We start from the raw sequence: 57671 nt of genomic DNA, 5'->3' as shown, positions 1-57671 counted from the left end.
ACAACGAAGCGGCCATTACCGTCGTACTCAATAACTTCTTCATAAAAATATCCTCTCTATAAGATGGAAAAACATAAAGCCAAACAAGTTAAAAAACAGTGCAGCAGATGAGGGAGCCGTGTTTATTAATCTTTTAGTAGTGCTTATTCATCTGCTTAAACAGTAAAAGTCTACCTTAACTGCCATTGGACATAAGTATAATAATGTTAACCACCTAAAACCAAGATAGGAAAAGTAACAATAAAGCGTATGATTGTAAGTGCGATATCTTTTTATTAGAGTGAAAATAGTAAGTTTTTACTTTATCGATTGTCTTATGACCAATATAAAGCTGAAGGGAGTAGAGCCTAGGCTTAAAGTTCTATAATTAACGTGAAATATTTTTAATTCAATTAAAATTAATTCCTGTTTTTAAATCAATTGCTTATGTTTGTTTATCCGATAAAAAGGGCATTTAGCTAAAAATATTAGAAATAAATTCTAAAAAAGGTGTTGACACCCACAGAATATTTGCTAAAATAGCCAGCCTATCGAGACGGAGTAGTTGTTAACAACGCTACGGATTGATACTAAGCGGGAATAGCTCAGTGGTAGAGCATAACCTTGCCAAGGTTGGGGTCGAGAGTTCGAATCTCTTTTCCCGCTCCAAATATGGCTTGAAAAAGCGCAAAAAGCCTCACTTCACAGTGAGGCTTTTTTTTATGTGTAAAATCTGTCCTAAGTCAGCTAATAGCGAAAACATAGAAATCAAAAACTAAAGCTAACTATCAGCAAGACAGAGATTATCGATATTGAAGAATAGATGCGCACCCCGAATACCTGAGCAAACTAAACCTATAGCAACATAAGGGCATCCAATGCCACCAAAACCCCTCACATTAATCAGTGCCAAGCTCGCCTTTATCATATCCGCCATCGTCATCGGTATCATGGGTATCACCATGATCGGCTTTGGCTGGGTGCCACATCTGTCTCTTATCTTGGCTATCTGTGTGCTACTGGCTATCGGTATGTATAAAGGGCTCAGCTTTGATGACATGCAAGCGCAAATGGCCTCAGGTGTCATGCGCGGTATTGGTGCCATCTACCTATTCTTCTTTATTGGACTGATGGTTGCGGCTTTGATGATGTCGGGTGCGATTCCTACACTCATGTATGTAGGTTTTCAGCTTATCTCACCTGAGTACTATTATATCTCTGCCTTTATCTTGACCTCTATTATCGGTATTGCCCTAGGTAGTAGTTTGACGACTGCAGCTACTTTGGGCGTGGCGTTTATTGGTATGAGTAATGCGTTTGATGCCAATGTGGCGATAGCAGCGGGGGCTGTAGTGTCAGGCGCGTTCTTCGGTGATAAGATGTCGCCATTGTCTGATACGTGCACCATTGCGTCTTCAGTAGTCGGTATCGATCTGTTTGAGCACATTCGCAATATGATGTACACGACCGTACCTGCGTGGATATTGACGGTGATCTTGTTTTGGATGTTCTCAGGACAGACGACTAGTGCTGATTTGAGTCAAGTGACCATACTACAAGGTCAGCTGATAGACAGCGGTCTGGTACATGGGTATTCGGTACTGCCCTTTATGGTATTGGTTGGGTTAGCCCTGTTTCGGGTCAATGCGATTTATACGATTATTTGTACTATTGCTGCGGCACTGATCATTACTTATGTACATAGCTCACCAAGCTTTGGTCAATTGGGTGGGTATCTGTTTGCAGGCTATGCCCCTGCTGAGTCATTAGAGCTAGGGGAAGTAGGTGGTATGCTGTCACGTGGTGGTGTACAGAGTATGTTCTTTACCCAGGCGATTGTGATACTAGCCCTAAGCTTAGGTGGTCTATTAACGGCACTAGGTATTCTGCCAGCACTGCTATCTGGTATTAAGGATACATTGACGACATCAGGACGAGCTATCTTTGCGGCAGCGATGTCGGCACTAAGCATTAACGTGCTGATCGGTGAGCAGTACTTGAGTATCTTGTTGTCAGGTACAGCATTTCGATCAACGTTTGAGCGCTTGAATTTACATCCGAAGAATTTGTCTCGGACGATTGAGGATGCAGGAACGGTGATTAATCCATTAGTGCCTTGGAGTGTGTGCGGGGTATTTATTAGTCAGGCGCTAGGGGTGCCAGTATTAGACTACTTGCCTTATGCGTTTTTCTGTTATTTGTCATTACTGCTGACACTGCTATTCGGGTTCACGGGGCTGACGATTAGTAAAGTGAAAGAAGGGACGGCGCCCCAAAATCAATAGCAATTGATATCGTTAAGGATAATAAGAGTGTTGATTAATACTGATCCCAGTACGGATTATCACCGAATTGCTCGGCAATAAAATCAATCAAGTAACGACAACGCTGCGACAAAAAACGATTCTTTGGATAAACAGCATAAGCGGTTAGGGTTGGCAATTGATAGTGTTGGAAGACAGGTACCAGCTCGCCCAGCGCCAGTTGTTTATAAGCAATAAAAGTCGGCACAAAGGTAATGCCATGTCCTTTGACTGCCAAATCTACTAAGAACTCACCATTGGTGGCTTTGATTTTGGCATCTATCGTACGATGATGACTTCTGCCTTCAGTATCCACCAAGTTTATACTATTGGTTTGACCGAGACTGTATTGCAAAAGCGCATGGTTGTCTAAATCGTCTAGCGTCTCAGGCATGCCCATTCTTGCCAAATAATCGGGACTGGCGCAAATCACACAACGAATCAATGCCAATTTTTTTGCTTGATAGCTAGAATCTTGTAGCTCGCCGATTCGAATAGCCAACTCATAGCCTTCTTCAATCAAATCGATACGTCGGTCAGAAAAATCCAGATCGAATCTCAGATTGGGATGTTTATTGGCGTATTTATCAATCACATCGTTCAGATGCATGAGTCCAAAGGACAACGGCGCTGTCATTTTTAGCGTACCTTCAATACGCATGGGAGCGTCAGTAGCATGCTCATTGACAGCGTCAACCGCACGCAAGATATTATTCACTTGCTGATAATATTGCTCACCAGCTTGCGTCAACTTAGATTGGCGGGTAGTACGGCTGATTAGTTGACTGCCTAAACGCTCTTCCAATTCTTTAAGTCGGCGGCTGACGGCTGATTTTGCAATATTTAACTGCTCAGCAGCTTTAGTAATACTACCTGCCTCAACAATGCGTACAAACATCGCCATGTCTTCTAATTGACCCATTATCGATGCCTCATGATTGTTCTTACACCAAGAACTTATATTTGTGATTATTGCTGTTTATCCCATGCTAGTCAACGCCTATAATCGCGCTATTCTCTACTTAGAGACAGGATTAAACACACTTTTGGAGCATTATTATGGACAAGTTACAGCAATTTAGCGCACCGCTCGGTCGTCTATTATTATCAATCATTTTCATCTTTGCAGGCATTGGTAAAATCACAGATTATGCGACTACTCAAGGCTATATGGAGTCAGTAGGTGTGCCTGGTATGTTACTACCATTGGTAATCGCGTTTGAGGTACTAGGTGGTATCGCTGTCTTGCTAGGTTATAAAGCTCGCCCAATCGCTTTCTTGTTCGCCGGGTTTAGCATCGTGTCAGCTATTCTTTTTCATCAGTTCTGGGTTGATGAATCACAGATGATCTCATTTATGAAAAACATTTCGATCGCAGGTGGGTTTTTGATGATTTTTGCTCATGGTGCGGGTGCTTACTCAATAGACAATAAGCGATAAACAATCAGTAACTGATCTACCTCTTATACGCTTACGAAGAACAATCATGAATGGGTACTTTTAAATAAAAACAGTCATGAACATTTTCACAGAACATTTCAACAGCAGACAGTTTTTTATATAAACATAACTTAAAGTAATTTATATAAAGTTAGCTGTGCTAATATATGTAAAAAATCTATATTACGTTAAAACCGCTCTGATTGTTCTATAAAAAAGAATAGTTAATTGCATTTAGTGTTGTTTATCTATGTAGAATTAATAATTATAATAAGCCTATTGTTTAAATAGATTAATCGATAATAAGTATATAGAGGATTAATCTGTTGATAGCTAAGGATAAATAATGAAAACAATCTATCATGCAGCAGACTCACGTGGCGATGCCAATCATGGCTGGCTTAAAAGCAGGCATACCTTTAGCTTTGCCAATTATCATAATCCTGAGCGTGTGGGGTTTGGTGCCTTACGCGTTATTAATGATGATTTTGTCATTGGCGGTCAAGGGTTTGGCAAACACTCGCACCGTAACATGGAGATTATCAGTATTCCTCTATCCGGCAAGCTCGCTCATGGCGATAGTATCGGCAACGAGGGCGTCATAGAAACTGGTGAGATTCAAGTGATGTCAGCGGGTACAGGCATTACCCATAGTGAAATGAATGGTGACGATGCAGAGGCTGTGAGGTTTTTGCAGATTTGGGTGATACCAAACAAAATGGATGTCGCACCGCGTTATCAGCAGGTACATATGGGCGATATCATGCGACCTAACGAGCTTAGCCAAGTGCTGTCACCTAATGCCGATGATGCAGGTGTTTGGATTCATCAAGATGCTTGGTTTAGCATGGGTGGTTTTGACGAAGGTATATCGCAAACTTATCAGTTAAATGACTCTAACAACGGTGTCTACGTATTTGTCATCAGTGGTGAAGTCGTGATAGATGGCCAAGTCCTGTCTATTCGTGACGGCCTTTGCATTTGGGATATTCAGAGCTTTATGATGGACGCAACAGTAGCTAGCCGTGTGCTAGTGATGGAAGTACCGCTATTTATGTAGTCAAGAACAAAGCTCTTTATCAATTAAAGCATTTATATCAATAACCATTAACGCTAAAAATTATTTTTATTAATAACTATTTTACTAACAACATGGAGAAACACTATGTCAGATTTAACAACACTACAGCAGCTTGCAGAGAAACGTCGTTCTATCTATGCGCTAAGCAACCAACTGCCAGTAGCTAACGACGAAATCGTGAAAATAGTTGAGCATGCTATTTTGCACACGCCATCGTCGTTTAACTCGCAATCAACGCGTATCGTTGTATTGTTCGGCGATGACCATCGCAAGTTGTGGGATATGACCGAAGATACATTGCGCGAAATCGTTGGTGACGAAGAGAAGTTCAAATCGACTAAAGAGCGTGTCAATGGTTTCCGTAACGGAGCTGGTACGGTGCTGTTTTTTGAAGATCAAGCAGTCGTTAGAGGCATGCAAGAAGCAGCGCCACTATATGCTGACAACTTCCCAATCTGGGCAAGTCAAACCAGCGCCATGCATCAGTATGTTATCTGGACGGCACTAGCCAGTATCGATGTTGGCGCAAACTTACAGCACTACAATCCAGTAATCGATCAAAAAGTAGCCAGCGCTTGGGATATCGACAAAGACTGGACGCTAAATGCACAATTGGTATTTGGAACGATTGAGCAGCCAGCGGGAGAAAAAGCATTTAAGCCAGTCGAAGAGCGTATGAAAGTGTTTGGTGCGTAAGATAGAGTAGTCTATTCTATATAACCCCAAAAGCTTAATAGTCCCAAAATATCAATATTCCTAAAAGCTTACGTAAAAAAAGCGCCACTCAGTAATATCTGGGTGGCGTTTTTTTATTGGCGACATTCTTTTGTTGAGGGTGAGAATTGTAGATTTTATCGAATAGCCTACAGCTAAGCTAAATTCCTGCAGAAATTACGCAGAGATTAACGACTATTTACGTTGCATCAAACTGTTAGCGACCCATGCTGGACCGATTAATAAAAACTGTAAATCTTTAAAGAAAGAAGGTTTTTTACCTTCGATTTTATGCCCAATGAACTGGCCAATCCATGCAACGACAAATACCGCTGCCCACGCTTTAAAGCCCCATGGCATCGCTGCCATCACTGATAGACAAATAAGAATAAACATTCCCATTGCTAAAAACAGTGGCGTAGATAAACGCATATAAAACAGTAATACCAGTGCGCTTAGTACTAAGGTAAACCATACGGATAGCGACATGCCCATGCCTAACAGGCTGACAAAAATGGTTGGCACACATAACCAATGGATTTTTTTATTGACCAAGTTTTGGTGACTGACAGAGTACTCACTAAGCCACTGCTCTAGCGTACGTTTAGACATTTTGGGTTGACGAGACATACTAACCTCCCTGTTAGTAAATAAGATAAGTAACTGATACTAGCTAATGGACTCGCTACTGATCTCAGTATGAATATGATTGTTAATATCAGTTGTAGCACTAATTGCGCCTGTCTACCATGTTATCTGATAGACGGCACAGTCAAGTTCACTCGTACTATTGATACTATATCAGCAAGATTTTATTCAAACTCCCAAGGGTTCTTTTCTACAAGAAACACATTATCCTTGCTCGCTGCGATGCCATTCATAAAGGCCGATAAAGGCGTTTACTTGATACACCATAGTCTGAATAGCAAAGATATAGTTACCAGACATCAGATTCACAATGAGCCAGACGAAGTTGACGATAATCCATAACCACCAATTAAATGAATAACGCAGAATCATAGCTGCTTGAGCGGTAATAGAAAGCACAAAGGCAATCACATTAATCCAAAAGAAAGAGATAAATCCCAAAAACAGACTACTATCATCCTGTACGACCGCATAACCATAGCTTGCTAATAAGTCATTTACCGTAGGAAAAAGGGCAAGACCAATGATAATGAATGCAGCAGTGATTAACCAGACAGCTTTACTCGCTGACTTGGGTATCATGTCGCCATCAGGGTCAGTATGCTTCGACCAATAAAAGATACCGTAAACATGGGTAAAAAAGTTAAATAGTGGAGCAAGCATCAAACCTACTGCGCCAGACGTTGCCTGTACGATGACTTCGCCTGCCGTTGCCCCCATACCAAAGCCATTGCCCATGACGTTTTTGCGGAATGATAGCGAGACTACGCAGACCAAACCAATGAACGAGACTGCTAAATAAAACCAATCAAGCGTGGTATGGTCTGTCGTGAGCCAAAAACCCGCAGATAAGGCAATGACACCGCAAATAAACCAAATGATAATCCATTGCATCGCCCATTTTCCGGTGATGTTGTCCAATAGCTGAATACGCATCGCTTTTCCCCTAAAGTAAATACTGATATCAATATAGTGCTAACTACCATGTGCTAGTTAAATAACGTGTGCTAGTGAATAAATTATTATAAATATGCTCAGTACAGTTTATGATTTTTTGCCATAGATATATTGATCAATCAATAACAATGCCTGCTGATAGCGAGCATCATAGTCGGGCTGATCGATCATATGCGGCGTAATATTGTGACGCGCGAAAATATCTATCAGACGCTGCTCAAAGCGTCCACGTGCTTCAGGCGTACCCAAAGATCGCATACCATCGTCAACCCATGGCGTATTATTGTCTAGCATGATGGTGTGGTCTAAACGAAACTCATCAATACAAGCAGCCACAAAAGGGTGTGTGCGACCCTCGTATTCTTCACAAAATGCTTGCGTAGTGACAAAGTCAGTATCAACGATGGTGATAGGGGCAGTTGCATTGGCTTTAGCTTCTCGGATTGCCTCAGCATGATCAAGACAAATAGGGCCATAATCACTGTACTGTAGTCCAACCTCGCTACCACCCAAATCCGTACCGACATATAGGCGACCCATCTCTAGAGCAAAGCTGGCACCATAATAATTGGCAAGCTTATGGACTAGCGTTGTCTTACCTGAGCTTTCACCGCCGACGATAGCGACAGTCTTGGTATAGTCGGCGCGGGCTTGCGGATGAAGTGCTAACCAATGTGCAACGGGATCACGCGCAATCGCATAAGAGTCAAATTCGAGCTGTAACGGCGTAGTAACGACTGGCAAAAGCAGTTGCTCTTGTATGTCATTGCGAGTGAGCGGATGGTTGTCCGCCATAAACAATACAGTCTCTGCTGACAGTGATAATGCGTCTATTAAACGTTGCAATTTGGCATTACTAGCAGCGACATCGATACTGACATCATCACTGGCACTATACAGATGTTCGTGCAGCGGTAGCTCGATCTCATGAGTAGTATGAATATGAATAAATGGCAAGTCGGCACAGGCCATCTGTAGCCAGCGCGCTTTGTCTTGTAAGGTGATAGTAAAATCTGGATGAGGCGATGGATGCGCCATAATGACGATATGTAAGGTTTTGGCTTGTCCTGCTGCATCCAATATGCTGCGCATCTGCCCTAAGTGCAGGGGCTCGAAATGTCCAATCATCAATCCAGTGTCGTACATAGTTATCCTTATTATTTTTTATTTTAATCTTAGGGCGTGTCTTCAATTCACTCGATAGTTATCTAAATGGGCTAAAAACAGCTAAATTTTGCCAAACATCGTCAAATCGCTGGTTAATATCCCGATATTATCTGCACTATTTTCCTCGTTTGACGGCAATTTATCTCATTTTTATCACCATTTTTGAAATGAAGACACGCCCTAGTGTTCCATGTCTATTCCAAAAAATATGGCTGATGCTGTCTAAGTTAAATGATCCAAAGTAGACATTTATTAAGAACAGTAATACCAACCACGTTCTTTACTTCTAGTATTCTTCGTAAAGGTATTTTTATCTAATAGTTGAGCAGTGTCCTAGTTTTCATAGTAGAACGTCTGAAATCTGAGTTACGTATCAGCATAGTATACTTATCAGCATGGTATAAAGGTTTTGGATGATTTGCAGGTGGGTTATTGTAAAAACATGGTATATCGCACGTACATGGAATCGCACGTTTTCTAATTGAGGGTTCTTTTAATCGAGTAAACTTGGTCAGCTAAAATATTATTCAGACTATCAAAAGTTTCACTCGATTTTAGCGTTATAAAGCGAGCTTATCTCTTTGATTAAATTAAAAATAACAAGATACGTGAAGCGAGATTGCAAGGTTATAGCAACAAAGATGATTTTGAAACATTTTGAAATAACTATTTAAAATCAGGGGCTTGCATGGTGCTATGACAGATTAGGGTAAGCTTGAGTAGCATAAACTCACAAAGTACTGCTATACCTTCAACAGATAAATCCTGAATTATTGATATACTGATTCGTAAGTTAGCAAAGCAAGATAATGTTTTAGCTAAATACGTAAAAAAATCAGAAAAATAGAATAAAAAAATAAATAAGAATAGAAAATAGAGAGGTATTTGATTTGGCTAAGTTAGCAAAATTACATCGCTCACCAAACAATCGCATGATAGCAGGTGTGATGGGTGGCATTGCAGAATATGCTGGTTGGTCGCCAACATGGGTGAGAGTATTATTCGTCATTATCTCATCGTTAAGCGCAGCAGTACCAGGCATTTTGATTTATATCATCCTATGGATAATTATGCCAAAAGCCAATAGTCAGTCTTATCAATAATAGGAGCCTGATAGTTATTTTTAAAATTAGCTTTTTTAAAATTAGGTTTTCTGAACCAGTTAAAGAGTTAAGTTTAAGTTAGACGTAGTTGCTAAAAACAGTAGACCTCCAAAAAATAAAAAGCCTGATCAATCAGGATGCCCAAGATACAATTTTCCTCCTGCCCGAATGCTAGCGCATTTGGGTATTTTTTTATTCATTATATTAATGCGAATTCTATGATGATTTGCCTGAAATTACGCTATACAACCGAGGTTTTATGCTCACTATGCAAATTTAGTTGATGTAAATATGGATAAAATAGTCAATTTTTAGTAAGGTGAGCAGGCAGATAGAGTCGTTGCCGAATAGGTCGCGCGAGCGCTATCAGAGATTTATTTAATAATACTCATTTCACAGTGGCTTTACTATGAAAACCGAAACTATGACATCCCAAGCGATAAACCCGATGACCCAAGATAAAGACTCTCAACCGATGACTTTTCAAGATTTAATCTTAACTTTGCAAAATTATTGGGCCGATAAAGGCTGCGTTGTATTGCAGCCCTACGACATGGAGGTCGGTGCAGGTACTTTTCATACCGCGACGTTTTTACGCTCATTAGGTCCTGAGCGCTGGAATGCGGCCTATGTACAGCCATCACGTCGTCCTACTGACGGGCGCTATGGTGATAACCCGAACCGTTTGCAGCATTATTATCAGTTCCAGGTCGTATTAAAGCCAAACCCACCGAACATCCAAGAGCTGTATTTGGACTCACTACGAGCCATTGGTATTGATCCATTGGTGCATGATGTGCGTTTTGTAGAAGACAACTGGGAATCGCCAACACTTGGTGCGTGGGGATTGGGCTGGGAGATCTGGTTAAACGGTATGGAGGTCACGCAGTTCACGTACTTCCAGCAGGTCGGCGGTATTGAATGTTTCCCAGTCACTGGCGAAATCACGTACGGACTTGAGCGCTTGGCTATGTATGTACAGGGCGTCGATAGCGTTTATGATTTGGTCTGGGCAGATGGTGAGTTTGGCCGTGTCACATATGGCGATGTCTTTCATCAAAACGAAGTCGAGCAGTCTACCTACAACTTTGAGCACGCTGATGTGCCAATGATGGGTGAGATGTTTGATTTTTATGAGCAACAAGCAGACAAATTGGTCGATGCAGGATTGCCATTGCCAGCTTATGAGATGGTATTAAAAGCATCTCATGCGTTTAACTTGCTTGATGCACGCGGCGCTATTTCAGTGACTGAGCGTCAGCGTTTTATCCTACGTGTGCGTACGCTTGCTCGTAAGGTTGCCTTTGGTTATGTCGAAGCTCGTGCCAAATTGGGCTTCCCATTGGCTGATGAAGAGCATCGCCAAGCCGCGCTTGATAAGTATTTGCCAAAAGAAGACGTGTCAAAAGACAGCTTGGCAAAAGAAAATACTGACACTAACCAATCTACTAACGATAAATAGGAGCATCCCATGAGTACTATTCTATTTGAACTGGGGTGTGAAGAGCTACCTCCAAAGAGCCTAAAACCATTACGTGATGCACTACAAGCCAGTGTTACTGAGCAATTGACGGCAGCAGATATTACCTTTGATAGTATCAAAGCCTTTGCTGCTCCGCGCCGTCTGGCCATTCAGATTCAAGGTATTAGCGATAAGCAGCCTGATCGCACAGAACAAAAACGTGGACCAGCAATCAAAGCGGCGTTTGATGCAGAGGGCAACCCAACACGTGCGGCGATGGGTTTTGCTAAAAGTTTGGGTATTGAAGCTAGCGAGCTTACGACGATTAATACTGACAAAGGTGACTATGTCGGTTTTGAGCAGATTATCCGTGGTCAAGCGACAACTGAGTTACTGCCTGCTATTTTCCAAACTGCGCTAGATAATTTGCCGATAGCCAAACGTATGCGCTCAGGTGCTAGCCGTAACGAGTTTGTGCGTCCCGTACAGTGGGCGGTATTGATGCAGGATGATACTGTCATTGATGCCACTATCCAAGGTCGTCAGACGGGTACGCAAACGCGTGGTCATCGCTTCCACAGCCCTGATTATCACAATATTGCCCATGCTAATGATTATGAAGAATTACTAAGTGGTCTAAAAGTAGTAGCAGATTTTGATAAGCGTCAAATGCTGATCAAAAACCAAGTTAAAGCATTGGCAGATGAAGTTAATTCTGATGCCATCGTACCGCAAGATTTGTTAGACGAAGTCACCGCATTGGTCGATTTTCCAATTGCGCTACGAGCGAGCTTTGAAGCGCGCTTTTTACAAGTACCGCAAGAAGCGCTTATCTCGACCATGCAAGCGGATCAAAAGTATTTTTGCTTAACTGATAAAACTGGCAAGCTGCAGCCGTATTTCATTTTTATTACCAATATTGAATCAAAAGATCCTAACCAGATTATCGAAGGTAATGAAAAAGTTGTGCGTCCACGTTTGGCTGATGCAGAGTTTTTCTTCTTGCAAGATCAAAAGCAGCCATTGTTTGCACTCACAGAAAGCCTAAAAAATCGTGTATTCCAAGATAAATTGGGTACGATTTGGGAGAAATCTGAGCGTATTGCCAAGCTGGCAGCATTCATCGCCACGTTGATGCAGCAGCAAGGTCACGATATCAATGTTGATGAAACCGTACGTGCAGGCATTTTGTCTAAAGCAGATTTAGCCAGCTCGCTCGTCGGCGAATATCCTGAATTACAAGGTATCGCAGGCACTTATTATGCGCGCCTAAACGATGAGCCTGAAGCGGTCGCAGCCAGTTTAGAAGAGCAGTATCTGCCGAAATTCAGTGGCGATGTATTACCACAGACACCGATTGGCATTTGCTTAGCCTTAGCGGATCGTTTGGATACATTGGTTGGTATTTTTGCGATTGACCAAGCACCGACGGGTTCAAAGGATCCGTTTAGCTTACGTCGTTCTGCTATTGGCATCTTGCGTATTTTAATCGAAAAGCAGTTATCGATTAATTTGGTAGCACTTGTCGAAGAAGCTATTAAAAACTATGGCAGACAGAATGCAACAAAGCTTATCAATGAAGAAAAGACTATGGATTTGAGTATTAGCGATACTTTTACCCAAGTCATGGCATTCCTAAACTCGCGCTACCGTGCGATGTATACAGAGCAGGGCGTTAGCGTCGATACGATTCAAGCAGTGCAAGCGATTAACCCACATATGCCGCTTGATTTTGATCAGCGTATCCGTGCAGTGCAAGCATTTAGCGAGCTATCACAAGCGTCGATGTTGGCTGATTCAAACAAACGTGTTGCTAATATATTGGCCAAGTCAGAAGTGAGCGTGGCTGATACAGTCGATGAAGCGCTACTGTCTGAATCTGCTGAGCAAAACTTATATGCGAACGTGCAGCAAGCGCAGACAGTGGTACAACCATTGCTTGAGCAAGCGGACTATACGCAAGTATTGCAAACGCTGGCTAGCTTAGATGAGCCGCTGACACAGTTCTTTGATCAAGTAATGGTCAACAGTGAAGATGCTGCGCTTAAAAACAATCGCTTGGCATTACTAAAGCAGGTTCGCGCCTTGTTCTTGACGGTAGCTGATATCAGTGAGCTACAGCTGTAACCCTGCTAAAACCTGATAGTTACTTTAACCTGATTGTTGTTTTAAATTGACGGTTACTTTTGATAAAAAACCTGGCTTATCGTGGCCAGGTTTTTTTGTTATACAGTTGACTGGTTTACTCATACAGCTATACGTTAGATATAATCAGTCAGTTAGCGCAATCAGCAATTAAACGGTAAAGGCATTGTATTATCGCTATTATTGACGGTAAAATTTATGCTATCAAAACGTATTAAATAATCTTATTTAATAGATTTCGTTATTTCTTGCGTTTACCCGTAATCGAAGGAGCACTGCCGTGTTTGCTGTTATTATTGTCATCCTTATTATCTGGGCTTCAATGTGGGCTTTTTATAAGTTTATGTACCCGCGCGCACCTAAAAGCATGATGCCAAAAGAAGGAGATGTGACCACTCCGCGTCAGTGTAATTTTTGTGGCAACAGCTTGGCTGAATATCGCGGCGTACTCGAAACTAAATCAAGTACAGCTACCAATGGCGATGTTGAAGCGAACCAAGAGTTGTTCTTTTGCAATTATGAGCATCAGGCAGACTTTCATGCAGGCAAGACCTACACGCCTTATGCATAATTAGATAAATGATTGACCAAAAAAAGCGCCTAACTTTATTGGCTAGGCGCTTATGAGTTTAATACAGTACGATGTATCTACAGAATAGAATGAGCATCTTTCATGATTTTATTCAGCAATGCCTCAGACTGTTTGTCTTTCTGCAAACGATCTTCATCACTTCTTTGATTGGCATGGATTTTTTCATATAGGTTCAAGCAGCACAGTACCAGTATGCTTTCTTGACTGAGGCTTGGCGCATCTCTTTTTAGATCGAGCGCATAGTTGTTAATATACGAAACCGCTGACAGTAGCTCTTCTTGCTCATGTACTGGACAAAAGATTGGATAAGTAACCCCAGCAATCGCAATATCAACTTTTTTAATTTGTGGTTCTGGCGCTTTAGGTGTTTTGGTATTAGATTGTGCCATGGCGCTTGATATATTTGATGCTGCTGGTGTCGTTTTTTGCGCTGGTACTGGCGCGCTTGTTACTGGCACACTTGGCGCTTGAGTATTTTTTAGTTGTTTTTCTATCGATTTGCTTTGGTCATCGGTCATGATAAATCCTACAATGTCTGGTCAGTGAAATGAGTGATATCAGATTTTACAAACAGCATTTGGCAGTTGAATAAACAGTACGTCTTTGCTATCTGCTACAAGAAAACGTTAGCCTTCTGCTTGATCGATACGGGTTAGGCGCTGTAATACGACTTGCGTACGCTCGGCTGCCAATTGGTTCTTCTTTTGCAGTTCACTGTTTTGTTGTTTGATATCGCTATACTGCTGCTTTAGCTCATTATTGTGTTGTTGCAGCTCGCTGTTTTGTTGTTGTAGTTGGCTGATCTGTTTTTGCAGTTTGTCTTGTTCTTCACCGATCATATGGTGCGCTTCTGCAAGGCTCTGATAGCGCTTGTCGAGATCGTTCAGTTGTTTTTTGGCACCGTCACGTTCGTTATGACTGTTATCTAATTTGGTTTTTAGGGCGGCAAATTCTTTTGAATCAGTAACAGGGTGTTGTTTTAAGCTGCTAAGTTCAGCACTGACAAGCTGATACTGTTTTTTGATGTCGAGTACCATTTTTTCTAATATTCTAAGTTGATCATACATAGTCAGTTTTTATCCTTAACAAGTAAGCGTGAATGAATTTTGTTCGCTGCATTTAATAATGCCATAGGTGACCGCATAATATCTATATCAACAAAGTAATTACAAGCATCAGGCTTTGCCTTTTCACTTTTATTTATCGATGATTTGTCCATGACATTTTATCGCGACTATTTTTATTTTATGAGCAGTAATCAATTACTAGGACATCTATTATGAATGATAATATCTCTGGCTGGAATACTTGGCTGACTGCGTTTGATGATTGGACTGACGTGTCTATTAGCGAAGTGCATGGCATGATGACAGGGCTTATGACGGCTTGTAATGCGCCTGACGAAGCAACTTGGGCTAAGGTGTTTGAAGAGCTTAGCTTTGCTCCATTACCAGAGCCTGCATTGACCTTGCTGACAGAAGAAGCGGAAGACATCGTTTTTCAGCTAAAAGACAAAGATGATGCCTACGCGTATATGCCGCTCATCCCAGATGATGAACATGATTTATACGAGCGCGTGATGGCGTTGAAACAGTGGGCAAACGGTTTTATGACCGGTTTTGGTATTACTGATTGTGGTTTGACCAGTGAAGAAAACGAGATGCTATCTGATTTGGCTAAGATTGGCGCAATTCGTCTCGAAGATGATGAAGATTTTGAAGGTGGCGAAGAGTCTTATCTTTATATCTATGAATTTGCTCGTATGGTACCCGTAAGCTTTGCTACGCGTAAGCGTAAGGCTGTCAAAGATATCGCGCTCATCGCGGGTTTGTCTATCGATGCCAAAACAACCAAAGAGCTACAGGCAGAAGGTAAGCTACCAAAACCAATGCCGCCAGTGGTGGATGTGATGAATCATAATAATCCATCGTAAGCAGCTCTGACACATCATAGTTCTGAAAATTGTAGTAAGGATATTTTATGATCCAAAATAACAGTAGTAATAGCGACAACGTCAGTAATAGCGATAACGTTGATAGTAGCAGCGATGTCCAGCTGAAAAGTGCTGAGCATCCTACTCAGAGTCTCGATTGGCTAACACGTCTTATCGCCTTTGATACGGTCAGTCGCCACTCTAATTTGGCTTTGATTAATGATGTAAAGTCTTATTGTGAGCAGTTGGGTTTGACGGTAGATTTGACCTTTAATGAAGCTGAGACTAAAGCTAACTTGTTTGTGACCGTACCAGCTGGTGAAAACGCTGATATTATTAATAACGGTCTGGTCTTATCAGGCCATACCGACGTTGTACCTGTCGATGGACAAGCGTGGTCTTCAGAGCCGTTTACGGCGACGATACGTGGTGATAAGCTATATGGTCGCGGTGCGTGTGATATGAAGGGCTTTATCGCTTGTGCGCTAACGGTATTGCCGCAAGCCGTGCAGTTATCGAACAGTGGTCAGCTACGTCGTCCATTGCATTTGGCATTGTCGTTCGATGAAGAGGTTGGCTGTTTGGGTGCGCCATTGATTTTGGCAGACCTAAAAGCACGCGGTATCACGCCTGATTATTGTATCGTCGGTGAGCCGACCAATATGGCTATGGTGGTTGCACACAAAGGCATCGCAGTTTATCGTTGCCGTGTACATGGCAAGTCGGCGCATTCTTCATTAATTGCACAAGGTGTCAATGCTATTAGCTACGCTAGCAGATTGGTCGGCTATGTAGATACGCTTGCTGAAGAGCTGAGCGCTCGTGATGACACTTTAGAAGACGGGGATGCATTATTTACAGTGCCTTATTCGACATTGTCAGTAGGTACCATACATGGTGGTACAGCGACCAACATCGTACCCAACCTATGCGAGTTTACTTTTGACTATCGTAACCTGCCGCACATGACGCAAGACGATATACTAGCGCCTATTCAGGTAAAAATCGCTGAGCTAAATGCGCAAATGCAAGCGCGCGCGCCAGAAACTGGCATTGAGCTGATGCAAGAAGAAAGCGTCCCAGCAATGACAGATGACGATAGTGCTGAGCTACAATCACTAATCGCTGCGCTGACAGGAGATGATGAGCGTCATAAAGTGGCTTACGCGACTGAAGGCGGTCAGTTTACCAATGCAGGCATCCCAACGATTATCTGCGGTCCTGGTAGTATTGAACAGGCGCATAAAGCGGATGAGTATGTCGAACTCATCGAAATTGAACGCTGTGATGCATTCTTAAAGAAGCTGTTAGATAGCTGTACGACTCAGCCGTCCATGCAGTCATAGTTATTCAGTAGAAGGCGTGTCGTTCCTTTAAGAATTTTTGTGAGACTTTTTTGACATATAGGTATAAGTGACACCGTCTTAATGGCGGTGTTTATTTTTAAGTCGCATATTTAAGTCGTATAGCCTTTCGTATTAGAACCATTTACACATGACAAAGTAGGGGTGGGTTGATGTCTTGGCATCTGTTTGCAGTGTTTTTCGCAAGTACGTTTTTTATCTCAGCGACCCCTGGTCCTAATATGCTGCTGGCGTTTCAGTATGGCATGAACTATGGTATCAAACGAACCTTATGGACGCTGGCAGGTCTAAGCCTTGGCTTGTTTGTACTACTGCTATCGACACTGCTTGGCTTGGATGTAATCAGTCGCCAGTCTCCGTGGCTACTGACCATTATCAAGGCCGTGGGTGCGGCATACTTAATCTATTTGGGTATCAGCTCTTGGCGCGATGCTGGCGATGGTAGCTTGATGAGCGATGCTAAAGAGTTGAGTGCCGAGGTAGCAGCAGACTATGCTGCCACTGACGGCGTACCCAGTACACCACAGCCGCGTTCACTATCTAGTGCTGCTACTAGAATAGCGCCGAGCAACAAAACCTTGTTTCGTACGGGTGTTTGGGTGTCACTGTCTAATCCGAAAGCTATCTTGTTCTTTGCGGCATTTTTCCCTAAATTTATCAATTTCAGTGCGCCACTATGGCCACAATATGTTCTATTGACCATTGGTCTATTCATGAGCGAAACAATTTGGCAAATCGTATATACGCTAGGTGGTAAAAAGCTGGCAAGCTGGCTCGATGTTGGTAATCGCTTAGCTTGGCTCAATCGTGGTTGTGGGGTGATATTTATAATTATCGCTGCTGCTTTATTGGCTGAAGTGTTAAATAGTTTTATAGCTTAAAAACTACCGATAAGATTTCAAATTAAAGTGATTAATTAAACACACGTTTATTAAATTATTTTCTATAAAAGCCAAATTAATTATTGACTTTAATTTTTAAATCGTTATTATTGGCTCATTGATTTATATCGTTTATCTTTCATAAGCGATAAATCGTTTCAATTAATCTGCTATTGTCGCCATGATATTAGCCACAACCTATGGAGGAATCATCGTGTCCTATATAACTACCAAGACGTTTTTAAAGATTAAATGTGTAAACCACATGACAGCAATGACACCTTCGAAAAGGTTTGGCTAAGTTTTTATATAAGCTATTGAGTGATATTCCATCTATCGATATCAACGAATAGCTTTCTGTATCTACTTGCGCTATCTCTTTTCTAAGTCTATTGTGCCAAATTTGCTCTGCGATTGTACTAAGCCATATTGCGCTTGCTGTCATCTGTTTACCTAACATTTTTCTTTACCGTTATTGCTAATAAAGCGACTCAGGCTATGATTTAGCTAAAGCTTTTCTATGCATATAATATTTACGCTGTGGCCGACGGTTCTGATCTATATTATCTTTCTTTAAAATGTCCATAATAAATTAACCATGAATTTTTATTGATTTTTAATTAATAAGAATACGGTTTTTTATTGCCTAAATTTTATAATTTATTAATTTCATTTCTTATTAAATTTTTCGTTTAATTGAGATAGATAAGTAATGTCTAAAAATTATAAAAACTGGTAATGATAAAAAATGTATGGTTATTAAAATAATAAAATGGAAATAATAAATTATGAGCATTCAATTAGTATTAAACGAAAATCGAAAACACGGCGTACCAGTCAAGATTTATACCTCGGACGTTGAGCAAGGTGCGATGCAGCAACTACGCAATTTAGCCCAGCTAGAGTTTGTGCATTCACACATTGCAGTGATGCCCGATGTGCACGTTGGCAAAGGCGCTACAGTCGGCAGCGTGATTCCGACCAAGTCAGCCATCATTCCTGCCGCAGTTGGGGTAGACATTGGTTGCGGTATGAACGCAGTACGTTTGTCCCTGACGGCGAGCGATCTGCCTGATAGTTTACGGTCGTTACGATCGATCGTTGAACAACAAGTGCCAGTCGGCTTCAACATGCACAAACAAATTCAAGCCAAAAACTCAACACTTGATCCACTAGGAAAACGCCTAAAACCGATTACTGATAAACACCAGGGTTTGCTTAAAATGCTTAAAGGTTTTGAGCGTACTTGGGCGAAGCAGTTGGGAACATTGGGCGGTGGTAATCATTTCATTGAGCTGTGCTTGGATGAAAACAACGATGTCTGGGTGATGTTGCATTCTGGCAGCCGTGGCATCGGTAATTGTATCGGTCGCTATTTCATCAACCTTGCAAAAAAAGAACGTCAATCGCGCTTTGGTCATGTGCCAGATCGAGATTTGTCTTACTTTGCCGAAGGGTCTGATAGTTTTGCTGATTATGTCGAAGCAGTGGGCTGGGCGCAGGACTACGCGTTAGAGAACCGCCGTGAGATGATGCGTCTAGTCATTAAGTCATTACAGTCGCCACAAGCGGGGTTGCCACGGTTTCAGCTGACCAAAGAAGCCATCAATTGTCATCATAATTATGTCAATGAAGAGGTGCATTTCGGTGAGCAAGTCTATGTGACCCGTAAAGGTGCCATCAGTGCTTATGAAGGTGAGCTTGGTATTATTCCAAGCTCTATGGGCGCAAAATCCTTTATCGTACGTGGTCTGGGCGAAGCTGAATCTTTTTGCTCATGTTCACATGGGGCAGGACGACAGATGAGCCGTGGTAAAGCCATACTAGCATTCACTATCGATGAGCTAAAAGCGCAGACGGAAGGTGTTGAATGTCGCAAAGATAAAGGTGTCATCGATGAGATACCCGGCGCTTATAAAGACATCGATGAAGTGATGGCCAATCAAACGGATTTGGTTGAGGTGGTGCATACGCTAAAACAAGTCATGTGTATTAAAGGCTAATACCAAGCCTGCAAATCATCTTAGCATCGTCAAACTCGTTTAATGTACTGAATGTACAATTAGCACTCCTTTTCCTCACTAAGATGATTTTCGGCATTGGTATCTCAGGAAAATCAAAGAACAGGTAAAAATATGAGCTTAAAACAAACCTTAAAAAAGGCCAAACAGATTGAGCGACAGTTGGTACAACAACAGGCGGTAGGCACAGAGCCATCACATGGCGCAGTGAAACCACGTAATTGTTTGGCACTGGATCCACTGTTAAGAAAAGGTGGCATTCATGAGAAAGAAGATATCGATATCGTCCGAAAAAAACGTCGCCGCGAGACTAAGCAACAATTGCGACGGACAGATTGGTTATCAGAATAATGATGGCTAATATTCACGCACAAAAAAGCCGTTCGCTATTATAGTGAACGGCTTTTTTTATTTTTACTCAAACTTATAACTTAACCATTGTTATCTTAACCACTATGCCAATACTTCGATTAGCTCACCTTTTACCATATGTGGACTGACGAAATCGGTAATACGTACGCTCACAAGTTTACCCAATAGCTCATCCATTTTTTCGACATCATGAGGGAACATGACGGTACGAGTGTTATCTGCCGTACCGATTAAGCAGTCAGGATGACGATTGGCAACTTGTTCAACCAAGACGCGAGTCGTGGTACCAACCATTTCATGAGTTTTGGCAAGTGTTGAGTCAATGATGACTTTCTGGAATTCAGCCAAACGAGCCTTTTTAGTAGTGAAGCTCACATCATCTGGCAACTCAGCGGCTGGCGTGCCTGGACGTTTAGAGTAGATAAAGCTGTAAGAGTGATCGAAGTTCAACTCTTTCGCCAAGTTCAAGGTATCTTGGAAGTCTTGATCAGTTTCACCAGGGAAGCCAATGATAAAGTCGCTCGACAAGTGAATATCTGGACGAATGGTTTTTAGCTTATTAATCTGATTGATATAAACGTCGATTGTATGGTTACGTTTCATCGCTGCCAAGATAGCGTTTGAGCCACTTTGAACCGGTAGATGTAAGTGCGATACTAGCTCTGGTAATTGTGCATAGGCATCAATGATGTCATCAGTGAACTCTAGCGGATGGCTGGTCGTATAGCGAATACGCTCAACACCGTCGACATGCGAGACATAGTGCAATAGTTCAGCGAAACGGCAAATACTGCCATCGTCTTTTTCGCCGCGATAGCCGTTGACGTTTTGACCCAATAAGTTGATTTCACGGATACCTTGAGCGGCAAGGCTGTCAATCTCTGCCAATACGTCATCAAGTGGACGGGATAACTCTTCGCCGCGAGTATAAGGTACCACGCAGAATGAGCAATATTTTGAGCAGCCTTCCATGATAGAGACAAAGGCTTTATAGCCTTCTACTCTTGGCTCTGGCAAAAAGTCAAACTTTTCGATGCTAGGGAACGACACATCAATCGTACCAATACGATTTTTAGGCGCAATTTCACGTTGTTCGTTTGATTGATCATACAGCTCTGGCAGGCGATGCAAGGTTTGCGGGCCAAATACCATATCGACGTAAGGCGCACGTTTTTGAATGTTGTCGCCTTCTTGTGATGCTACGCAACCACCGACGCCAATGACAAGGTCAGGGCGTTTTTCTTTTAGTTTGCGCCAGCGGCCCAATTCTGAAAAGACTTTCTCTTGCGCTTTTTCGCGGATAGAGCAGGTATTCATTAACAATACGTCGGCCTCATCGATATCATGAGTCACTTCCATACCATGCGAATCGCCGAGCACGTCTAGCATTTTGCCAGAGTCATAGACATTCATCTGACAGCCTTGGGTCGTGACAAAGACCTTTTTTGTCGCTGCTTTTTCGACGGGTGCTTGGACTGAACTTGCTTCTTTGAGTGCAGTGACAGCACGTGCGGTGACAGTCGTCTCAGCAACAGCATCGTCATCGATGCGGGGATTGAATACAGTAACACTCATAAGGATAAGTCCATGATTGACCAAAAATATAGCGGAGTAGCCGATTAACAGGTGGCGTATTTTATCACAACCCTGTGCCAATGTGAAAAATTAGCACAGGCGATAGGGTATCAATATGATAAATAATTCATAGCAGTATCAATTATTTACTGTCGTTCATATTACCATTCATAAAACTGCGGCTCACTATCACTTCTATGTTACACCGTGCTGTCCTATTTATTAACAAAAGGTAAAGGAGATAGTTGAAAGCACAATGAGTATAGTATGATGATTGCTATACCCTTGGCGGTACCTAGCGAACCGTTATTCACATATTTGTAGAGATATCATAAAGAGAGTCAGTATGACAAAGTTGCGTGTTGCGCATAGCATCAAGGATAAAGAGTCTATCAGTCAAAAACACGCGTCAAAGCGAATCACAGTAGGTACGCTACGGCTGAGCGCGTTGAGCGTAGCAACAGCGGTCAGTGCACTTGGTGTGTCACAAGTCGCTTGTGCCGAGTTGACGTGGGGCGATGAGGAAAGCTACCAACAAGAAGGTAACTATCAACAAGATTATCAGCAAGACAGTAGTATTGACTCATTTATGGCAGCCGCTATCGCCGCAGACCGCGGTGATGTGAGTGCGCTCTATAACTATGAGCAAGTCATGAGCGGCGGCTTGTTTGCTATGTATCCAACTTATTGGCGCATGAATCTAGATCTTAATTCACAGAGTTCAGCGGCGGTCTCGCAGTTTGTGCGTCAGTATCCAGATACGGTTATGGCTGAGAAATTAGTGGCTGACTTTGCGGAGACCAAGGCAGGATCGAATGATTATGCATCAGTACGTCAAGTCGCGAATTTAATTACCAATGCGGATGCCAGTGAACGCTGTGCCGTTGCGCTTGGGTTTAATAATGGCGGTGATACTATGCGTGCTATGGCAGCCAAATCTGATGTTTGGCTAACCACCAAAAAGCAACCAGCATTGTGCGATCAGCTAGCGATGGAGATGAACAACAACGCGCTAATTAGTAATCAAGATCGTGCGGCTCGTCTCAAGCGTATGCTACGTAAAGGCAAGACAGGTGATATTATGGCATTGTCCTCACGCCTTGGTACGCCAATTGCTTATTCGGCGCTCAGTGAAATTCAGCTAAATCCGTCTTCTTTCTTTAGCCGTTTTGGTCGTGAGCCTGCTAGTCAAACCAATCAATACCTATATATGTACGCAATCGGCCGTATGGCTGACAAGTCTTATCGTGAGGCGGCGTTACAGTTAGATTTTGATATCAAACAAGACAATCAGCGCGCGGTCAGATTGTTGAATGATGAAACCCGACGCTATGCTTATCGTACGCTTGGCGTACAGCGTATGAACCACAACACTGACGATGGCTTTAACGCTGAAGCAGTGGATTGGTTCCGCAACAGTTTGGACAATGACTTTAATTTTGAAGAAGCTGAAGACTACGCTATGGCAGCGATTCGCTTCGGTCGTTGGGATGATGTGGTAGAAGCTATCTCAAAAATGGACGGCGAAACGCAAAAAGAAGCCCAGTGGCAGTATTGGCTAGCTCGTGCGTATGAGCAGTCAAGCGATAGCAGCAAGCGTAATACGTCCAAAAAAATGTATCAGAACTTAGCAAAAAGTAATGACTACTATGGCCTGATGGCAAAAGATAAAATAGGGCAGCGTTTTGATGCTAGCCGTTTAGGCGGTAGTAATTTGCCTAATGTCAGTGCTGCTGATCGCGCGCGCGTTATGCAAGATGCCAACTTTGCCCGTGCGTTTGCACTGTACAACTCTGAAGCTAGTCGTGCTTATGCCAATCGCGAGTGGAACTGGGCGGTGAAGCAAGCTCGTGACAATCGTGATGACAATTTAATTATTGCCGCTGCTCGTCAAGCCTATGATATGGGCTGGCTCGATCGAGCGATTTATGCGGTTGATAATACTGATAGGGTGGATAGTCTCGCACTTTCGCATCCGATGCCGCATCAAAGCGCAGTCGTACGTTATAGTGAGTCAGCAGGTATTGATCCAGCATGGGCGTACGGTATTATGCGTCAAGAAAGCCGTTTTGTATCCTCTGCGCGCTCAAATGTGGGCGCGAGCGGACTGATGCAAGTTATGCCTGATACCGCAAAATATATCGCTCGTAATCTAGGCGAGACGTATAGTGCGAGCCGTGCTAACAGCGGTGATACCAATATTCGTTATGGTACGTGGTATATGGGTGATATCTTGGGCAAACTCAATTATCAGCCAGTATTGGCAACCGCAGGCTATAACGCTGGTCCTAATAATGCCAAACGTTGGCAGCCAGTTTATGGCTCACTGGCCGCAGATCAATATGTAGAGTCGATTGCATTTCCTGAGACACGTAACTATGTCAAACACGTAATGGAAAACGCCACTATCTATAGCAGTCTGTTGGGTCGTGGTCAGCCGATTACTCAGCGTATGGGTACGGTGCCAGCTGGATTTTAATCGCTGAACTTGTATTTGATAAACCACTAATGATTTATTGTTAGTGGTTTATTTTTATCTGCTGATTTGCTTTGCTACTTGTTAATTGATCAACTCTAATTTGCCCAAGCAGCACTCATCTGGCTAAGATAAGTTTCATATTCTTTATCCTTCAGTACTTTATCAACATTTATCGATCTTCCTGACGATGTCGTCAACGTTTACGTTTTTGCTATAGATTAAAAAAAACGTTTTGTTACCATTGCCTTAATGGGAAACCCTATTTTTCAGTCTTGTTCTTAGGTCAATGCGTGTTTTATGTATCGCGTCTAATGATTTAAGTTATAGCCTATGTCTTATCATTGCTAACTAACTGCCTTCAGTCCTATGATCAAAAAATATTTTAGTCTGTCTACGTCGCCAAAAACCAAATATTCGTTATCTAATCGGATATGCTTTTTATCGAATGCAAATACAAAGACAGATACAAACCTGAGCAATAAGGTCGCTAACTCTATGATGCAATTGCGTGCAGGTTTGGCTAGCAAACATAGCGTAGGTAGTATCAAAGCAACGATGAGCTTCGGCGCTTTACTGCTTATACAAGGCGTTATATTGCTGCCAGCACAGGCGGCTAGTACGGTTAAGACGGGTCAGCGTGTATTGATGATTGAGATGACCCCAGCATTATGTAATATGCAGCCAACGCGGGCACGTATGCGTCAGTGTTTAGAAGGGTACTCGTTAACCGTATCTGGTTTAGACATGGGATATGGCGAACGCTGCGGTCGTGGTAGTGAGCCACGCCTTACCCCGCTACAACTAAAAGTCGTCAACCGCATCATGCCTGATACAACGGTACGTAGCCAAACGTGGCAACGTTATGGAGCTTGTAGTCCGCTTAGCGCCAGCAGTTACTTCCGACAGATTACCAATTATGCAGGTGGATTAAAATTACCGAACGAGCTAAATACGGGTAATAGTTATACCGTTTCCAAATCACGATTTATCAGTCAAATGACCCGCCTTAATAGTGGTATGTCTTCCAATAGTGTAGATCTTATCTGTCAAGAAGGCAGCCGTCGCCAATCGATACTTACTGATATACATGTGTGCTATGAAGGTAGTGACTTTGGTACTTGTCATGATGTTGTAGACAGCTGTGGCAGTAAATTTATCATTTCAGGTGGACGATAGTCTTTACTTAGTTACCTGCTTAAACTTCCTTTTCGATACCGTTTTTCATTTCACTTAATCGAATTTGATGGTGCACATTGCCTATTTTGACCATTATATCTACGTACAACACAGTGAAAGTGTGCTTTAATTCCCATGTGCTAAAACCCTCTAGCGCTTTATCTATAAGCGCTTAGCCTCTGTAGAACTCCTCTCGTATAAAATGTAACAATATAATCCCTGACGGGTCTATGACTGTATCTAGACGGTCACTGCGATGAAGTGCTACACTAGCTCTCGGTTTATACATGCTGCTATGCAGCAAACAAGTCGATATCTAAAATGATAATCGTTCATTAGAATTATCTAATAATTAATTAGGGAGTATTCAATGTCAATGAAACAGCCTTTACGTGTTGCCGTCACTGGTGCCGCTGGTAATATCAGCTACGCGATGCTATTTCGTATTGCATCTGGCGAGATGCTAGGTAAAGATCAGCCAGTTATTTTGCAATTACTTGAAATTACGCCAGCTCTTGACGCCCTAAAGGGTGTGGTCATGGAACTAGAAGACTGTGCATTCCCATTGTTGGCTGGTATCGTCCAAACTGACGATGCTAATGTCGCATTCAAAGATATCGATTATGCTTTACTGGTTGGTGCACGTCCTCGTGGCCCAGGTATGGAGCGTAAAGATTTGCTAGAAGCCAACGCTGCGATTTTCTCAGCACAAGGTAAAGCATTGAACGAAGTCGCTAGCCGTGATGTAAAAGTATTGGTAGTCGGTAACCCTGCCAACACGAACGCACTTATCGCTCAGCGCAATGCACCAGATCTTGATCCACGCAACTTCACTGCAATGACTCGTCTAGACCATAACCGTGCTATGGCACAGTTAGCTGGCAAGACTGACAGCACTGTAAATGACGTGAAAAAAATGATCATCTGGGGCAACCATTCGTCAACTCAGTATCCAGATCTAACCGCTTGTACAGTAAACGGTAAGCCTGCGCTAGATTTAGTTGATCGTGAATGGTACGAAGCAACTTATATCCCAGAAGTACAACAGCGCGGTGCTGCAATTATCAAAGCTCGCGGTGCATCATCTGCGGCTTCTGCTGCCAACGCTGCTATCGCACACATGCGTACGTGGGCACTAGGTACTGATGAGAACGATTGGGTATCTATGGGCGTTTACTCAAACGGTGAATACGGTATTGCTGAAGGTTTGATCTACTCATTCCCATGCACATGCGCTAACGGCGACTGGTCTATCGTAGACGGCGTTGATGTATCATCAGATTTCTCGAAAGAGAAAATGGCTGCCACTGAGCAAGAGCTTAGTGAAGAGCGTGATGCAGTAGCACATTTATTACCGTAAATCTAAGCTGCTATGCAGTAAGCTATGATTTAAGTAGTAAAGATAAGTAGTATAAAAAAGCCCTCTGAAATATGAGGGCTTTTTTGTGTCTATGAGAAGTAGGCAAGTGAAAATAACCTATGTTTCTTTCTTAAACTGGTAAAAGCGATTTACCGTTAATACAATTGATAACGTTAGATAAACGTTGATTAACAGCTATTAAAATAAAGCTTGCTACAATGAATATGTCAATTTGAATAATAAGCACATTAAACAATAAGTACGACTATATTCGTACCATTTAAGGAGAAAAATTATGTTGGGTGAACCAGAATACAGTATGAATGAGTTATTTGCTCAGTTAGGCCTCGACAGCTCTGATGAGGCAATTGATAATTTTATCGCAGAAAACCAATTAGCTAGCGAAGAAAAACTAACAGAGGCTAGTATTTGGACGGACAATCAGCGTATGTTCTTGCAAGAAGAGTGGCAAAAAGATGCAGCATGGGTAGAAACCATCGATGAGCTAAATGTTCGTTTGCATCCTGACGCATAAATATTTATAGACATAAAAAAACCCGCGATAGTCTTAATATCGCGGGGTTTTTTATGTCTGGAGTAACACTAAACATCAAATTTGCTTTTCGCGCCACTCAAGTAGATCTGCGACGTCTTGATGAATACCGGCTTTTAATGCTTCTATTCCATCATAGCGACGCTCACCATGCAAAAAGTGTAGGAAACGTACGTGTAAGTTCAATCCGTATAAGTCAGCTTGCAACTTTGGAAAGTGGACTTCTAGTCGCCAGTCATCACCTTTATCAACAGAAGGTCTTTTGCCAATATTAGCCGTGCCAAACAAACTATGTGGACGCAAGCCGGCAACACCTTTATGACCATCGGTGGCAAGCGCAGTCAAACCATCAGCTATCACATCACCATTGTCATCTAAGCTCACCACGTCAACTGCAAAAATACCATGCAGGGCAGGCTTTATACGCTGCAAATCGATATTTGCGGTAGGGAAGTCTATTGTTCGACCTATCTGGTCGCCGCGCACAACCCCTCCTGTGATTGCATAGTCACGACCAAGTAATCTGTTGGCCGCCCGAAGGTCACCTGCCAATAGTAAATCACGAACACGAGTAGAGCTGATACGGGCAGCGTCGTTATCGGTCGTATCAACATTGTCGCTATCAGTATTATCGTTATTAGTATTGCTATCAGTGACCGTATGCAGGTTGGTCACCTCCAAACCATAATCACGCAAAAACTGACTGTCGCCAGTACGATCATGACCGAAGCGAAAGTCATCGCCCAGCACCAACGCTTTTACGTTTAAACGCTTGGCTAATATATCGGCAAATGCTTGTGCTGATAGCGAGCGAAATTCTGTATCAAAACCTGCTACGATCAATGTTTCAACACCATATTCTGCTAGCAGTGCTTGCTTTTCTGCCAGATTGGTCAAACGTGCAGGCGCTTTAGCAGGTGCAAAAAACTCGCGTGGCTGCGGCTCAAATATCATGACCGCTGCACCCAAATCTTGGGTATGCGCAATTTCACGAACCTGGGCTAGCATGGTTTGGTGACCAAGGTGCACACCGTCGAAATTACCAATAGTGAGCACGCAAGATGCCAACTCTACTGGGACAGTGTCCGTAGATGAAGCGTGTGGCGACGAAATCAGTTGCTCAAGAAAATAGGTTTTCATAAGTTTTCAGCTATGATGAGACCAAATAAAAAACGAAAAAACACATCTATGCTTAAAATTGATGTGTCTAAAACCAGCCATTATAAAGTAAAATAGCCACACTAACATCCTATAGTCTACGTGTAATGCAACTATGACGCATAGGGTGGCTATTCTTTATTGCCAATGATGCTAACAACAATCCCGACAACGATGGAGATCTTATGTCTGCTGCTGCCTTGAATACTATACCAACTGACCTATCGACATATCAGCTCACCGATCAGTTCGTTGTGCAGCGTGCAAATAAAGAAGATTTAGCAGAAGTCTTAGCCATTTATAATCAAAGCATACCGGGCAAACAAGCAACAGCCAATCTTGCATTGGTTACGCTAGAGGAGCGTGCCGCTTGGTTTGAGGAGCATTTGGATAGTGCAACCAGACCAATATATGTGGTCAAGGCATTACCATCAGATGACATATATCAAACAAAGGCGCCGATAGTCGCATGGGGCAGTTTTAGTGATTTGTACGCGCGTACGGCCTATCACATCAGTACCGAGATTAGCATCTATCTAAATCAAGATTATCAGGGCAAAGGGTTAGGCAGTTTGCTGACCCGTTGGATGTTGACGCAAGCACCAAGCCTAGGTATTCGAAATATCATCGCACTTGTCTTTGCTCATAACCATCCAAGCTTAGGATTATTTCGTAAGCTTGGCTTTGAACAATGGGGTTATATGCCCGAAGTTTGCGATATGGAAGGGTTTATCGCTGATGTTGTGATGCTTGGCAAAGCAGTCACGTCAGCCCATGTCTCAGATAAAGCGTCTGAAACAATTTAACTTGAAATGCTCTAACCCAAAATCTTCCATTGACCTTCTATCTTCTGTAGCTGGTAGGTCAATGGTGCAGGTTCGCTCTGTCCTTTTAGCATCAGCTCGCCAGTGATGGTAGCACGAGTTTTGTCATCATTGTATTTGGTATCAGTAATCGTAACGCCATCCACCGTTTGTTGAAATGCAGACTGGGTGTTGGCAAGCTCTTCTTCAAAGTTTGCCATATCGACTTGGTAATATGACGCCGCATCCTTCACGTCACCATAATATAAGCTGTTTAGGGCTTGCTTGACAGTATCTTCTGGCGTACCGGCTTGAGTCGGATTGGTCACTAGGCTTTTTTGTTCGGCCGCTTCAGTGACTGGATTAATATTGTCACTATCAATCGCTGTCTTGTCTTCAGTGCCATCTGTCATTTCGCCTGTTTCGCTAGCACTTTCAGCAATCTCTGCTTGGTCAGTCGTATCATTGTCTAATGTGACGTCTTCTGAGGTATCCACGGTCGCTGCCACATCTTCATTATCGATAGCAGTTTCAGCCGACTCATTATTGCTACAACCGCTAATAAGTAATCCAGTGCTTAGTACACCAGTTGCTAGCAAAATTGGTAAGCGCTGAAAGATTGGCTGTTTCGTTGTCATATTAAACCTCAAATGTCATGTATTCATTAATGATCTATTATGACAATTATCAGCAGCGAGCATTGTCATTTCTCATAACAGGCTTGTTTTGGTTTCGTAAGCCTGCCATGAGTTTGCTTATAATTTGTCCTAACCGTGCTTTAGCTGACGCGGACGGAAACCAGTCGCTAGCAATACCACACCGTAAACCAGCGCTCCGACGGCACACATAATAATCAGCGCGACGATACGTTGCCACTGAGCCTCATCGGTAGGAAAATAAGGTAGCATAAAATAAAGCACACCAATCATAGAGCCAGTCGAAATAGCAAACTGCGTAAATAGCTTTTTCCAATGCGGACCGAAACGGAAAATATCACGCTTATGTAAGAAGTAATATAGCAAGCCTGCGTTTACAAAAGCAGCGCCAGTCGTAGCCAATGCCAGACCACCATGTAGCGGTATCTCTAAGAAGTAAAAGATTCCAATAAAAATAACACTAAAAATCATATTGGCGATGACAGAGATAATACCGATTTTGACAGGGGTTCTAGTGTCTTGACGCGCAAAAAATGCAGGGGCAAAGATCTTAATAAGCATAAATCCTAAGATACCACCTGCCATACTACGTAAGGCCAGCGAGCTCATCTGAGCGTCACGTAAGGTAAACTCACCACGTAAAAACAGCGCTTGCATCAATACATCTGCCAGTACAAATAGGGCAGCCGAGGCAGGCACACCGACCAAGATGATAAGACGTGCTGCCCAGTCGATGGTCTTTTTGAAACTGACGTCGTCTTTTTGAGCTTCACTTTTGGATAGGCTTGGTAATATGACGGTACCAATCGCCACACCAATCAGACCCAATGGCAGCTCGCTCATACGTTCAGCTGCATAGAGCCAAGAGACGGAACCGCCAATCATCAATGAGGCGAAGATAGTGTTCAGTAGTAAATTAATCTGAGTAACAGAAACACCAAAGATAGCAGGTAACATCAGTTTCAAAATTCGACGAACGCCTTCGTGCTGGAAGTCAATCTTTGGTGCGACAAGCAGCTTTTGTTGCCAGAGCTGCGGCAGTTGAATCAAAAACTGTAGCAAACCTGCGATAGCGACTGCATAGCCGAGTGCCATAATAGGTGTATCAAACATTGGCGCAAAAATCAGCGCACCACCAATCATACACAGGTTCAATAACACGGGCGCGAAGGCAGGTGCAGCAAAACGACCGTAGCTCTGCAGAATACCACTGGCAAACGCTGTCATAGAGATGAATAGCAAATACGGAAAGGTAAGGCGCAATAACTCAGCGGTAATGGCAAACTTGTTGGGTTGATCGGCAAATCCAGGGGCAAACAACGTTACCACCCAAGGAGCGATTAGGATGACTACAACCGTAAGCATCGATAACACTAGCAATAATGCGCCCGAGGTGCGACTGACTAAAATCTGTACTTGTTGCAAGCTGTACTTTTCTTTGTATTCGGACAGTACTGGCACGAAAGCTTGGCTAAACGCGCCTTCTGCAAACAATCGTCGTAAGAAGTTTGGGATTTTGAAGGCGACCAAAAAGGCATCCATCAAACCACCTGCACCAAAAACCCCTAGCAATACAACATCACGTACCAAACCTAAAATACGCGATAACATGGTCATACTGCTGACCACCATGGTTGAACGAAATAACCGACTTTTTGCCATGAGAACCTATCTTGCCAAGTTGTATATTGAGTTATGTGCCGATGTGATATGGATGAAAAACTGACGAATTATATCACTTTCACCATTGAGATAAATGGATTGAGTGTGGAAATCATTTATGCGATGGTACATCGTTTTTCGTTGCATCAGCGACTAACTGGCGCAACCTTGCCCATTCAAAATAATCACCAGGGTCAGTCTTACGCCCAGGCGCGATATCGCTATGGCCTGTCAAGTGGCGACGTGTTTTGGGATAGGCCTTATAGATGGCGGCAATTACTTCGGCTAGCTGCTCATATTGAACAGAAGTGAAGGACACAAAATCCGACCCTTCAAGCTCAATGCCAATGCTATAATCATTACATTCAGGTCGACCCAAGTAGCTAGACCGCCCAGCATGCCACGCCCGTTCGTTGAAATTGACAAACTGAGTGATAGCACCATCACGTTCGATAAATAGGTGCGCTGATACTTCCGCGCCTTTAATTGTTTGAAAATAAGGATGAGCATCCCAGTCTAATTGATTGGTAAATAATGCTTTCACATAATGTCTGCCATTAGCGTCGCAGGCACCAAATTCATTCGGTGGTAGGCTGATATTGTGTACGACGATTGCGTCAATGCTCAAACCTTTTGGCCTTACATTGTAATTGGGTGAGGCTAGCCAAGTAGCTGTTGATAGTAGACCGTCTTCGATGGTCATTGGCGACGCAGATGATAAGTGTGGCAATGATGCAGGCATAATGCTCTCTTTTTATACTAGTATTGATAATGGTGTGATAGACAATCTATCTAATTAGCTAAACGATAGTGGGCTATATGTTTGGTTTTTTGGAATAGAAACTTTAATAACGCTGATAGCGTATGAATAATAACGTGCGAGATTTTACCTCATGTCTATAAAACTGACGTCCATACCTATCGATTGTACGCTAATGACTATTAGCCTGCGAGCACGTCTACCATTAGCTATAGCAGGGTTGCTGCTCTCGGCTCAAACACAGGCATTTCTACCAACGCCGTTGTCCGTCCTTGAATTAGATACATTGTCACCTGACACATCTAGCACCGCACCTACTTATTCTAATTCAGATGTATTAGCTGAGTCGGACAATATTAATAGTGCTGAACCTAATATTCAAAATAGTACTTTATCTGAATCAAGCGTAGCGACAGATCAGCTGCTATCGACATGGCGTCAGCAAGTAAAAACAGACAAGTTGGCACAGCATACAACATGGCGACGCTTGTTGTATTTTTACGATAATAAAAACAGCGTATTGGGTAAAAAGAAAACCGAGAGTTTGGTTGACGATCCGAGCTTTTTTCTAAGTAAAAATGGTCAACGAGATTCAGGTGCAGAGTTAGATGCGATGCTCGCGGCACTTGCGCAAGAGTTGGCATCATCAGTAACTGATCACAACCAAGCAAAAACTGATACCAATGATAACTCTGTCTTATGTCGTTTTCCAGCGCGAGTGGCGTGGTTAGCAGAGGTGCTAGCGATCGATGCTGCAAGTCTATCTGCTGACTGTCCAGAGCTGGATGAATGGATGCAGACCATTGCACCTGAGCAGCTATCTATCATGTTTGCGCAGGAGTATTTGGACAATCCGCTCTCTGCATTTGCTCATACGCTGTTACGCATTGACTCAAAAGCGAGCATCGCCGATCCAAACCAAATCGATAAGGCTTATGCGCTGAACTACACGGTAGACGGTGATCCAAACGACAGTTTCCCGATATATGCTACCAAGTCAATGATTGGTAGCTACAACAGCGCTATCGAAATTGACCCTTATCCAGAGATGCTAGCGAAATACCTGCAAGACGATGAACGGGATACGTGGACATATCAGTTGGGTCTGACGCCGAAGGAAGTTCAGCAGATTATGCGCCACGTTTGGGAAACCAAAGCATTGAAGATGCCGTATTACTTTACCACGGACAATTGTGCTTCTGAGATTCTACGTCTTATTGATGTGGTCCGTCCGCAGCAAAACCTACTGAGTCAATTGTCTTACGCAGTCGTGCCTTCTGATGTGATTCAACTATTAAATGATGAGCAGTTGCTGGCAAGTACCACTTATACGCCTGCTGATAATACCTTACGTCAATCTCAGCTCAATGAGAAAAAACAACAGCGCGCGCAGTTGGGCTATCATAATAGCGCTAAACAAACCGTGAATGAGATCAAGTCTGCGCAGCTCAATCCTGTATCGAGCATGTCAGCTGATGGGCAAACACTACTCAAGCGTCAAATCGACGTATCGGATAATAATCCGATAGACAGGCATCCGCTACAGTTGGGTACGATAGGTATAGGGCAGCGTGGTGACAATGACTATATGGATATTGGGTTTCGAGCGGGGTTTCATGATACGCTTGACCACGATTCAGGGTATCCACAATTTTTTAACTTAGAAGGGCTGGCTGCGACATTACGACTGTATGACACAGATGATAATAAGCACAATCAGCCAGATAGTGTGGTTTTGCAAAATGTCACTTTGATTCGTGGCCGTTCTTTTAACCCTGTCAATGCAGCCCAAAAAGGCAATACTTGGGGCGCTAGTATCGAGGCGACGCGAGTAAACGATGGATCGCAAGAGGCAGGTACGGATCATTTGGTTGGTAGCGTGGGTTACGAGAAAGGCTGGTCATGGGCATTTGGTACACCAGCCGCAGGTACTGGTGAGATGCCGCCGCAACTGTGCTATACGTTTTTGGCAGGTACAGGGCAAGTAGGACGAGGTATCAATAAAGGCTTTCGTCTAGGCGCAGGTATCAATGCAGGCTGCCGTTATCAGATTAACAATCAGTTACGCGCGCAAGCTGAATTGCAATTGCCATATTGGTATCATGGCAACAGCGATGAAACCAACGTCCGTGGTCATTATTGGCAACCAATCTCAAGCCTAGGGCTACAATACGACATTGATAAAAAACAAGCACTACGTATTAATGCCAATTACGAATGGCAAGATCGTATCGATGCCAATGATGATATCCAGCTATCGTACAGACGATACTTTTAGTCACTGATTTAGATATTGGTTTAGACACTGATTTAGCCGTTGATTTAGGCATTAATTTAAACAAAATGGCTTCTAAGTGCTGTAATCGTTGTATAAAGGAAGTTGTATAAAGGGAAACATGCTTTATGAATACGCAAAATTTACTAATTATCGGGCAAGGTGATATTGGCCTACCAGTGACCAATAAACTCGCCCAAGATGGCTATTGTGTGACTGGGCTGGCTCGTAGTGAGCGCGAATACTATGATTTGGTAGATAGTGCAGATTTTTTGCAGGCTAATGCGTTGACTTTGACTGCTGAGCAGCTACAAGCATTTACTCATATTGCGATTATCGTCACCCCTGACGAGTATTCAACCAGCGGTTATCACGACAGTTATCTAGCGATTAGTCAGCATTTGGCAACGCTTGCTCCACAGCTTATTAAACTTGAACGTGTAGTATTCATTTCTTCTACTGGTGTCTACGGTCAGGACAATGGCGAATGGATTGATGAGCATACTGCACCTGTTACGCCTGCGCGTGAAGCCTCAAAAGTTATATTGCAAGCAGAGCAAGCGCTGCAACAAGGCTTCGGTGATAAAGCCATTATTATTCGCCCCAGTGGTATCTACGGTCGCGAGCGCTTAATGCGACTACGTAAGGCTCGTGAGTCAGATAAAGATCCAGTGCCAGCTGAGCATTGGAGCAACCGTATTATGGATCGCGACTTGGTCAATATCATCGCCAAAGTGTTGACGATAGAGACACCAAAGTCTGTCTATTTAGCGACGGACTATAGACCTGTTACTACGTTTGAGCTAGAGGTTTGGCTTAGTGAGCAGGTTGGCGAGACACCTCCTACTATTGATAATACAAAAACCTCAGTGACAGGAAAACGCTTGCACAGCAACATTCCGTTAGCTTGGCTTGATTATGCTGATTGGCAGACAGGCTACCGAGATATTTTGAATTATCAAGAGTAAGCCTTTAGAGTTAAGCCTTAAAGAGTAAAATAGCCCTTGGTATAATCGTTCTTATTTATTTTATAGTTTATGGAGATTTCATGTCCCAGCCTTCTACTTCTGATGACCGTTTGTCTCATGCTAATCTGGCAACAGAAGGCGGGCAGCTGGCAGAAGGTCACGTCCAAAAAAAGGCTGGTCAATCGTCTATGCTAGCTGATTCGCAGCAACCTGCGATCGTACATCCTAACTTTGATCCCAAACAATCTCCTCTTGACCCTGCCAGACCATTAAGTGATATTCCTGAGCCCGCTCGTCGCCTAAATGGTCAATTGCGCAGGCTTTATGGTAACTCTACGCGGTTCTATCAGCCCAATGCAGACAGCTTATCGAAGTGGTCGCTGATTGCTTCAGAAGCGCTGGCTGAGCATTTATCATTGCTGAATGCGGCACAGCTTATCGAATTGCCGGATAGCTTTTATCAGAATCATAGTGAGCAGCCGTTAATATCGACATTATCAGATATGACATTATTAGATATGTCGGATATTCAACAGGCGATTCGCGCTTATCCAAAACTGAACCGTTATGGGTTTTTGCCTATTGATAACTCTACAGTGACTGAATCAGATAACGATTCAAACAACGATTCAAACAATGACAGCAAGGCTCAAAATTCTGCATTATTATCTATGCGCGCATTGACCAAACGCTATAATCCTGATGAGCTACTAAACAGTCTGTATGCCGATGATTGGCAAGTGATACTACAGCCGCAGCAGTTTGAAACAGGCGAGGGTAGTTTGGCCACGGATATTATGGCATGTAGCGTGGCTGTCCATGCGCTAAAGCAATGTAGTACCCGTAAGAGTATCAATCATAGTTATAGCGCCGCAGAAATCTGCCAGCATGTGCGTAGCTATTTGCTCAGTCAGATCGTTTGTGAGCCGTCACAGCGCCATGCATATCGTCAGATTCGACTGTTTGCTGGCCATATTATTGTTGCCGCTTATCATTTGGGCTGGGAGATACAAGTCCGAGCAGATGGACAAAGCTATTTTAATATCTCATCGCGTAGTGGTTTGCTGACTCGCTATGCCAATATGCAGGATTATGAGATCAATGGTTGGTCAAGCTGATCAATAATGCGTACAATAATGCAAATTTTTTGCCCCCTCTTTTTGCTGATAGGAATGTCATAATGTCTCATGTAACACGCCCTCAAGACCCTACGTTTTCATCTCATCAATTTATTCAACTGGCTCTAGACAACCAAGTGCTTAAGTTTGGTGAGTTTGTCCTAAAGTCTGGTCGTATCAGTCCATACTTTTTTAATGCAGGCTTGCTTGCGACTGGTGAGATGTTGTCGTTACTAGCACGTGGTTATGCAGATGCCTTGGCTGAACAAATGAGTGCAGCAAATGATGGTGCTGATGCGCAAGAGCTGGTCGTCTTTGGTGCGGCTTATAAAGGTATTCCTTTTGTCGCAGCGACAGCGCAAGCGTTATGGCTACATCATGGCATTAATGCCAAATGGGGCTATAACCGTAAAGAAGCCAAAACTCACGGCGAAGGCGGCAATTTGGTCGGTGCTGACGTAAGTGGCAAGGCCGTTTGGGTGCTTGACGATGTCATCACAGCGGGTACAGCCATGCGCGAAGTGGTCGAGATTTTAGAGCAAGCAGGCGCAAGCGTTGCTGGTATTATCGTTGCACTCGATCGTAAAGAAAAAGGTCAAGCCGAGCACTCTGCTATCCAAGAGCTTGCCGCGACACTAAAAGTGCCTGTACGTGCATTGGTCGATATCGATGATTTGATCAGTTATTTAGCTGATGACCATGGTGCACAAAACGGCCAGCATAAAGACGCGACCCAGTTAGCCAAAATGCAACACTACCGTGAGCAGTACGGCGTATAGTTGGGCACTGATGTTGTTTAATCAGTTTGTTTCATATTAATAATATAACGTAAGTGAGTCTTATCATGAGCCAACAAAAACAAGAAAAGTCGCTAAAAATACTCGTTATTATGGATCCGATCGAGCGGGTTAATTATAAAAAAGACACCAGTCTCGCTATGATGTGGGCCGCTCAAGACCGTGGCCATCAGCTCGGTTATTGTCAGATTCATGACCTGTGGTTGGACCGTGGTCAGTTGATGGTTGATACGCAGCCACTGACAGTAAAGCGTGATCCTGCAGATTTCTATACATTGGGTGATAAAAGCACAGGGCCAGTCGCCGACTATGACGTGATTTTGATGCGCAAAGATCCACCGTTTGATATGCGCTTTATTTATGCCACTTATATGCTTGACCATGCCAAATCAGCAGGCGTACTCGTGGTCAATGACCCACAGGCGATTCGCGACTGCAATGAAAAGTTATTTGCGACGTGGTTTAGCGATTATATGAGCCCAACGATTGTGACTAGCAAACAAGCACACATTCGTAAGTTTATCGCTGAACAGCAGGACGTCATCGTCAAGCCACTAGATGGTATGGGCGGCACTGGTATCTTTCGTTTAACCGCTGATAGCCCAAACATCGGAGTGACGTTAGAGATACTGACTGAGCTTGAGACTTTGCCCATCATGGCGCAGCGTTATTTGCCAGAAATCAAAGAGGGCGATAAGCGCGTATTAATCGTCGATGGAGTCGTGGTAGATTATAGTTTGGCCCGTATTCCAACCAAAGGCGAGACCCGTGGTAACCTAGCAGCTGGTGGTAGCGGTGTTGCCATGCCATTGACTGATATCGAACGCCAAGTAGCAGAAGTTGTGGCACCAATCGTCAAAGAAAAAGGCCTAATGTTCGTTGGTCTAGACTTGATCGGTGGGCGTATCACTGAGATTAACGTTACTAGCCCAACATGCGTACGTGAGATTGATGATCAATGCGGTACAGATATCGCGACCGACTTTATCATGGCGATTGAGAATAAATTTACTGTGTAGCTTTAGTTATGTTCAGGAACGTTTTGAGTTTAAGAATATTTTGACTACGTAAAACCCATATTTTGACTACGTAAAACCCATATTTTGACTACGTAAAACCCATATTTTGAGGTATTGTTAGTCATTGGATTTTCCTTACCGTTTATTAGCATTACACGACGCCAAGCCGTGACCGATCATGGCTTGGATTTTTGTTATTTTTGCTGCATAAAGTACTGTATATAAGACAATGATTTCCTCTATACTATGCGGGCTTTGGCTAGGTCATTATTTTTCATAATTGCCACCGCAGCAGTGAGATAAACCCTTCATATAAATAAAGTAAAGATAGGCAGGCGTTCATGAAAACACCGCATATATTGATGATGGCAGCTGGTACGGGCGGGCATGTTTTTCCAGCGCTTGCAGTGAGCGACGAGCTGAGCCAGCGCGGTGCAGTGATTCATTGGTTGGGAACGCCAAACGGTATGGAAAACGGTTTGGTTGAGCCCACAGGTTATCCTTTTCATGCTATTAATATGCAAGGACTTCGTGGCAAAGGCGTTGGTCGACTATTGAAGCTACCAATGACTCTGCTATCCGCGACGATGGCTGCCGTGAAAGTGATTCGTAGTAATCAGATCGATGTGGTCGTTGGGTTCGGCGGTTATGTGAGTGCACCTGGCGGTATCGCTGCGCGCATGACTAATACGCCATTGATTATCCATGAGCAAAATGCCATTGCTGGCATGAGCAATCGCTACTTATCTAAGCTGTCGACCAAGACGTTACAAGCGTTCGAGAATACCTTTGCCAATAGTCAGCAAGATGCCAAGCTTGAGACAGTGGGCAATCCTGTGCGTAATGCCATTACTGGTGTCGCAGAGCCAACGGTACGCTACGACGTAAATGACAGTTCACCGCTTAAACTATTGGTAGTCGGCGGTTCACTTGGAGCTCAGGTATTAAATGATACAGTACCAAAAGCATTAGCATTACTAGATCAGCCGTTTGAAGTCTTACACCAGTGCGGACGCAACAATGAAGCAGCCACGCAAGCGGCTTATAGCGAGCAAAATCTAAACAACCATCAGTTTACTGTACAGCCGTTTATTAATGATATGGCTGCAGCTTATAACTGGGCAGACATCATCGTTTGCCGCGCAGGTGCGTTGACCGTGACCGAAATCCAAAACGTCGGCATCGCCGCTATTTTTGTACCGCTACCGCATGCGGTTGATGACCATCAGACGGCTAATGCTCGCACCTTAACGTCACACGATGCCGCAATTCTACTGCCACAGTCTGAGCTAACAGCGCAGCGCTTGCGTGATGAGCTTGCAGTGCTTGATCGCCGCGCTTGCCTAGAAATGGCAAAAAAAGGCCATGCCCTTGCCAATCGTAGCGCGACTAAACAGGTTGCTGATATTATTTGGCAGACGTTATAGCCTCTCCCATTGCAATCAGCAATTTTACGACTGACTATTTTTATATTCCCTTATTTTGTTTCATCATATTTTATTAGCCTTTAATAAAGAGAACTCCTTATGTCTACCTCTGCGAAAGCTCTACCTAAGCGTTTGATTGAGATACCAGAAATGCGCCGCATCCAGCACTTGCATTTTATTGGTATTGGCGGTTCAGGGATGTGCGGTATCGCTGAAGTTATGAATAATCAAGGCTATCAAGTCAGTGGCTCTGATATCGCTGATAGCGTGGTTACTCGACGTCTAGAGCAGATTGGGATTAATATATCAATTGGTCATGATTCTAAAAATATCGCCAATGCGGATGTCATCGTTGTATCATCAGCGATTGATCGTAGCAACCCTGAAGTAAAAGCTGCGTTAGAGGCGCGTCTGCCAGTGGTACGCCGCGCCGATATGCTGGGTGAACTAATGCGCTATCGTCATGGTATCGCAGTTGCTGGCGCGCATGGCAAAACGACGACAACCAGTTTGCTCACCACGATGATGGCAGAAGGACAGCTAGATCCTACTTATGTTATCGGCGGTAAGTTAAATGCGTCAGGCAAAAACGCGGCATTGGGTAGCAGCCGTTTCTTAGTAGCAGAAGCTGATGAGTCTGATGCATCATTCTTGTCATTGCATCCGATGGCCGCGATTGTGACCAACATCGACCAAGACCATATGGAAACCTACGAAAACAGCTTTGATAAATTAAAAGCCGCTTATATCCAGTTTCTACAAAACATGCCGTTTTACGGTTTGGCAGTGGTCTGCGGTGACGACCCTGAACTATATGCAATGATCGATGATATCGGTCGTCCAGTATTGACCTTTGGTCTAGAGCCGTTCAATGATGTACAAGCTGTAGACTTAGTGACAGAAGGAACCAAAACTCACTTTACCGTATTGCGCCGTGACCGTGAACCATTACGCCTAACGTTAAATATTCCTGGTACACATAACGTTTATAACGCGCTTGCTGCCATCACGATGGCAACTGATGAAGGCGTTGATGATGCAGCGATTGAGCGCGCCCTGCAAAAATTTGAAGGCGTGGGTCGTCGTTTTGAGCAGCATGCTTCTGTCGATATCGATGATGGCAATGTCTTATTGATTGATGATTATGGTCATCATCCTAAAGAAGTCGATGCGACCATTAAAGCTGCTCGTCAAAGCTTCCCTGATCGTCGTTTAGTGATGCTATTTCAGCCGCATCGTTATAGCCGTACCCGTGATTGCTACGATGATTTTGTAGAAGTGCTATCGAGTGTTGATGAGCTATTATTATTAGATGTTTATTCAGCAGGTGAGAGTCCGATTACCGGAGCTGATACCAAGTCACTAGCGCGTAGTATCCGTTTGCGCGGTGAAGTTGAACCGACTATTATTGATAAAGACAATCTAGCTCCTGTTATGCAGCGTTTGTTAAAAGCCAACGATATGCTGATTACCCAAGGCGCTGGTAATGTCGGGCAGATTGCTATCGATTTGGCTGCCAATAACCTTTATATTAAGTAAGCTAAAATTTAGGGACGATCCTCATGACAACTGATAATAAAGACAATAATAGCACTCAAAATGCAGCTATCAATGATACATCTTTAGACACGACGACTCATGCAAAAGATGCCAGTCAATTTGGCAAAGTAGCCGTTATTTATGGTGGCAGTAGCAATGAGCGCAGCGTGTCTTTGGACAGTGGTGCAGCAGTATTACAAGCGCTCCAAAACCAAGGCGTTGATGCCACTCACTTTGATCCAAAGCACCAAGACATTACTGAGCTACGCAAATATGACCGCGTGTTTAATGTGTTACATGGTCGTGGCGGCGAAGATGGTTTGCTGCAAGGCGTATTACAGTGGTTTGATATACCGCAAACTGGTTCAGGGATTCTAGCTTCTGCACTAGGTATGGACAAAGTACGTACTAAGCAACTGTGGCAAGGTTGCGGTCTCTCAACTGCACCATTTTCATTATTGACGGCTGATACTGACTGGCAGCAAGTGGTTAACATGCTAGGTTTGCCACTTATCATTAAACCAGTTCATGAAGGTTCAAGTATTGGCATGACCAAGGTCAATCATCTTGATGAGCTGCCTGCCGCTTATGCAACTGCAGTGGAATGTGGTGATGCGGTGATGGCTGAGCGCTGGATTACAGGTCGCGAATTTACGATTGTGATTATCGATGACGAAGCTTATCCAGTTATTCGCCTTGAGCCTGCCGACATTACTAACTTCTATGATTTTGAAGCCAAGTATAATCGTAACGATACCAGTTACTATATTCCTTGTGGATTGAGCGCTGCTGATGAAAAGCACCTGCAAGATTTAAGCCTTGCAGCATTTCGTGCAGTAGATGCAAAAGGCTGGGGACGTATCGATGCCATGCAAGATGAAGCAGGCAATTTTTGGTTGCTGGAAATCAATACCGTACCAGGTATGACCAGTCATAGTTTGGTTCCGATGGCGGCCAAAGCTCGCGGACTAGATTTTGATGCACTATGCTGGCACATTTTGGCGCAAACACTATAACTGTCAAATCAACTAAATTGAGCAGATAGTGACGACTCTTTGTGTCACTAGAGCTGCTATACCACAGCTTCATGTAAACTTGTGTAAATTCGCTGCTGGTAGTTGGTGTTTGGCTATTGTTTAACCATAAAATACGTTAATATTGTAAGAATAGGTCTATTTCGGTGATATTTATGTTGTTTTGTGAATACAACTGATAACTTATTCATAATTTAAGAAAAATGTTACGTTTAAATCAACGTAATCGCTGTATATAAGCTATATTTTTAATAAAATTTGATAACATATCGACTTAATAAGCTTCTGCCAAAAATACGCAGATTTATATCAATAAATAGCATGATCAGTTTTATGCAAATATAGGGACAAAGGTCGTTATGGCTCAAACTGTCAACGAGGTAACTGACTTGATGAGTGATAAAGCCGGTCGCCCAAAATCTAAGATCCAAATACCAGCAACGGTAAAGTATCTATTTATGGTACTGGTCTTAGGCTTGCTAGTGCTAATATTAATGATGGGCGGCAAAGCGCTACGTGATGCGCCGCCAGCAAATATTTATGTCAGTAATCAAGGTTTGTCTGCTGCTCAATATCGCTCATTACAAGATGTGATGGAACAACAGCAAGTAAGTAGCTTCTTTACTTCTGATTTGCAAGCATTGCGAGACATCACGATGGGCTTAGCTTGGGTAGACCAAGTAAGTATCTCTCGTGATTGGCAACGTGGCATCGTCGTCAATGCATTACCCAAGCAAGCAGTTGCCAATTTTGGTACGGAACGTTTGGTTGATGCAAAAGGGGATGTATTTGTTCCTGCTGATAGTAGAGATTTAACACAAGAACGTTTTGCGACCTTACAGGGTGAGATGTCTCAAGCGCCAGTTATTATGCAACAGATGCAGCAAGTTAATGATTGGTATGCACCGCTTGGTATGCAGGTCGACGATATCATTCTGTCACCGAGAATGACTTGGCTAATTCGCTTTGACAATGGGCTACGTGTGATTGTAGACAATGAAAACACGGCGCAAAAACTACTGAATTTAAGCCAACTGCTTGGTAATCAGTTAAGTACGCGTCGAGATGACATGCAGTCTGTAGATTTACGATACAAAAACGGCTTTACCATCGCTTGGAACGTGACACAGAGTGCTGAATCAGAATAGCCTAAGTAAGTATTACATCTATGCATAACCGATGTGAGCTAATATGGTTTATTTAGTTTGAAGAAAATATGTACAACATCATAGCGTATTAGTAACGCTTTTTTTAATGATTTAATAGAAGAGCATTACTTGCTCTTCTATTTAGCGATAATTTGTCTGGTACCATGAAAAATAATGAAAATCTGGTTGTTGTCCATCTAAGTGCCACGGCAGTATATGTCGTCATAGGCAATGTTGTCTCTGCAAAAGACATTCGTATTTTGGGCGTAGGACAAGTTAAAAACAGCGATTTTTATCAAGGTCAAATAAAGCACCGTGAACGTCTGCAAGGTGCTATTAAGCAAGCCATTCAAGAAGCAGAAGACACCGCTAACTGCCGTGTACATAGTGTTTGGTTAACGCTTGCGACCCCTGAGCTATCTAGCAAAAACAGTGCTGGAGAGGTCAAAGTAGAAGATGAAGTGGTACGTGCCAAAGACATGGTACAAGCATTGGCCAATGCAAAGTCGCGTGATTTATCATCTGACTATTATTTGATGCATTGCTGTCAGCAAGGTATTTATGTCGATGAGCAAGACTTTATGGTGGATGATGTCATCGAAATGATGGCACACAATATCACCGTGATGTACCACATGATGATGATGCCTGTTGCCAGCCGTCAGAATATCCAAAAACTATTGCAAAGTTGTGACGTCGGCATTGATCATATTGTTTTTGATGCAGTGACCAGTGCTGAGTATAGTTTGATGACTGAGGAACGCCAGCAAGGCGTTTGCTTAGTAGATATCGGTGCTAGTACGACCAGCATTTGTGTGTATAAAGAAAATAAGCTGATTTTTACACACTGTATAGCAACAGGCAGTCATGAAGTGACAATGGATATTTCAGCTGATTTTGGTATTTCCATGATTGAAGCTGAAAAGCTGAAGAAGTCTCATGGCACAGCTGATGTTAATAGTGTCGACCCAAGCGCCTTCTTTTTGTTCAAACCTCAAGGATCGGGCGACGAAATCAATATTGGAATTTATAACTTGGCACGTATTATTGAAGCTCGTTACGTTCAGATATTTACTGAAGTAGCGCGTCAATTACACGAAGCAGGTTTGATAGGCTATATCGATAAAGGGATTGTGTTGACTGGCGGCGGTAGTACGATTAAAGGTATGATACCCTTTGCCAAAAAGCTACTAAAAATGCCTGTCGTACTGACCAATACTCATCCTGCTATCAGTGCTTATAATCATTTTGATAATGATGAGTCGTTTAAGCTATTAAATAGTCAAGTGAATGACCGTGCTTATCAGACGGCTTTTGGCACATTGTTATATAGTCAGAGCGAGCAATTCCGCCGTAGCGAAAAAAGTGAACCTGAAGCGATTCAAAACAATCGAGTATCAGGCGTATTTCGGAGTGCGGGTCAACGGTTTGCAAATGTTTTAAAGAAAATACTATAGATTCGTTTAACCTCATATCTAGAGCATCCATACATTATGGAATGTCTCTAAGTTAGTTAAGCAAGAAAATAAAGTAATATTGCGAATAAATTAGTTTTAAAAATAAAGTATTAAGTAATAATGACATATTATTGTCTATACTGATCGATTTTAGCCATACCCTGTTTTATTTAAATACATTTATATATAGTATGTCGATAGCGCGCCACATGAGTGCGTTACTATGTATCGACTTACACGCTATCTGCAACTGGAGAATCTTTTTTATGTCAAAATACACCATGCCAGATGATAATCAGCTTCAAAACAATGGCCAAGCAAGCTTCACTGTATTCGGTGTTGGTGGCGGCGGCGGTAATGCAGTTGAACATATGGTACAGCAAGGCATCAGAGGTGTAACGTTCGTTTGTGCCAATACAGATAAACAAGCGCTAGATCGTCTTACTGCACCGCACAAACTGCAACTGGGTGCAAAAACGAACCGTGGTCTAGGGGCAGGCGCAAATCCAGAAGTGGGTCGTGAAGCAGCAGAGAGCGAAGAAGAAGCGATTCGCGCATTGCTTGAGCACTCAGATATGGTATTTATCACTGCTGGTATGGGCGGCGGTACTGGTACAGGCGCAGCGCCAGTTGTTGCTCGTATTGCGAAAGAAATGGAAGTACTAACAGTTGCGGTTGTGACCACACCATTCAAATTCGAAGGTGGTAAGCGTATCAAAGCTGCAAAAGCAGGTATTGAGCAGCTGACTAACTTTGTCGACTCAATTATCACGATTCCAAATGATAAGTTGATGAGTGTATACGGCAACATCTCTATGCAAGATGCTTTCAAAAAAGCGGATGATGTATTGCTGCACGCCGTTCAAGGTATTGCGGAAACCATCGCTAGCGAAGGTATGATCAACATTGACTTTAACGATATCCGTACGGCGATGACTGCGAAAGGTCATGCGATGATGGGTATTGGTCGTGCCAGCGGTGATGATCGTGCGCGTCAAGCGACTGAAAAAGCCATCAGATCACCACTACTTGATGATTTGCGTTTAGAAAATGCAAAAGGTCTACTGGTCAATGTTATTTCTTCAGAGTCATTGTCACTAGATGAAATGAGCAAAATCAGTGCAATAGTCGAAGAAATTACTGACATCGACGACGCTCACATTTTCTACGGTTCTGTGATTGATGAAAAAATGGGTGACGATTTACATGTAACTGTCATCGCAACTGGCTTAACGTTAGATGAAAACGCAGGTCAAGAGCCAGAAGTAGTAGAGCAGCCAGTACCTTCTGTTAATAGCACGCAACCTGTTGATCCTAATGTACATACCAGCGCTTTAAACAGTCAGAAGCAGTTACAAGCTCAGCAGCATCAAGATAGCGTTGCACGTCCTAGTGCAAGTGCACCTCAAGAGCAGCCTAAGACTAAAACAAACAGTATTCAAGACTATTTAAAACGTCAACAGAATAAATAGTAATTCTAATTTACTGTGAGTAAGAGAAAGCCAGCGTTTTAACGCTGGTTTTTTTGTTTGAGAAAAGATGAAACGTTTTCTATAAGAAAAATCATGGCAGTCTTCCATGTAATCTATATGTATATGACTGTCGAAACTTATGTGAATCTCACTTTTTTATAGTATTAAATAGGCCATATAAAGTAAAAATCAGCAATAGAATATTGACGATAAGTGTTATCAATCAAGGAGATAAGAAAATTAGCGCTTTTTATATATAGCGAATAAGGGGTCGGTAATGGTACACTATGTCAATTGTAACAAAATATGTGAGAAGACAACCATGAACCAAAGAACCATAAAAACAGCAATAGCCGTTACGGGTACTGGTCTACATAGTGGTCAGCCTGTTGACTTGGAGTTTCATCCACAGCCGATTGACACTGGTATTGTTTTCGAGCGCTCTGATATAGAAGGTGGTCATCCAATCCCAGCGAGTGCGTTTTTAGTACAAGACACGATGATGTCATCGAACTTAGTATTTGGTGGTACGCGAGTGGGCACGGTTGAGCATCTGCTTAGTGCCATAGCTGGACTAGGAGTAGATAATCTGTTAGTTCGTGTTTCTGCTTCAGAGATACCAATTATGGATGGTAGTGCTGCGCCTTTTGTTGCGCTCTTACTAGATGCAGGATTTTGTGAGCAAGAAGCAGCCAAGAAATTTATTAAAATTATACGTCCAGTACGAGTAAAGCTAGAAGATAAATGGGCAGAGCTACGTCCTTATGAAGGGTATGAATTAAACTTTGAGATTGATTTTGATCATCCTGCGTTTGATAAGAACTTTCAGCATGCACAGTTGCAGTTCTCTACACAGAACTTCATCGAACAATTAAGCACTGCGCGTACTTTTGGATTTTTACGTGATATAGAAGCGCTACGTCAAAATAACTTAGCACTTGGCGGTAGTATGGATAATGCTATCGTTATCGATGATGCCAACATACTTAATGCCGAAGGCTTACGTTTTAACGATGAGTTTGTCCGTCATAAAATTTTAGATGCTTTGGGAGATTTGCATCTGATTGGCTACCCAATTTTAGGTCGTTTTAATGCCTATAAGTCTGGTCATGCTCTGAATAATTTATTGGTACGTGAAATACTGTCTGACGAAGATAACTTTGAAATTGTAACTTTTGATGACAATGTAACCTGTCCTATCGAGTATTTACCGCTTAACGATTTGGTTATTGAAGGATAAATACAGGAATATACAGGAAGTATCGAAACATTTACGCAATATTACATAGTAGGCTCATAATTACATTTATATAATATTCTATATTTTGAATATATCGTCTATATGAATATATGAATTTTCCGTTAAGGCACATAACACAAAAGCTGTAGATGGTTTTCTAATCCTTCGTTAGTTATATCCATAATCTGGATGTAACTAACGGAGGATTTTTTTTATCTGATACATTACAAAAATCCATCTTTATCAATGCCATCACCTGCTCTTATTTACATAACTTTACATTTAATGGTCGGTATTTTTAATGATTAATCAAACGCAAAAGGGCTTTTCTGAGATTTTCATCAGTGGTGACATGCTCTGCGGCCTGTGATATAGTCCGTTTTGTGTTCTGGCTAAGCGCCTGATTTTCATTGGCTTTACGAGAATTTGGTAAGTGCAGTGATGATGTTGATGATTGTTTAGATGAATAATTATCAGTAGAGTTTTTAGCCACAACGACGCGAATTTGCTTGAGTTGTTTAAATGTAATTGACTGCTCTGTTAGTATTTGCAAATACGAGCTATGTAAATAGCGAATATGATTTGCTGCTGTCATTGAGCTAACACTTAATATCAACTGCTCAGGTGATAAGCCTACAACCCAACAGGTATTGAGTATTTCTTCAGGTAGACAGTCTACCAATAGCTCTTTTATCTCGTTGGTTGCTTCTATATATAGTCGCATGTTATTAGCAAGGGTTTGAGGTAGCGCGCTACCAGCAAATGCTTGATGATCTATAAGCTGGGCAAGCCGATTAGGCTGTTTTTTTGACATCGTAAGTACTCATCTAATAGGTGACAAACTCGATACTCATAACAGACATGCTAAAAGCAATATATAGCAGATGGCTTATAAGATAGTTGACTAGGTGGGAAGTACTACTGGCACTAGTCACTATTTGAAAAGAATGAACCGTTGTAATAGGGATTTTATCACGTCTATTTGATGATTATATCCTCTAAATTAATTGATGCTTCGTTACGGATGACGAGCAGACTTGTATTAACAATAGGTAGTAAATTTATGAAACAAGCTTTATTAATCTTGTCAGTATTGGGAATGGGTATCGCACAGACGAGTGGTGCTGCCGAAACAACCTTTCAACCAAATAATACCTTGAGTCATACCATCACAAATATTTCTACTTCTGCGAACTATGGTTCTAGTCGCAATATCTATAGCACTAACAGTGGTGCACATGTATATAGCAACGATGAGATCAGTCAAGCAATTGACAACCTAAGCGCTCATGCTAAGCAAAAAGAATATCAGCTCGCTTCACTGACCAGTCGTTTGTCTTACGAGCAGCGTCAGCAGCAAGCAAGCCGCGTACCTGACCGCAACTCTGCTCCTGCTATTGCAGCAGCAAATGCCTCTCGCGTCGCTCTATCTAGAAGCTCTGGCTACTGTGCTCGCTATGTACGTAAAGCATTACAATCAGCAGGTTACGAATTTACGCCTAACCCTTCAGCCTATCAGTACGCCTCTCGTGGCACGCTAGCCCAAGCCGGCTTTACCAAGATCAGTAACGACATGGCACCACAAGTTGGTGATGTCGTTGTCTATAACCGCACGTCAAGCCGTCCACATGGTCATATTCAGATTTTTGATGGCAATGACTGGGTATCTGACTTCCGTCAAAACAGCATTAGCCCTTATAGCGGTACATACAGCTATACGACATGGCGTGATTCGCAGTATGTTGATGATGCGTCAGATCGTGGTATCTACCTTGCGATGGCTGACAAATAAACATCGGTTAAATGAAGTAAGCATCAGTTAAATAAGACTAAAGTTTTCTCCAAACTCAGTAATGCTCTTTATGACATTACTGGGTTTTTTTTGTGCTTTAAATAATTATATCTAAGAATAGCTGTATTTAAATGAGTACAGCTCATACAACCAAATCAAAGCTCAAACTTTGGCCAATAGTCGCGATTGTGAAAATCAGGCGGGGATGCATGGCCCGAGGCAAAATATAAGTCAGTTTTGCCAAACCATAAGATGACACAAGGATGTATTTGTTCAATCTTCATGTTTGCAATAGCGTATTGTTGATTCGGTAGCTGCGTTATAGGTAGGCTAAAGCTGCGCTCATAATGAGCAGGTGTCTGCACTACCGTTGAAGTGCTAGATAGTAGGCTTGCTACTGATAAGGCTGTCAAATCCTTATGGTTGTTCCAACCAACAGATGCGCGTGTGGTTCCATCAGTTTCATACAACGGTACTGGCGGTAGTGCCGCAGGGTTACGATAGCTCTCAAATTGATAAAGTGCATAACGACCATCAGGACTCGCATTAATCTCTATATAAGCAGTTGTTTGCTGAAGTGGTATCTTGTGAGGTTCTGGATGGTGAATTGCTACGATATCTTCGTCATCATTCTTACAGCCTGCAATCTTGCTGCCAGCAATAAAACATTCAAGGCACGTCTCTTCCCATAGGTAATCAGTGAAATTTACTTGAGTTTGTTGCCATGTTCGCCAATTGAGTTGGTTTGCTAGAGTTTGGCTAGGCAGAGTCACTTGATAGGTCAGCATTAATTGCAAAGCTGGCTGTTGGATGATCTCTGTACTTACTTCGATAGAGATATTCTCAAGATCTTCTATAGACACGCCTAATTGCTGAGCGTCTTTCGCTATCGTCTCGGTGGCTATAGAGAGGTTAAAAGATTGGTTCATTATAAGTACATCTCGATGGTAATAATAAAGAGGTGATAGTGACAAGAGAAATCATACTGGCTAAGAGCACTAATACTAAAGGACACTAATACTATATGATAAGTATAACCGAGACTATCGGAAAACATAAAAGCCGCGAGCAAGAAGCGTCGCGGCCTTTGTATTTCGTTATCGTTTGGCTATGATATAAGTGAGCATAAAACCCAGTCACTTAAGTCTAGTCGGGTATGACATATTACTGCGCGTGACGTGCTAGGTTAGACAGTTTTGGGTTGGCATTTGGGTTTTTGCGTAGTAATAATGCCATACGACCAATAGAGTGAACCAAAGATGCATTAGCCGCTTTAGCAAGTTCAGCGCCAACGATGTCACGCTCTTCTTTCGTGCCAGCAGGCAATTTCACCTTGATAAGTTCATGATCTGTTAGCGCGCGATCGATTTCTTCAGTGATGGTCGGGGTGATACCCTTGTTGCCGATCATAACGATAGGCTTTAGCTCGTGACCGATGCCTTTTAGACGTTTAATGGTAGCGTTATCGAGTTGCATAGAATTCCTAAGTGTTGGTAAAAATAAAAATGGTACTGTCAAAAACAGTTATTGATCATTATAGATAATCTGTGACCATCTTGCATGAGATCAGCAGGATTTTGCACGATTTTACGTGACGAAAATGTTAAACTGAATGTTTGGTACATTATAAACGCTACTGCCTTATAAAACAGTTATTTAACCAATAGAATTTGGTCAGTTTGCAACCAACCATGAATAAAAAATTTGATTAACACCGTATTTAGAATAATCCGCAACGGATTAATATCAGTTTGTAAGTGATAGAGCAATTAAAGCAGCTAGATTTAGTAAAGCAATAGGAGCAGGTATTTTGGCCACGCGTATCGAAAACAAAAAACTATCAAAGAGCAGCAGTGCTTGGATGAAAGAGCATATTGATGATCATTATGTACAAAAAGCTCAAAAAGATGGCTACCGTGCCCGTGCCGCTTATAAATTATTAGAGATTAATGAAAAAACCAACCTGATCAAAAAAGGCATGACGGTCGTAGATTTGGGCAGTGCGCCTGGTAGCTGGTCACAAGTGGCTGGTCGATTGGTAGGTGATGATGGTATCTTGATTGCCTCTGATATTTTGGCGATGGATACTTTGCCTGATGTGACCTTTATTCAGGGTGATTTTCGTGAAGCCGAAGTGTTTGATGCCATTATGGCAGAAGTGGGTGATAGACAAGTCGATGTCGTATTGTCTGACATGGCACCCAACACGGCTGGGAATAGTGCTATCGATCAGCCACGTATGATGTACTTATGTGAGCTGGCAGTAGACTTCGCGCTTGCAACCTTACCAGAAGGTGGCGCACTTATTATGAAAGTGTTTCAAGGCGAGGGTACACAAGAATTACGCAAGCAGATGCAGCAGGATTTTAGTAAGATTCGTAGTATAAAGCCAGGTGCGTCACGACCACGCTCAAAAGAGATGTTTTGGATAGCGATTAAATAGTTTTGACATCAATAGGTTGCTGCTCTTGTAAGCGTGAGGGTAAACCACCATAAAGTGTTATTATCGCGATATAAAATCTGCGTCAATTGTTAAATGAATAATCGTGAAACCTGCTTGAATTATGCGGGTTAGCACCACATATCATGGTATATTACCTTTGTTTTTAGCATACGTTTTAGGCAAAGTCGTCTGATAATAAGCGTTTTACAAGCTCAATGATCGTATATCTATGTTTCTCTCATACTGATTATTTATAAAAACAATTTTTAGGCTACCTATAAATCATATAAGTTTAATTTAGCAGTTTTTTATTATCGGGATATTCGTTAAAAATGAGCAATACGTTTATAGACGTCACGTGTTTAATAAACACACCAATAAGTAAGGGATGGGAATAACTAGTGAGCGACATGGTAAAAAATACCTTATTGTGGCTGGTGGTAATCGGCGTTTTGGTGCTGGTGTTTAGCGGCTTTGATCAATCTTCTGAGCCGGATAACCTTAACTACTCTGAGTTTGTGACCGCAGTGTCAGAAAACCAAGTAGCCAGTGTCGAGATCGACGGCGAACAGATCACCGGCGAAAAGAAAAATGGTTCATCTTTTGAGACCATTAGACCAGCTGTGTCAGATGACCAGCTCATGCCAATGCTACGTGAGAACCAAGTCGAAGTTCAAGGAACGGCACCAAAGCGCCAAAGCGTACTAATGCAACTACTGATAGCCAGCTTCCCAATTCTATTGATTATTGGTCTGTTCTTATTCTTTATGCGTAATATGCAGGGCGGCGCTGGCGGTAAAGGCGGCGGCCCAATGAGCTTTGGTAAATCGAAAGCGAAGATGCTGACCGAAGATCAAATCAACGTTAACTTCGAAGATGTGGCTGGTTGTGAAGAAGCCAAAGAAGAAGTCGTTGAAGTGGTTGAGTTCTTACGTGATCCAGACAAATTTACCAAGTTGGGTGCAACGATTCCTCGTGGTATCTTGATGGTAGGTCCTCCAGGTACAGGTAAAACGTTGTTAGCAAGAGCTATTGCTGGTGAGGCAAAAGTGCCGTTTTTCTCAATCTCAGGCTCTGATTTTGTTGAGATGTTCGTCGGTGTTGGTGCATCTCGTGTTCGTGATATGTTCGAACAGGCGAAGAAAAGCGCTCCTTGTATCATCTTTATTGATGAGATTGATGCAGTCGGTCGTCATCGTGGTTCCGGTATGGGCGGCGGTAATGATGAGCGCGAGCAGACATTGAACCAACTATTGGTTGAGATGGATGGTTTTGAAGGCAATGAAGGCGTTATTGTTATTGCCGCAACCAACCGTGCTGACGTGCTTGATAAAGCATTATTACGTCCAGGTCGTTTTGACCGTCAAGTACAAGTAGGCTTGCCAGATATCAAAGGCCGTGAGCAAATATTGAAAGTGCATTTGAAAAAACTGCCAAACACGATCAGTGTAGATGCCAGTTCTCTTGCTCGTGGTACACCTGGATTTAGTGGCGCACAGCTTGCCAACCTTGTAAACGAAGCGGCATTGTTTGCCGCGCGTCGTAACAAGACTAGCGTCGATATGAATGACTTCGAAGATGCAAAAGACAAGTTGTATATGGGTCCTGAACGCAAGTCCATGGTGATACGCGAAGAAGAACGCCGTGCCACTGCTTATCACGAAGCGGGTCATGCGTTAGTAGCTGAGCTATTGCCAGGTACAGATCCGGTGCATAAAGTCACTATTATGCCGCGTGGCTTTGCCCTTGGTGTCACTTGGCAGTTGCCTGAGCATGATCAGACCAGTATGTACAAGTCGAAAATGTTGAGCGACATTGCTATTTTGTTTGGTGGTCGTATCGCCGAAGAAGTGTTTATCAATCAAATGTCGACGGGCGCTTCGAACGACTTTGAACGAGCTACTAAAATGGCACGTGCGATGGTCACGAAGTACGGTATGTCTGATGCACTTGGTATCATGGTGTATGAAGATGACGACAACTCGCAAGGATATTTCGGCGGTGGTGGACGTACTATCTCAGAAGCCACGCAGCAGAAGGTCGATGAAGAAGTGCGTCGTATGCTAGAAGAGCAATATGATATCGCTCGTGAATTGATTGAAGCCAACCAAGACAAAATGCATGCGATGGTTGATGCACTTATGAACTGGGAAACCATTGATCGTGACCAACTGCAAGATATCTTAGCAGGTGAAGAGCCACGTCCACCGAGAGTTTACCAGCATAACGAAGTAAACTTGTCGAAAAATGATGTTAAAACAACTGGTGCTACTCCGCCGCCATTACCAGCGATGTAAGTGCTAGTGTATCCATATTTGATAAAAAGCCCTTTATGATAGAGGGCTTTTTTTATTGTCATCATTTTATGAAGGGTTTAGAACCCTATAAGATTTACTGGTATCATAAGCGTAGATAACAATAATTAAAACTGCATTATAAACTTTACTTGCGATGGATTATTCATGTCATTATTCCAACCTTTATCCAACTACCAAGTGTCTAGCCGTGATAAGACCTTAGATTTGTCACAGCCACATATCATGGGCATCTTGAATGTAACGCCAGATTCGTTTTCAGATGGTGGGCAGTTTAACGCAATAGATAAAGCCGTTGCGCACTGTCAGCAGATGATAAATGAAGGTGCTACTATTATCGATATCGGTGGTGAATCTACTCGTCCAAATGCGCAAACTGTGGCGACTGATGATGAGATACAACGAGTTGTACCAGTGGTTAGAGCCATTCGTCAGCATTGTGGTGATGCTATTTGGTTATCGATTGATACTAGCAGCCCTGAAGTCATGCAGGCAGCGTTTAATGAAGGTGCTGACATTTGGAACGATGTACGAGCATTGAAACGTACTGGTGCGGCAGAGCTGGCGGCTAAGCTTAATATACCTGTTATGATAATGCATATGCGCGGTGAGCCAACGACAATGAATAGTCTGGCACAGTATGATGATGTGATTGATGAGGTGCGTACGGAGCTGATTGACCGTATTAACGAAGTAGTCAGCATCGGCGTCAAACAAAGTAATATCATTATCGACCCAGGTTTTGGTTTTGCTAAGAACTATGAGCATCACTGCGCATTATTAAGTCAGCTGAGCAGCTTACAGACATTAGAGCTGCCGATAATGTTTGGCATTTCTCGCAAGCGTTTTTTAGCAGAAGTATTGACCAAAAGTGGAGCTGAAGCTGTGAGTACGACGCAAGCGGTAGAGCGTGATTCGGCAGGAACGGCAGCTGGGCTATTTGCCTTACAACAAGGCGCAAGTATTATTCGTACGCATAATGTGGCGATGATGCAGCAAGCAGTGGCCTTATGGCGTCAACTGTCAGCATATCGTTGTTAAACTCATTCTACATGTCCGAATGCATAGTGAGATTTCAAGACTATAAATATTCTATACGCTATGCTTAACGTCCATTTTTAAACTATCTAAACCGATAAAACTATCTCAATTAATAAGAGTAAACCTATGACAAGTACCACTCAGCCAGAACCAACCAATGAACAGCGCCGTATCATTTATCAAGCTCGCCGCGGATTAAAAGAATTGGATTTTTATATTGATCCTTACGTCAAGGAGCTGTATCTGACAGCAGATGCTACTGAACAAGCAACCTTTGCAGAAATGCTCACTCATGAAGACCCAGACTTGCTAGACTATTTTACCAATCAAAATCGTCCAGAAGAGGACGACATCTGGGCGTTGGTCAATAAGATAAAAACATGGCGCCACACCAAAGACTTGGTTTAGGTCTTAAGGAACGGGTCAGTACAATATCTAACGTTTCCCATGGTACGCTTATATGACGCCAGTAACCTCGCTACGTATTGATACAGCTATCAAGCCTGCCAGTTATTTACGCGCGCTGCTATATGTAGGCTTGACTGGCGTTATGATGATATTGGCATGGTTTGCATCTTTGACTTTGTGGCAGTATTTACTAATCTTAATAGTCTCGGCAGCAGTTGCAAGTTATCTGATTATATCGAGACCGATACTATTACATATTAGTCAGCCATTGCTCAGTCAGCGTGTCGATAAAGAATGGCAATTACTGATACGAACGGGACGCGGCGATGAGTTATGGCAAGCAGAGTTAATCGATATAAATTGCTACCAGTGGGCGATGAGTATGGAGTTCAATATCGTTGAGCCTTATCAAAGATCGTTTTCGACTACTATATTCCGCGACCAAGTAAATTCTGAGCAATGGCGACAATTAAATATTTTAACCAATATCAGTAAGGGTAATGCTAGATAACTAAGTATTTATGGAGCTTAAGTTTTTCCTTTTACGATGAGAAAACCCTACACGTCATAACAAAATAGCTATCTCAAAGGACAAAGAGGTTTGTTATATTAAAATCTGTTATATTAAAAATAGAAAATAAAACTCATAAGTCTGCTGTCCTGTTATTAAAGAACATGTAGGCAGATATGAGGTTTTATAAATTTTAGCAGTATTTTTGTACTAAACAATACGATAAAAAGAGGAATAGATAATGAGCTTATTAGGGAATTTAGTGAGCCAAGTGGCACGTAGTGCAATGAATCCAGACGACGCTCAGCGCAATCCAGTTAACCAACGTACTGAAACACGGCAGACTGGTGGACTAGGTGATATCTTAGGTAGTGTGTTGGGCGGTGGCAGTCAGGTAGGTGGTTATAGCCCTCAACAAAATAGTCGTCAAGCAGATAATGGTTTTGGCTTAGATGACATCATTGGTGGTCTCACGGGCGGTAGTCAGCGCGGTGGTATGAGTTCAGGTGCTGGCGGACTAGGTGATATTTTAGGTAGTGTATTAGGTGGTCAGCGTACTAATAGTGGGTTCGGTGGTAAAGGTATGCTCGTTGCTGCATTGATGCCTATGGTACTTAGCTGGATCAAACGTAATGGTGGTTTGAGCGGGGCATTGTCGAAAATCACTGGTATGGGCTATGAAGGTCAAGCGCGCTCTTGGATGAGTAATAACGAAGCAAACGATAATTTAGATCCAAATGAAATTAACCGTTTGTTTGACGAAAATGAAATTCAGCAAGTGGCCGCTCATACTGGTGCTAATGAAACTGAGGTAAGACAGGGACTTGCTGAGCTGTTACCTGAGGTAATGAATCAGCTAACCCCTAATGGTAATCTGGATAATGAGTCTGAAGCCAATGAAGAGATAGATCAAATCATTAGCCAGCTATCTAGCCGTCTTGGTAATTTTAAATAGTTTTTTATAAAAAATCACTATTTACAGAATTAGTCATATCAATGAAAACACAATAGAAAATGGTCCATCAATAGATGGACTATTTTTTTTATTAATTAAAAGTAAATATCGTATCTAACAAATTTTTATTATTTATTAAACTTATAATCTAAATATATATGTTAAAAATAGTAAACAATAACGTAAGGATTCTATAAGTCCTATAAAATAGCTAAGACAAGCACTCAGGTTGTAGCTATAGCTTTATCGTCTTAAAAGCATTGAATTAAAGGTACCATCTTTTAATCGCCTAATGATTTCATAAGGATTATTACTTATGCCATTCAAGCCCGTTCAAGCAGCTGTTGCTATTTTAGTCGGTTTATTAA

Annotated in this window: 53 protein-coding genes and 1 tRNA gene (2 of these 54 cut by a window edge); 39 read left to right on the top strand and 15 right to left on the bottom strand. The window is 42.6% G+C overall.

Going from position 1 to position 57671, the window contains the following annotated elements; genetic code table 11:
- A protein-coding gene (locus JMX63_RS02490) for a M48 family metallopeptidase (RefSeq protein WP_102091855.1) crosses the window boundary here: on the bottom strand, nt 1-43 show its 5' portion. 770 nt of this gene lie to the left of the window's left edge; the window shows 43 of its 813 coding nt (coding positions 1-43); the start codon lies at nt 41-43; its stop codon lies off the left edge, out of view.
- 530 nt (nt 44-573) lie between these two features.
- Here JMX63_RS02490 and JMX63_RS02485 point away from each other — a divergent pair.
- Both JMX63_RS02485 and JMX63_RS02480 read left to right on the top strand, forming a co-directional pair.
- A tRNA-Gly gene (locus JMX63_RS02485) sits at nt 574-648 on the top strand.
- 209 nt (nt 649-857) lie between these two features.
- Nucleotides 858-2264 carry a Na+/H+ antiporter NhaC family protein gene (locus JMX63_RS02480; protein WP_201570679.1) on the top strand — a complete coding sequence of 469 codons (1407 nt, stop codon included), beginning with the start codon at nt 858-860 and terminating at the stop codon, nt 2262-2264.
- 34 nt (nt 2265-2298) lie between these two features.
- Here the strand turns inward: JMX63_RS02480 and JMX63_RS02475 are convergent, their stop codons facing one another.
- Nucleotides 2299-3204: a LysR family transcriptional regulator gene (locus JMX63_RS02475; RefSeq protein WP_101205745.1), complete on the bottom strand. Its 906-nt coding sequence runs from the start codon at nt 3202-3204 to the stop codon at nt 2299-2301.
- A gap of 137 nt (nt 3205-3341) precedes the next feature.
- Here JMX63_RS02475 and JMX63_RS02470 point away from each other — a divergent pair, with 137 nt between their 5' ends.
- From JMX63_RS02470 to JMX63_RS02460, 3 genes are all read left to right on the top strand, one after another.
- Entirely contained in the window at nt 3342-3722 is a 381-nt protein-coding gene (locus JMX63_RS02470; protein ID WP_102091857.1) for a DoxX family protein, read from the top strand.
- 346 nt (nt 3723-4068) lie between these two features.
- Nucleotides 4069-4782, top strand: a complete 714-nt coding sequence (locus JMX63_RS02465; RefSeq protein ID WP_102091858.1) for a pirin family protein — start codon at nt 4069-4071, stop codon at nt 4780-4782.
- Nucleotides 4783-4887: 105 nt separating this feature from the next.
- The gene (locus tag JMX63_RS02460) at nt 4888-5499 is read left to right on the top strand and encodes a nitroreductase family protein (RefSeq protein ID WP_057761493.1); all 612 of its coding nucleotides are present in this window, start codon (nt 4888-4890) and stop codon (nt 5497-5499) included.
- A 213-nt stretch (nt 5500-5712) separates the two neighbouring features.
- Here JMX63_RS02460 and JMX63_RS02455 read toward each other — a convergent pair whose 3' ends face one another.
- The 3 genes from JMX63_RS02455 to nadR form a co-directional block, all read right to left on the bottom strand.
- A complete protein-coding gene (locus JMX63_RS02455) occupies nt 5713-6147 on the bottom strand; it encodes an Mpo1 family 2-hydroxy fatty acid dioxygenase (protein WP_102091859.1) in 435 nt (144 codons plus the stop codon).
- Between the two features lie 222 nt (nt 6148-6369).
- Nucleotides 6370-7101, bottom strand: coding sequence for a nicotinamide riboside transporter PnuC (pnuC, locus tag JMX63_RS02450; protein WP_101205749.1), 732 nt, complete (start codon nt 7099-7101; stop codon nt 6370-6372).
- A 108-nt stretch (nt 7102-7209) separates the two neighbouring features.
- Complete coding sequence (nadR, locus tag JMX63_RS02445; RefSeq protein ID WP_201570677.1) at nt 7210-8268, bottom strand: multifunctional transcriptional regulator/nicotinamide-nucleotide adenylyltransferase/ribosylnicotinamide kinase NadR; 1059 nt, start codon at nt 8266-8268, stop codon at nt 7210-7212.
- Nucleotides 8269-9179: 911 nt separating this feature from the next.
- Between nadR and JMX63_RS02440 the strand changes: the two genes are divergently transcribed.
- The 4 genes from JMX63_RS02440 to JMX63_RS02425 all read left to right on the top strand — a co-directional run bounded on the left by JMX63_RS02440 (nt 9180) and on the right by JMX63_RS02425 (nt 13570).
- On the top strand, nt 9180-9392 hold the full coding sequence (locus JMX63_RS02440; RefSeq protein WP_057761485.1) for a PspC domain-containing protein: 213 nt from the start codon (nt 9180-9182) through the stop codon (nt 9390-9392).
- A 475-nt stretch (nt 9393-9867) separates the two neighbouring features.
- Nucleotides 9868-10854 (top strand): glycine--tRNA ligase subunit alpha, encoded by a 987-nt coding sequence (glyQ, locus tag JMX63_RS02435; protein WP_180952677.1) that lies wholly within the window; start codon nt 9868-9870, stop codon nt 10852-10854.
- Between the two features lie 9 nt (nt 10855-10863).
- Entirely contained in the window at nt 10864-12981 is a 2118-nt protein-coding gene (gene glyS / locus JMX63_RS02430) for a glycine--tRNA ligase subunit beta (protein ID WP_201570675.1), read from the top strand.
- A 298-nt stretch (nt 12982-13279) separates the two neighbouring features.
- The gene (locus JMX63_RS02425; RefSeq protein WP_227673215.1) at nt 13280-13570 is read left to right on the top strand and encodes a hypothetical protein; all 291 of its coding nucleotides are present in this window, start codon (nt 13280-13282) and stop codon (nt 13568-13570) included.
- A 77-nt stretch (nt 13571-13647) separates the two neighbouring features.
- On the opposite strand, the gene JMX63_RS02420 is transcribed toward JMX63_RS02425, so the two are convergent.
- Together JMX63_RS02420 and JMX63_RS02415 are read right to left on the bottom strand one after the other, a co-directional pair.
- Entirely contained in the window at nt 13648-14109 is a 462-nt protein-coding gene (locus tag JMX63_RS02420; RefSeq protein ID WP_102091863.1) for a cell division protein ZapA, read from the bottom strand.
- 108 nt (nt 14110-14217) lie between these two features.
- The gene (locus JMX63_RS02415; protein WP_057761479.1) at nt 14218-14658 is read right to left on the bottom strand and encodes a hypothetical protein; all 441 of its coding nucleotides are present in this window, start codon (nt 14656-14658) and stop codon (nt 14218-14220) included.
- A gap of 212 nt (nt 14659-14870) precedes the next feature.
- Between JMX63_RS02415 and JMX63_RS02410 the strand changes: the two genes are divergently transcribed.
- The 5 genes from JMX63_RS02410 (at nt 14871) to JMX63_RS02390 (ending at nt 20141) form a co-directional block, all read left to right on the top strand.
- Nucleotides 14871-15524, top strand: coding sequence for a UPF0149 family protein (locus tag JMX63_RS02410; RefSeq protein WP_057761477.1), 654 nt, complete (start codon nt 14871-14873; stop codon nt 15522-15524).
- Between the two features lie 47 nt (nt 15525-15571).
- A complete protein-coding gene (gene argE / locus JMX63_RS02405) occupies nt 15572-16870 on the top strand; it encodes an acetylornithine deacetylase (protein ID WP_201570673.1) in 1299 nt (432 codons plus the stop codon).
- A 170-nt stretch (nt 16871-17040) separates the two neighbouring features.
- Nucleotides 17041-17769 (top strand): LysE family translocator, encoded by a 729-nt coding sequence (locus JMX63_RS02400; protein WP_201570671.1) that lies wholly within the window; start codon nt 17041-17043, stop codon nt 17767-17769.
- Nucleotides 17770-18557: 788 nt separating this feature from the next.
- Entirely contained in the window at nt 18558-19772 is a 1215-nt protein-coding gene (locus JMX63_RS02395; RefSeq protein WP_201570669.1) for an RtcB family protein, read from the top strand.
- A gap of 132 nt (nt 19773-19904) precedes the next feature.
- Nucleotides 19905-20141 carry a hypothetical protein gene (locus tag JMX63_RS02390; RefSeq protein WP_201570770.1) on the top strand — a complete coding sequence of 79 codons (237 nt, stop codon included), beginning with the start codon at nt 19905-19907 and terminating at the stop codon, nt 20139-20141.
- Between the two features lie 102 nt (nt 20142-20243).
- Here JMX63_RS02390 and miaB read toward each other — a convergent pair whose 3' ends face one another.
- On the bottom strand, nt 20244-21737 hold the full coding sequence (gene miaB / locus JMX63_RS02385; protein WP_201570667.1) for a tRNA (N6-isopentenyl adenosine(37)-C2)-methylthiotransferase MiaB: 1494 nt from the start codon (nt 21735-21737) through the stop codon (nt 20244-20246).
- A 346-nt stretch (nt 21738-22083) separates the two neighbouring features.
- Between miaB and JMX63_RS02380 the strand changes: the two genes are divergently transcribed.
- The 4 genes from JMX63_RS02380 (at nt 22084) to JMX63_RS02365 (ending at nt 27287) form a co-directional block, all read left to right on the top strand.
- Nucleotides 22084-24216, top strand: coding sequence for a lytic transglycosylase domain-containing protein (locus JMX63_RS02380; RefSeq protein WP_201570665.1), 2133 nt, complete (start codon nt 22084-22086; stop codon nt 24214-24216).
- Nucleotides 24217-24711: 495 nt separating this feature from the next.
- Nucleotides 24712-25392, top strand: a complete 681-nt coding sequence (locus JMX63_RS02375; protein ID WP_227673214.1) for a T2 family ribonuclease — start codon at nt 24712-24714, stop codon at nt 25390-25392.
- Nucleotides 25393-25762: 370 nt separating this feature from the next.
- On the top strand, nt 25763-26752 hold the full coding sequence (locus tag JMX63_RS02370; protein WP_185156582.1) for a malate dehydrogenase: 990 nt from the start codon (nt 25763-25765) through the stop codon (nt 26750-26752).
- A gap of 295 nt (nt 26753-27047) precedes the next feature.
- Nucleotides 27048-27287 (top strand): DUF2789 domain-containing protein, encoded by a 240-nt coding sequence (locus JMX63_RS02365; RefSeq protein WP_160022359.1) that lies wholly within the window; start codon nt 27048-27050, stop codon nt 27285-27287.
- A gap of 75 nt (nt 27288-27362) precedes the next feature.
- Here the strand turns inward: JMX63_RS02365 and ribF are convergent, their stop codons facing one another.
- Nucleotides 27363-28445, bottom strand: coding sequence for a riboflavin biosynthesis protein RibF (ribF, locus tag JMX63_RS02360; protein WP_201570663.1), 1083 nt, complete (start codon nt 28443-28445; stop codon nt 27363-27365).
- Between the two features lie 203 nt (nt 28446-28648).
- Between ribF and JMX63_RS02355 the strand changes: the two genes are divergently transcribed.
- The gene (locus tag JMX63_RS02355; RefSeq protein WP_201570660.1) at nt 28649-29269 is read left to right on the top strand and encodes a GNAT family N-acetyltransferase; all 621 of its coding nucleotides are present in this window, start codon (nt 28649-28651) and stop codon (nt 29267-29269) included.
- 11 nt (nt 29270-29280) lie between these two features.
- Here the strand turns inward: JMX63_RS02355 and JMX63_RS02350 are convergent, their stop codons facing one another.
- The 3 genes from JMX63_RS02350 to ampD all read right to left on the bottom strand — a co-directional run bounded on the left by JMX63_RS02350 (nt 29281) and on the right by ampD (nt 32326).
- A complete protein-coding gene (locus JMX63_RS02350; protein WP_201570658.1) occupies nt 29281-29904 on the bottom strand; it encodes a nuclear transport factor 2 family protein in 624 nt (207 codons plus the stop codon).
- A gap of 129 nt (nt 29905-30033) precedes the next feature.
- Nucleotides 30034-31584 (bottom strand): murein biosynthesis integral membrane protein MurJ, encoded by a 1551-nt coding sequence (gene murJ / locus JMX63_RS02345; protein ID WP_201570656.1) that lies wholly within the window; start codon nt 31582-31584, stop codon nt 30034-30036.
- Between the two features lie 112 nt (nt 31585-31696).
- The gene (ampD, locus tag JMX63_RS02340; RefSeq protein ID WP_201570654.1) at nt 31697-32326 is read right to left on the bottom strand and encodes a 1,6-anhydro-N-acetylmuramyl-L-alanine amidase AmpD; all 630 of its coding nucleotides are present in this window, start codon (nt 32324-32326) and stop codon (nt 31697-31699) included.
- 151 nt (nt 32327-32477) lie between these two features.
- Here ampD and JMX63_RS02335 point away from each other — a divergent pair, with 151 nt between their 5' ends.
- The 12 genes from JMX63_RS02335 (at nt 32478) to lpxC (ending at nt 47838) form a co-directional block, all read left to right on the top strand.
- Nucleotides 32478-34622, top strand: coding sequence for an Lnb N-terminal periplasmic domain-containing protein (locus JMX63_RS02335; RefSeq protein ID WP_201570652.1), 2145 nt, complete (start codon nt 32478-32480; stop codon nt 34620-34622).
- Nucleotides 34623-34747: 125 nt separating this feature from the next.
- Nucleotides 34748-35587 (top strand): SDR family oxidoreductase, encoded by an 840-nt coding sequence (locus JMX63_RS02330; protein ID WP_201570650.1) that lies wholly within the window; start codon nt 34748-34750, stop codon nt 35585-35587.
- A gap of 80 nt (nt 35588-35667) precedes the next feature.
- Complete coding sequence (locus JMX63_RS02325; protein WP_201570648.1) at nt 35668-36705, top strand: hypothetical protein; 1038 nt, start codon at nt 35668-35670, stop codon at nt 36703-36705.
- Between the two features lie 62 nt (nt 36706-36767).
- A complete protein-coding gene (gene pyrE, locus JMX63_RS02320; RefSeq protein WP_201570646.1) occupies nt 36768-37484 on the top strand; it encodes an orotate phosphoribosyltransferase in 717 nt (238 codons plus the stop codon).
- A gap of 65 nt (nt 37485-37549) precedes the next feature.
- Complete coding sequence (gene gshB, locus JMX63_RS02315; protein WP_201570644.1) at nt 37550-38521, top strand: glutathione synthase; 972 nt, start codon at nt 37550-37552, stop codon at nt 38519-38521.
- A 341-nt stretch (nt 38522-38862) separates the two neighbouring features.
- Entirely contained in the window at nt 38863-39948 is a 1086-nt protein-coding gene (gene murG / locus JMX63_RS02310) for an undecaprenyldiphospho-muramoylpentapeptide beta-N-acetylglucosaminyltransferase (RefSeq protein WP_201570642.1), read from the top strand.
- A gap of 99 nt (nt 39949-40047) precedes the next feature.
- Nucleotides 40048-41487: a UDP-N-acetylmuramate--L-alanine ligase gene (gene murC / locus JMX63_RS02305; protein WP_201570640.1), complete on the top strand. Its 1440-nt coding sequence runs from the start codon at nt 40048-40050 to the stop codon at nt 41485-41487.
- Between the two features lie 23 nt (nt 41488-41510).
- Nucleotides 41511-42503 carry a D-alanine--D-alanine ligase gene (locus tag JMX63_RS02300; protein ID WP_227673213.1) on the top strand — a complete coding sequence of 331 codons (993 nt, stop codon included), beginning with the start codon at nt 41511-41513 and terminating at the stop codon, nt 42501-42503.
- A 377-nt stretch (nt 42504-42880) separates the two neighbouring features.
- Nucleotides 42881-43669 (top strand): cell division protein FtsQ/DivIB, encoded by a 789-nt coding sequence (locus JMX63_RS02295; RefSeq protein WP_201570638.1) that lies wholly within the window; start codon nt 42881-42883, stop codon nt 43667-43669.
- A gap of 164 nt (nt 43670-43833) precedes the next feature.
- Complete coding sequence (gene ftsA / locus JMX63_RS02290) at nt 43834-45126, top strand: cell division protein FtsA (RefSeq protein ID WP_057761435.1); 1293 nt, start codon at nt 43834-43836, stop codon at nt 45124-45126.
- 266 nt (nt 45127-45392) lie between these two features.
- Nucleotides 45393-46598 (top strand): cell division protein FtsZ, encoded by a 1206-nt coding sequence (ftsZ, locus tag JMX63_RS02285; RefSeq protein ID WP_201570636.1) that lies wholly within the window; start codon nt 45393-45395, stop codon nt 46596-46598.
- 322 nt (nt 46599-46920) lie between these two features.
- Entirely contained in the window at nt 46921-47838 is a 918-nt protein-coding gene (lpxC, locus tag JMX63_RS02280) for a UDP-3-O-acyl-N-acetylglucosamine deacetylase (RefSeq protein WP_201570634.1), read from the top strand.
- A 298-nt stretch (nt 47839-48136) separates the two neighbouring features.
- Here the strand turns inward: lpxC and JMX63_RS02275 are convergent, their stop codons facing one another.
- Nucleotides 48137-48652, bottom strand: a complete 516-nt coding sequence (locus tag JMX63_RS02275) for a hypothetical protein (RefSeq protein ID WP_201570632.1) — start codon at nt 48650-48652, stop codon at nt 48137-48139.
- A 249-nt stretch (nt 48653-48901) separates the two neighbouring features.
- Here JMX63_RS02275 and JMX63_RS02270 point away from each other — a divergent pair, with 249 nt between their 5' ends.
- Complete coding sequence (locus tag JMX63_RS02270) at nt 48902-49630, top strand: CHAP domain-containing protein (RefSeq protein ID WP_160022325.1); 729 nt, start codon at nt 48902-48904, stop codon at nt 49628-49630.
- A 155-nt stretch (nt 49631-49785) separates the two neighbouring features.
- Here JMX63_RS02270 and JMX63_RS02265 read toward each other — a convergent pair whose 3' ends face one another.
- On the bottom strand, nt 49786-50559 hold the full coding sequence (locus JMX63_RS02265) for a DOMON domain-containing protein (protein WP_201570630.1): 774 nt from the start codon (nt 50557-50559) through the stop codon (nt 49786-49788).
- Between the two features lie 235 nt (nt 50560-50794).
- Nucleotides 50795-51106: a YhbY family RNA-binding protein gene (locus JMX63_RS02260; protein ID WP_057761426.1), complete on the bottom strand. Its 312-nt coding sequence runs from the start codon at nt 51104-51106 to the stop codon at nt 50795-50797.
- A gap of 334 nt (nt 51107-51440) precedes the next feature.
- Between JMX63_RS02260 and JMX63_RS02255 the strand changes: the two genes are divergently transcribed.
- The 7 genes from JMX63_RS02255 to JMX63_RS02225 form a co-directional block, all read left to right on the top strand.
- Nucleotides 51441-52073 (top strand): RlmE family RNA methyltransferase, encoded by a 633-nt coding sequence (locus JMX63_RS02255; protein ID WP_057761424.1) that lies wholly within the window; start codon nt 51441-51443, stop codon nt 52071-52073.
- 401 nt (nt 52074-52474) lie between these two features.
- Nucleotides 52475-54370: an ATP-dependent zinc metalloprotease FtsH gene (ftsH, locus tag JMX63_RS02250; protein ID WP_057761422.1), complete on the top strand. Its 1896-nt coding sequence runs from the start codon at nt 52475-52477 to the stop codon at nt 54368-54370.
- 165 nt (nt 54371-54535) lie between these two features.
- Entirely contained in the window at nt 54536-55429 is an 894-nt protein-coding gene (gene folP, locus JMX63_RS02245) for a dihydropteroate synthase (RefSeq protein ID WP_201570628.1), read from the top strand.
- Nucleotides 55430-55555: 126 nt separating this feature from the next.
- A complete protein-coding gene (locus JMX63_RS02240) occupies nt 55556-55837 on the top strand; it encodes an FAD assembly factor SdhE (RefSeq protein ID WP_057761419.1) in 282 nt (93 codons plus the stop codon).
- Nucleotides 55838-55889: 52 nt separating this feature from the next.
- The gene (locus JMX63_RS02235) at nt 55890-56348 is read left to right on the top strand and encodes a hypothetical protein (protein ID WP_201570626.1); all 459 of its coding nucleotides are present in this window, start codon (nt 55890-55892) and stop codon (nt 56346-56348) included.
- Nucleotides 56349-56589: 241 nt separating this feature from the next.
- Nucleotides 56590-57303, top strand: coding sequence for a YidB family protein (locus JMX63_RS02230; RefSeq protein ID WP_201570624.1), 714 nt, complete (start codon nt 56590-56592; stop codon nt 57301-57303).
- 316 nt (nt 57304-57619) lie between these two features.
- Nucleotides 57620-57671: the start of an anion permease gene (locus JMX63_RS02225; RefSeq protein WP_102091889.1), read on the top strand. The gene runs 1406 nt beyond the window's last position; only the first 52 of its 1458 coding nucleotides appear in the window; its start codon is at nt 57620-57622; its stop codon lies beyond the right edge, outside the window.

The organism is Psychrobacter nivimaris, from assembly GCF_904846365.1.
Classification (GTDB): Bacteria; Pseudomonadota; Gammaproteobacteria; order Pseudomonadales; family Moraxellaceae; genus Psychrobacter; species Psychrobacter nivimaris_B.
This window is presented reverse-complemented; position numbering and strand designations above follow the sequence as displayed.

Excerpts from the sequence above, each read along its gene's own strand:
- murC (WP_201570640.1), top strand. The coding sequence starts at position 40,048 with ATGTCTACCTCTGCGAAAGCTCTACCTAAGCGTTTGATTGAGATACCA.
- murJ (WP_201570656.1), bottom strand. The coding sequence starts at position 31,584 with ATGGCAAAAAGTCGGTTATTTCGTTCAACCATGGTGGTCAGCAGTATG.
- JMX63_RS02470 (WP_102091857.1), top strand. The coding sequence starts at position 3,342 with ATGGACAAGTTACAGCAATTTAGCGCACCGCTCGGTCGTCTATTATTA.
- JMX63_RS02420 (WP_102091863.1), bottom strand. The coding sequence starts at position 14,109 with ATGACCGATGACCAAAGCAAATCGATAGAAAAACAACTAAAAAATACT.
- JMX63_RS02415 (WP_057761479.1), bottom strand. The coding sequence starts at position 14,658 with ATGTATGATCAACTTAGAATATTAGAAAAAATGGTACTCGACATCAAA.
- JMX63_RS02480 (WP_201570679.1), top strand. The coding sequence starts at position 858 with ATGCCACCAAAACCCCTCACATTAATCAGTGCCAAGCTCGCCTTTATC.
- folP (WP_201570628.1), top strand. The coding sequence starts at position 54,536 with ATGTCATTATTCCAACCTTTATCCAACTACCAAGTGTCTAGCCGTGAT.
- JMX63_RS02395 (WP_201570669.1), top strand. The coding sequence starts at position 18,558 with ATGAGCATTCAATTAGTATTAAACGAAAATCGAAAACACGGCGTACCA.
- JMX63_RS02475 (WP_101205745.1), bottom strand. The coding sequence starts at position 3,204 with ATGGGTCAATTAGAAGACATGGCGATGTTTGTACGCATTGTTGAGGCA.
- ampD (WP_201570654.1), bottom strand. The coding sequence starts at position 32,326 with ATGCCTGCATCATTGCCACACTTATCATCTGCGTCGCCAATGACCATC.
- glyQ (WP_180952677.1), top strand. The coding sequence starts at position 9,868 with ATGACTTTTCAAGATTTAATCTTAACTTTGCAAAATTATTGGGCCGAT.
- JMX63_RS02265 (WP_201570630.1), bottom strand. The coding sequence starts at position 50,559 with ATGAACCAATCTTTTAACCTCTCTATAGCCACCGAGACGATAGCGAAA.
- JMX63_RS02455 (WP_102091859.1), bottom strand. The coding sequence starts at position 6,147 with ATGTCTCGTCAACCCAAAATGTCTAAACGTACGCTAGAGCAGTGGCTT.
- JMX63_RS02465 (WP_102091858.1), top strand. The coding sequence starts at position 4,069 with ATGAAAACAATCTATCATGCAGCAGACTCACGTGGCGATGCCAATCAT.
- murG (WP_201570642.1), top strand. The coding sequence starts at position 38,863 with ATGAAAACACCGCATATATTGATGATGGCAGCTGGTACGGGCGGGCAT.
- ftsA (WP_057761435.1), top strand. The coding sequence starts at position 43,834 with ATGAAAAATAATGAAAATCTGGTTGTTGTCCATCTAAGTGCCACGGCA.
- JMX63_RS02330 (WP_201570650.1), top strand. The coding sequence starts at position 34,748 with ATGAATACGCAAAATTTACTAATTATCGGGCAAGGTGATATTGGCCTA.
- pnuC (WP_101205749.1), bottom strand. The coding sequence starts at position 7,101 with ATGCGTATTCAGCTATTGGACAACATCACCGGAAAATGGGCGATGCAA.
- JMX63_RS02350 (WP_201570658.1), bottom strand. The coding sequence starts at position 29,904 with ATGACAACGAAACAGCCAATCTTTCAGCGCTTACCAATTTTGCTAGCA.
- miaB (WP_201570667.1), bottom strand. The coding sequence starts at position 21,737 with ATGAGTGTTACTGTATTCAATCCCCGCATCGATGACGATGCTGTTGCT.
- JMX63_RS02270 (WP_160022325.1), top strand. The coding sequence starts at position 48,902 with ATGAAACAAGCTTTATTAATCTTGTCAGTATTGGGAATGGGTATCGCA.
- glyS (WP_201570675.1), top strand. The coding sequence starts at position 10,864 with ATGAGTACTATTCTATTTGAACTGGGGTGTGAAGAGCTACCTCCAAAG.
- JMX63_RS02355 (WP_201570660.1), top strand. The coding sequence starts at position 28,649 with ATGTCTGCTGCTGCCTTGAATACTATACCAACTGACCTATCGACATAT.
- argE (WP_201570673.1), top strand. The coding sequence starts at position 15,572 with ATGATCCAAAATAACAGTAGTAATAGCGACAACGTCAGTAATAGCGAT.
- JMX63_RS02370 (WP_185156582.1), top strand. The coding sequence starts at position 25,763 with ATGTCAATGAAACAGCCTTTACGTGTTGCCGTCACTGGTGCCGCTGGT.
- JMX63_RS02410 (WP_057761477.1), top strand. The coding sequence starts at position 14,871 with ATGAATGATAATATCTCTGGCTGGAATACTTGGCTGACTGCGTTTGAT.
- JMX63_RS02235 (WP_201570626.1), top strand. The coding sequence starts at position 55,890 with ATGACGCCAGTAACCTCGCTACGTATTGATACAGCTATCAAGCCTGCC.
- JMX63_RS02300 (WP_227673213.1), top strand. The coding sequence starts at position 41,511 with ATGACAACTGATAATAAAGACAATAATAGCACTCAAAATGCAGCTATC.
- JMX63_RS02400 (WP_201570671.1), top strand. The coding sequence starts at position 17,041 with ATGTCTTGGCATCTGTTTGCAGTGTTTTTCGCAAGTACGTTTTTTATC.
- JMX63_RS02260 (WP_057761426.1), bottom strand. The coding sequence starts at position 51,106 with ATGCAACTCGATAACGCTACCATTAAACGTCTAAAAGGCATCGGTCAC.
- JMX63_RS02365 (WP_160022359.1), top strand. The coding sequence starts at position 27,048 with ATGTTGGGTGAACCAGAATACAGTATGAATGAGTTATTTGCTCAGTTA.
- JMX63_RS02380 (WP_201570665.1), top strand. The coding sequence starts at position 22,084 with ATGACAAAGTTGCGTGTTGCGCATAGCATCAAGGATAAAGAGTCTATC.
- JMX63_RS02230 (WP_201570624.1), top strand. The coding sequence starts at position 56,590 with ATGAGCTTATTAGGGAATTTAGTGAGCCAAGTGGCACGTAGTGCAATG.
- JMX63_RS02275 (WP_201570632.1), bottom strand. The coding sequence starts at position 48,652 with ATGTCAAAAAAACAGCCTAATCGGCTTGCCCAGCTTATAGATCATCAA.
- nadR (WP_201570677.1), bottom strand. The coding sequence starts at position 8,268 with ATGTACGACACTGGATTGATGATTGGACATTTCGAGCCCCTGCACTTA.
- JMX63_RS02390 (WP_201570770.1), top strand. The coding sequence starts at position 19,905 with ATGAGCTTAAAACAAACCTTAAAAAAGGCCAAACAGATTGAGCGACAG.
- ftsZ (WP_201570636.1), top strand. The coding sequence starts at position 45,393 with ATGTCAAAATACACCATGCCAGATGATAATCAGCTTCAAAACAATGGC.
- JMX63_RS02240 (WP_057761419.1), top strand. The coding sequence starts at position 55,556 with ATGACAAGTACCACTCAGCCAGAACCAACCAATGAACAGCGCCGTATC.
- ribF (WP_201570663.1), bottom strand. The coding sequence starts at position 28,445 with ATGAAAACCTATTTTCTTGAGCAACTGATTTCGTCGCCACACGCTTCA.
- JMX63_RS02375 (WP_227673214.1), top strand. The coding sequence starts at position 24,712 with ATGATGCAATTGCGTGCAGGTTTGGCTAGCAAACATAGCGTAGGTAGT.
- lpxC (WP_201570634.1), top strand. The coding sequence starts at position 46,921 with ATGAACCAAAGAACCATAAAAACAGCAATAGCCGTTACGGGTACTGGT.
- JMX63_RS02460 (WP_057761493.1), top strand. The coding sequence starts at position 4,888 with ATGTCAGATTTAACAACACTACAGCAGCTTGCAGAGAAACGTCGTTCT.
- JMX63_RS02325 (WP_201570648.1), top strand. The coding sequence starts at position 35,668 with ATGTCCCAGCCTTCTACTTCTGATGACCGTTTGTCTCATGCTAATCTG.
- JMX63_RS02335 (WP_201570652.1), top strand. The coding sequence starts at position 32,478 with ATGTCTATAAAACTGACGTCCATACCTATCGATTGTACGCTAATGACT.
- gshB (WP_201570644.1), top strand. The coding sequence starts at position 37,550 with ATGAGCCAACAAAAACAAGAAAAGTCGCTAAAAATACTCGTTATTATG.
- pyrE (WP_201570646.1), top strand. The coding sequence starts at position 36,768 with ATGTCTCATGTAACACGCCCTCAAGACCCTACGTTTTCATCTCATCAA.
- JMX63_RS02295 (WP_201570638.1), top strand. The coding sequence starts at position 42,881 with ATGGCTCAAACTGTCAACGAGGTAACTGACTTGATGAGTGATAAAGCC.